Source organism: Pseudonocardia sp. SID8383, assembly GCF_009864975.1.
In the GTDB taxonomy this organism is placed as follows: Bacteria; Actinomycetota; Actinomycetes; order Mycobacteriales; family Pseudonocardiaceae; genus Pseudonocardia; species Pseudonocardia alni.
Genome location: NZ_WWFY01000586.1, coordinates 1 through 44,733, shown reverse-complemented (window position 1 = coordinate 44,733; position 44,733 = coordinate 1). Strand labels below are relative to the sequence as shown.

General features: G+C 71.6%; 51 protein-coding genes and 1 pseudogene. 42 read left to right on the top strand and 10 right to left on the bottom strand.

All coding sequences use genetic code 11. The features are described from left to right. The coding region (locus GTW08_RS14295; RefSeq protein WP_161152040.1) for a zinc-binding dehydrogenase at nucleotides 1-525 on the top strand (525 nt) is incomplete at its 5' end. Here the strand turns inward: GTW08_RS14295 and GTW08_RS14290 are convergent. Further along, nucleotides 474-1,214 carry an SDR family NAD(P)-dependent oxidoreductase gene (locus GTW08_RS14290; protein ID WP_073577281.1) on the bottom strand — a complete coding sequence of 247 codons (741 nt, stop codon included), beginning with the start codon at nucleotides 1,212-1,214 and terminating at the stop codon, nucleotides 474-476. The two genes, GTW08_RS14295 and GTW08_RS14290, sit on opposite strands and share 52 nt — an antisense overlap. Nucleotides 1,215-1,265: 51 nt before the next feature. Here GTW08_RS14290 and GTW08_RS14285 point away from each other — a divergent pair, with 51 nt between their 5' ends. The 15 genes from GTW08_RS14285 (at nucleotide 1,266) to GTW08_RS14215 (ending at nucleotide 14,184) form a co-directional block, all read left to right on the top strand. Continuing rightward, nucleotides 1,266-1,979 carry a nitroreductase family protein gene (locus GTW08_RS14285; RefSeq protein ID WP_073577282.1) on the top strand — a complete coding sequence of 238 codons (714 nt, stop codon included), beginning with the start codon at nucleotides 1,266-1,268 and terminating at the stop codon, nucleotides 1,977-1,979. Between the two features lie 57 nt (nucleotides 1,980-2,036). After that, nucleotides 2,037-2,825, top strand: a complete 789-nt coding sequence (locus GTW08_RS14280; RefSeq protein ID WP_073577283.1) for an enoyl-CoA hydratase/isomerase family protein — start codon at nucleotides 2,037-2,039, stop codon at nucleotides 2,823-2,825. A gap of 91 nt (nucleotides 2,826-2,916) precedes the next feature. Next, nucleotides 2,917-3,936, top strand: coding sequence for a phosphotransferase family protein (locus tag GTW08_RS14275; RefSeq protein ID WP_073577284.1), 1,020 nt, complete (start codon nucleotides 2,917-2,919; stop codon nucleotides 3,934-3,936). Beyond that, nucleotides 3,933-4,715 carry an SDR family NAD(P)-dependent oxidoreductase gene (locus tag GTW08_RS14270; protein ID WP_253067339.1) on the top strand — a complete coding sequence of 261 codons (783 nt, stop codon included), beginning with the start codon at nucleotides 3,933-3,935 and terminating at the stop codon, nucleotides 4,713-4,715. The genes GTW08_RS14275 and GTW08_RS14270 overlap by 4 nt, the downstream gene beginning before the upstream one ends. After that, complete coding sequence (locus GTW08_RS14265) at nucleotides 4,712-5,950, top strand: acyl-CoA dehydrogenase family protein (RefSeq protein ID WP_073577329.1); 1,239 nt, start codon at nucleotides 4,712-4,714, stop codon at nucleotides 5,948-5,950. The genes GTW08_RS14270 and GTW08_RS14265 overlap by 4 nt, the downstream gene beginning before the upstream one ends. Beyond that, nucleotides 5,947-6,759, top strand: a complete 813-nt coding sequence (locus GTW08_RS14260) for an SDR family NAD(P)-dependent oxidoreductase (protein ID WP_073577285.1) — start codon at nucleotides 5,947-5,949, stop codon at nucleotides 6,757-6,759. The genes GTW08_RS14265 and GTW08_RS14260 overlap by 4 nt, the downstream gene beginning before the upstream one ends. Then, a complete protein-coding gene (locus tag GTW08_RS14255) occupies nucleotides 6,756-7,169 on the top strand; it encodes a Zn-ribbon domain-containing OB-fold protein (RefSeq protein ID WP_073577286.1) in 414 nt (137 codons plus the stop codon). The genes GTW08_RS14260 and GTW08_RS14255 overlap by 4 nt, the downstream gene beginning before the upstream one ends. Further along, nucleotides 7,166-8,311, top strand: coding sequence for a thiolase family protein (locus GTW08_RS14250; RefSeq protein WP_073577287.1), 1,146 nt, complete (start codon nucleotides 7,166-7,168; stop codon nucleotides 8,309-8,311). The genes GTW08_RS14255 and GTW08_RS14250 overlap by 4 nt, the downstream gene beginning before the upstream one ends. 12 nt (nucleotides 8,312-8,323) lie before the next feature. After that, nucleotides 8,324-9,634 carry an acyl-CoA dehydrogenase family protein gene (locus tag GTW08_RS14245; protein WP_073577288.1) on the top strand — a complete coding sequence of 437 codons (1,311 nt, stop codon included), beginning with the start codon at nucleotides 8,324-8,326 and terminating at the stop codon, nucleotides 9,632-9,634. Continuing rightward, a complete protein-coding gene (locus GTW08_RS14240; RefSeq protein ID WP_073577289.1) occupies nucleotides 9,631-10,773 on the top strand; it encodes an acyl-CoA dehydrogenase family protein in 1,143 nt (380 codons plus the stop codon). Before GTW08_RS14245 ends, GTW08_RS14240 begins: the two co-directional genes overlap by 4 nt. A gap of 62 nt (nucleotides 10,774-10,835) precedes the next feature. Next, nucleotides 10,836-11,477: a TetR/AcrR family transcriptional regulator gene (locus GTW08_RS14235; protein ID WP_073577290.1), complete on the top strand. Its 642-nt coding sequence runs from the start codon at nucleotides 10,836-10,838 to the stop codon at nucleotides 11,475-11,477. Nucleotides 11,478-11,594: 117 nt separating this feature from the next. Continuing rightward, nucleotides 11,595-11,960 carry a nuclear transport factor 2 family protein gene (locus tag GTW08_RS14230; protein WP_073577291.1) on the top strand — a complete coding sequence of 122 codons (366 nt, stop codon included), beginning with the start codon at nucleotides 11,595-11,597 and terminating at the stop codon, nucleotides 11,958-11,960. Beyond that, nucleotides 11,957-12,334, top strand: coding sequence for a hypothetical protein (locus GTW08_RS14225; RefSeq protein ID WP_073577292.1), 378 nt, complete (start codon nucleotides 11,957-11,959; stop codon nucleotides 12,332-12,334). The genes GTW08_RS14230 and GTW08_RS14225 overlap by 4 nt, the downstream gene beginning before the upstream one ends. 37 nt (nucleotides 12,335-12,371) lie before the next feature. Further along, entirely contained in the window at nucleotides 12,372-12,692 is a 321-nt protein-coding gene (locus tag GTW08_RS14220) for an EthD domain-containing protein (RefSeq protein WP_073577293.1), read from the top strand. A gap of 1 nt (nucleotide 12,693) precedes the next feature. Then, nucleotides 12,694-14,184: a class I adenylate-forming enzyme family protein gene (locus GTW08_RS14215; RefSeq protein ID WP_073577294.1), complete on the top strand. Its 1,491-nt coding sequence runs from the start codon at nucleotides 12,694-12,696 to the stop codon at nucleotides 14,182-14,184. Nucleotides 14,185-14,629: 445 nt separating this feature from the next. On the opposite strand, the gene GTW08_RS14210 is transcribed toward GTW08_RS14215, so the two are convergent. Together GTW08_RS14210 and GTW08_RS14205 are read right to left on the bottom strand one after the other, a co-directional pair. Further along, nucleotides 14,630-15,004 carry a hypothetical protein gene (locus tag GTW08_RS14210; protein ID WP_073577295.1) on the bottom strand — a complete coding sequence of 125 codons (375 nt, stop codon included), beginning with the start codon at nucleotides 15,002-15,004 and terminating at the stop codon, nucleotides 14,630-14,632. A gap of 256 nt (nucleotides 15,005-15,260) precedes the next feature. Further along, nucleotides 15,261-16,775, bottom strand: a complete 1,515-nt coding sequence (locus GTW08_RS14205; RefSeq protein ID WP_161152039.1) for an alpha/beta fold hydrolase — start codon at nucleotides 16,773-16,775, stop codon at nucleotides 15,261-15,263. 288 nt (nucleotides 16,776-17,063) lie between these two features. On the opposite strand from GTW08_RS14205, the gene GTW08_RS14200 reads away from it, so the two are divergent. Then, nucleotides 17,064-17,693, top strand: a complete 630-nt coding sequence (locus tag GTW08_RS14200) for a TetR/AcrR family transcriptional regulator (protein ID WP_073577298.1) — start codon at nucleotides 17,064-17,066, stop codon at nucleotides 17,691-17,693. Between the two features lie 66 nt (nucleotides 17,694-17,759). On the opposite strand, the gene GTW08_RS14195 is transcribed toward GTW08_RS14200, so the two are convergent. Continuing rightward, on the bottom strand, nucleotides 17,760-18,371 hold the full coding sequence (locus GTW08_RS14195) for a TetR/AcrR family transcriptional regulator (protein WP_073577299.1): 612 nt from the start codon (nucleotides 18,369-18,371) through the stop codon (nucleotides 17,760-17,762). 143 nt (nucleotides 18,372-18,514) lie between these two features. Here GTW08_RS14195 and GTW08_RS14190 point away from each other — a divergent pair, with 143 nt between their 5' ends. From GTW08_RS14190 to GTW08_RS14180, 3 genes are read left to right on the top strand one after another with little or no spacing between them, the layout of a single operon-like run. Beyond that, a complete protein-coding gene (locus GTW08_RS14190; protein WP_073577300.1) occupies nucleotides 18,515-19,123 on the top strand; it encodes an NADPH-dependent F420 reductase in 609 nt (202 codons plus the stop codon). Continuing rightward, nucleotides 19,120-20,115 carry a zinc-binding dehydrogenase gene (locus tag GTW08_RS14185; RefSeq protein ID WP_073577301.1) on the top strand — a complete coding sequence of 332 codons (996 nt, stop codon included), beginning with the start codon at nucleotides 19,120-19,122 and terminating at the stop codon, nucleotides 20,113-20,115. Before GTW08_RS14190 ends, GTW08_RS14185 begins: the two co-directional genes overlap by 4 nt. A gap of 48 nt (nucleotides 20,116-20,163) precedes the next feature. Next, complete coding sequence (locus GTW08_RS14180) at nucleotides 20,164-20,625, top strand: nitroreductase family deazaflavin-dependent oxidoreductase (protein WP_073577302.1); 462 nt, start codon at nucleotides 20,164-20,166, stop codon at nucleotides 20,623-20,625. 32 nt (nucleotides 20,626-20,657) lie between these two features. On the opposite strand, the gene GTW08_RS14175 is transcribed toward GTW08_RS14180, so the two are convergent. Further along, nucleotides 20,658-21,647, bottom strand: a complete 990-nt coding sequence (locus GTW08_RS14175; protein WP_073577303.1) for a TetR/AcrR family transcriptional regulator — start codon at nucleotides 21,645-21,647, stop codon at nucleotides 20,658-20,660. A 226-nt stretch (nucleotides 21,648-21,873) separates the two neighbouring features. Here GTW08_RS14175 and GTW08_RS14170 point away from each other — a divergent pair, with 226 nt between their 5' ends. From GTW08_RS14170 to GTW08_RS14160, 3 genes are read left to right on the top strand one after another with little or no spacing between them, the layout of a single operon-like run. Beyond that, on the top strand, nucleotides 21,874-22,500 hold the full coding sequence (locus GTW08_RS14170; RefSeq protein ID WP_073577304.1) for a GOLPH3/VPS74 family protein: 627 nt from the start codon (nucleotides 21,874-21,876) through the stop codon (nucleotides 22,498-22,500). A gap of 31 nt (nucleotides 22,501-22,531) precedes the next feature. Next, a complete protein-coding gene (locus GTW08_RS14165; RefSeq protein ID WP_202417164.1) occupies nucleotides 22,532-23,980 on the top strand; it encodes an NAD(P)/FAD-dependent oxidoreductase in 1,449 nt (482 codons plus the stop codon). After that, entirely contained in the window at nucleotides 23,977-25,020 is a 1,044-nt protein-coding gene (locus tag GTW08_RS14160) for a hypothetical protein (RefSeq protein ID WP_161152038.1), read from the top strand. Before GTW08_RS14165 ends, GTW08_RS14160 begins: the two co-directional genes overlap by 4 nt. Nucleotides 25,021-25,170: 150 nt before the next feature. On the opposite strand, the gene GTW08_RS14155 is transcribed toward GTW08_RS14160, so the two are convergent. Continuing rightward, nucleotides 25,171-25,362 (bottom strand): hypothetical protein, encoded by a 192-nt coding sequence (locus GTW08_RS14155; RefSeq protein ID WP_161152037.1) that lies wholly within the window; start codon nucleotides 25,360-25,362, stop codon nucleotides 25,171-25,173. Between the two features lie 145 nt (nucleotides 25,363-25,507). Here GTW08_RS14155 and GTW08_RS31080 point away from each other — a divergent pair, with 145 nt between their 5' ends. The 7 genes from GTW08_RS31080 (at nucleotide 25,508) to GTW08_RS14120 (ending at nucleotide 29,235) form a co-directional block, all read left to right on the top strand. Then, nucleotides 25,508-25,813, top strand: coding sequence for a hypothetical protein (locus GTW08_RS31080; RefSeq protein WP_202417163.1), 306 nt, complete (start codon nucleotides 25,508-25,510; stop codon nucleotides 25,811-25,813). Nucleotides 25,814-26,122: 309 nt separating this feature from the next. After that, the gene (locus tag GTW08_RS14145) at nucleotides 26,123-26,320 is read left to right on the top strand and encodes a CsbD family protein (protein WP_161152036.1); all 198 of its coding nucleotides are present in this window, start codon (nucleotides 26,123-26,125) and stop codon (nucleotides 26,318-26,320) included. Between the two features lie 459 nt (nucleotides 26,321-26,779). Beyond that, nucleotides 26,780-27,439 (top strand): RNA polymerase sigma factor, encoded by a 660-nt coding sequence (locus tag GTW08_RS14140; RefSeq protein ID WP_161152035.1) that lies wholly within the window; start codon nucleotides 26,780-26,782, stop codon nucleotides 27,437-27,439. Beyond that, nucleotides 27,436-28,068, top strand: a complete 633-nt coding sequence (locus tag GTW08_RS14135; RefSeq protein ID WP_161152034.1) for an Asp23/Gls24 family envelope stress response protein — start codon at nucleotides 27,436-27,438, stop codon at nucleotides 28,066-28,068. Before GTW08_RS14140 ends, GTW08_RS14135 begins: the two co-directional genes overlap by 4 nt. 106 nt (nucleotides 28,069-28,174) lie before the next feature. Continuing rightward, entirely contained in the window at nucleotides 28,175-28,474 is a 300-nt protein-coding gene (locus tag GTW08_RS14130; protein ID WP_161152033.1) for a hypothetical protein, read from the top strand. Nucleotides 28,475-28,532: 58 nt separating this feature from the next. Then, on the top strand, nucleotides 28,533-28,799 hold the full coding sequence (locus GTW08_RS14125; RefSeq protein WP_161152032.1) for a GlsB/YeaQ/YmgE family stress response membrane protein: 267 nt from the start codon (nucleotides 28,533-28,535) through the stop codon (nucleotides 28,797-28,799). Between the two features lie 109 nt (nucleotides 28,800-28,908). After that, entirely contained in the window at nucleotides 28,909-29,235 is a 327-nt protein-coding gene (locus GTW08_RS14120; protein WP_161152031.1) for an STAS domain-containing protein, read from the top strand. 586 nt (nucleotides 29,236-29,821) lie between these two features. Here the strand turns inward: GTW08_RS14120 and GTW08_RS14110 are convergent. After that, nucleotides 29,822-30,535 carry a hypothetical protein gene (locus tag GTW08_RS14110; protein WP_161152029.1) on the bottom strand — a complete coding sequence of 238 codons (714 nt, stop codon included), beginning with the start codon at nucleotides 30,533-30,535 and terminating at the stop codon, nucleotides 29,822-29,824. 85 nt (nucleotides 30,536-30,620) lie between these two features. Here GTW08_RS14110 and GTW08_RS14105 point away from each other — a divergent pair. Beyond that, a pseudogene (locus GTW08_RS14105) lies at nucleotides 30,621-31,885 on the top strand (IS3 family transposase). Nucleotides 31,886-31,897: 12 nt separating this feature from the next. Here GTW08_RS14105 and GTW08_RS31850 read toward each other — a convergent pair. Then, the gene (locus GTW08_RS31850; protein WP_237453830.1) at nucleotides 31,898-32,056 is read right to left on the bottom strand and encodes a hypothetical protein; all 159 of its coding nucleotides are present in this window, start codon (nucleotides 32,054-32,056) and stop codon (nucleotides 31,898-31,900) included. A gap of 566 nt (nucleotides 32,057-32,622) precedes the next feature. On the opposite strand from GTW08_RS31850, the gene GTW08_RS14095 reads away from it, so the two are divergent. From GTW08_RS14095 to GTW08_RS14045, 11 genes are all read left to right on the top strand, one after another. Further along, nucleotides 32,623-33,324: a cysteine hydrolase family protein gene (locus GTW08_RS14095; RefSeq protein WP_073577964.1), complete on the top strand. Its 702-nt coding sequence runs from the start codon at nucleotides 32,623-32,625 to the stop codon at nucleotides 33,322-33,324. A 54-nt stretch (nucleotides 33,325-33,378) separates the two neighbouring features. Beyond that, entirely contained in the window at nucleotides 33,379-33,903 is a 525-nt protein-coding gene (locus GTW08_RS14090; RefSeq protein WP_073577963.1) for a type 1 glutamine amidotransferase domain-containing protein, read from the top strand. A 39-nt stretch (nucleotides 33,904-33,942) separates the two neighbouring features. Continuing rightward, nucleotides 33,943-34,548, top strand: coding sequence for a gluconate 2-dehydrogenase subunit 3 family protein (locus GTW08_RS14085; protein WP_161152027.1), 606 nt, complete (start codon nucleotides 33,943-33,945; stop codon nucleotides 34,546-34,548). Further along, the gene (locus GTW08_RS14080) at nucleotides 34,548-36,209 is read left to right on the top strand and encodes a GMC family oxidoreductase (RefSeq protein WP_161152026.1); all 1,662 of its coding nucleotides are present in this window, start codon (nucleotides 34,548-34,550) and stop codon (nucleotides 36,207-36,209) included. Before GTW08_RS14085 ends, GTW08_RS14080 begins: the two co-directional genes overlap by 1 nt. 105 nt (nucleotides 36,210-36,314) lie before the next feature. Next, complete coding sequence (locus GTW08_RS14075) at nucleotides 36,315-37,982, top strand: GMC oxidoreductase (RefSeq protein WP_161152025.1); 1,668 nt, start codon at nucleotides 36,315-36,317, stop codon at nucleotides 37,980-37,982. A 43-nt stretch (nucleotides 37,983-38,025) separates the two neighbouring features. Next, complete coding sequence (locus GTW08_RS14070) at nucleotides 38,026-38,727, top strand: gluconate 2-dehydrogenase subunit 3 family protein (RefSeq protein ID WP_073577959.1); 702 nt, start codon at nucleotides 38,026-38,028, stop codon at nucleotides 38,725-38,727. Next, a complete protein-coding gene (locus GTW08_RS14065; protein WP_073577958.1) occupies nucleotides 38,727-39,899 on the top strand; it encodes a mandelate racemase/muconate lactonizing enzyme family protein in 1,173 nt (390 codons plus the stop codon). The genes GTW08_RS14070 and GTW08_RS14065 overlap by 1 nt, the downstream gene beginning before the upstream one ends. Nucleotides 39,900-39,949: 50 nt before the next feature. After that, entirely contained in the window at nucleotides 39,950-40,786 is an 837-nt protein-coding gene (locus GTW08_RS14060) for an SMP-30/gluconolactonase/LRE family protein (RefSeq protein ID WP_202417162.1), read from the top strand. A 12-nt stretch (nucleotides 40,787-40,798) separates the two neighbouring features. Then, complete coding sequence (locus tag GTW08_RS14055) at nucleotides 40,799-41,422, top strand: bifunctional 4-hydroxy-2-oxoglutarate aldolase/2-dehydro-3-deoxy-phosphogluconate aldolase (RefSeq protein WP_073577957.1); 624 nt, start codon at nucleotides 40,799-40,801, stop codon at nucleotides 41,420-41,422. Beyond that, the gene (locus tag GTW08_RS14050) at nucleotides 41,419-42,411 is read left to right on the top strand and encodes a sugar kinase (RefSeq protein WP_161152023.1); all 993 of its coding nucleotides are present in this window, start codon (nucleotides 41,419-41,421) and stop codon (nucleotides 42,409-42,411) included. Before GTW08_RS14055 ends, GTW08_RS14050 begins: the two co-directional genes overlap by 4 nt. Before the next feature lie 89 nt (nucleotides 42,412-42,500). After that, a complete protein-coding gene (locus GTW08_RS14045) occupies nucleotides 42,501-43,253 on the top strand; it encodes a FadR/GntR family transcriptional regulator (RefSeq protein WP_073577955.1) in 753 nt (250 codons plus the stop codon). A 29-nt stretch (nucleotides 43,254-43,282) separates the two neighbouring features. Here GTW08_RS14045 and GTW08_RS31075 read toward each other — a convergent pair whose 3' ends face one another. Then, complete coding sequence (locus GTW08_RS31075; protein WP_202416355.1) at nucleotides 43,283-43,879, bottom strand: transposase; 597 nt, start codon at nucleotides 43,877-43,879, stop codon at nucleotides 43,283-43,285. Then, nucleotides 43,816-44,640, bottom strand: a complete 825-nt coding sequence (locus tag GTW08_RS31070; RefSeq protein WP_202416174.1) for a transposase family protein — start codon at nucleotides 44,638-44,640, stop codon at nucleotides 43,816-43,818. The genes GTW08_RS31075 and GTW08_RS31070 overlap by 64 nt, the downstream gene beginning before the upstream one ends. Between the last annotated feature and the right edge of the window lie 93 nt (nucleotides 44,641-44,733).

The following is a 44,733-nucleotide window of genomic DNA, read 5'->3' as shown; positions in this document are numbered from 1 at the left end:
GCCCGGGTCGTGGCGGTGGACACCCGCGCCGCGGCGCTCGACCTCGCCCGCGAGTGCGGCGCACACGCGGTCTGCGGGCCGGCCGAGGTGGTGTCCGTGGTGGACGTCGTCTCCGACGGACGCGGCGCGGACGTCGTGCTGGACTTCGTCGGCGCCCAGGCGACCCTGGACGGGGCCGGGCCGCTGCTGCGCACCGCGGGCGAGCTGGTGGTCGTCGGCGGGGCGGGGGGCGTGCTGCCGGTGAGCAAGCCGGGTCCGCTGCCGTCCGGGGCCCGGCTGCGCCTGCCGTTCTGGGGGTCGCGCGACGAGCTGGTCGCGACCGTCGGCCTGGCCCGGGAGGGTCGGATCCGCTCCCGGACGACCACCTACCCGCTCTCCGACGTGACCCGCGCGCTGGACGACCTGCGCGCCGGGCGGGTGCTCGGGCGGGCCGTGCTCGTGCCCGACCGGCCCGGGTCGGACCCCGCCACCGGTCAGCGGGCCGACCACCCGCCGTCGACCACCAGCTCCGACCCGGTCGTGTAGCCGGACTCGCGGCTCAGCAGGAACGCGACCGCGGCGGCGACCTCCTCCGGCCGCCCCAGCCGGCCCATCGGGGTGTTCGCCAGCATCGCCCGGTGCCGGTCGGTGCCGGCGAAGCGACCGAGGAGCTGGTCGGTGCCGACGAAGCCGGGGACGACCGCGTTGACCCGTACCCCGGCCCCCGCCCAGTGCAGGGCGGCGTTGCGGGTCATCGACCGGACCGCTCCCTTGGCCGCGGCGTAGGCGAAGCTGTTGCCGAGGCCGCCGGTGGTGCCCAGGATCGACCCCACGTTGACGATCGAGCCCCCGCCGGACCGCTCGATGACCGGCCCGCAGTGCCGCATTCCCAGCCACGTGCCGAGCTGGTCGACGGCCACCACCTCGTCCCACCGGGTCCGGGACTCGCCGACCACGGTGCCCAGGCTGCCGATCCCGGCGTTGTTCACCAGCCCGGTGAGCGGCCCCGCGCCGGCCACGACGCGCTCCCAGTCGCTCTCGGAGGAGACGTCGAGCGCCGCCGTCCGGGTACGCCCACCCAGACGCCCGGCGAGCGCGACGCAGCCGGCCTCGTCGACGTCGGTCAGCACGACCTCCGCCCCCTCGCCGACCAGCCGCTCGGCGACGGCCGCGCCGAGACCACCGGTCGCCCCGGTCAGCAGCACCGTCGAGCCCTCGAACCGACGCTCGGTCATCCGTTCCTCCGCACACTTGACATACAACTTGAACTGATATTGGTTCAAGGTATGCTCATCGACGAGGCACTGTCCACCACCCGAGCCGTGCGCCGGAGGCTGGACACCACGCGCGACGTACCGGTCGCGCTCATCCGGGAGTGCGTCGGGCTGGCGATGCAGGCTCCTGCCGGGTCGGCGGTGGCCCGGACCCGGTTCGTGGTGGTCCGGGACCCGGAACGGCGGCGAGCGGTGGCCCGCATCTACTCCGAGGTCTACCGCGACAGCTACCGCGAGTCGGCGGGCTACATCGGCCGGGTGCCCCGCACCGACCCGACCGAGCAGCGCATGCAGGAGCGGACCGCACGCTCGGCCGACGCCCTCGAACGCGCCCTGCACGAGGTCGGGACGATCGTGATCGGCTGCCTGGAAGGGGCACGACTGGACGGCGCGGCGGCGATGACGAGCAGCTCGCTGCTCGGCGGGGTGCTCCCGGCGATGTGGAGCTTCATGCTGGCCGCCCGCGCCCGCGGCCTCGGCACCTGCTGGACGACGATGCACCTGGCGCGCGAACGGGACGTCGCCGAGATCCTGGACATCCCCTTCGACCGGGTGCAGCAGGTCTGCCTCACGCCGCTGGCGTTCACCGTCGGAACCGACTTCCGGCCGGCCGCCCGCCCCGGACCCGACGAGGTCGTGCACTGGGACGGCTGGAACACGGGCCGACCAGGTCCGGAACCGGTCCGGGGACTGCTGGACCCCGACCGGCCGGGCCCGACCCCTTGACACGACCGGATCGGTCACGCAACCTTAACTGAGTTCAATTCAACTACGGAGGACGGCATGACGGTCGAGGACGACATCCAGTTCGAGCGTGACGGTCACGTGGCGCGGATCTGGCTCAACCGCCCCCACAAGCGCAACTGCATCACGGTCCCGATGCTGCACCGGCTCGACGAGATCATCACCGAGATCGAGGCGGACCCGGAGCTGCGGGTGGCCGTCGTGCGCGGGCGCGGCAACACCTTCTCCTCCGGCTTCGACCTCGACAGCCTGCAGGCGGACTTCATCGGGACGAGCACCGCGATGGACGTCGCCGTCGTCTCGGCGAAGGTCTGCGACCGGCTCTACAACATGTCCACGCCGTCGGTGGCGGTCCTGGAGGGCTACGTCACCGCGGGCGGGTTCGAGGTCATGATCTCCTGCGACTTCGCGATCGCCGAGGACACCGCGCAGATCGGTGACTTCCACATCCGCCGCGCCCTGTTCGGCGGCGCCGGCCCGATCTACCGGCTCCCGCGGATGCTCGGCATCCGCAAGACCAAGGAGCTGATGCTCACCGGCAAGCTGCTCAGCGGCACCGAGGCCGCCGACTTCGACCTGGTGAACGCCAGCGCTCCCGCGGACGAGCTCGACGCGACCGTGGAGGAGTTCATCAGCCACCTGACGGACAAGAGCCCGTTCCAGATGAAGCTGACCAAGATGGCGGTCGACCGCGGCCTCGACGCCGACATCGCGTCCCTCATGGTGCTCGAGCACCTCGCGGTCGGCGTCACCCTGAACTCCGACGACGCCGCCGAGGGCGTCGCCGCGTTCCTGGAGAAGCGCGAGCCCAAGTGGACGGGTCGCTGACCCGCACGAGAGTGGTGTCGGCGGTCCGGCGCACCGCGCTGGTCGTCGGCGCCCGTGTCCCGGTGGACCGACCTCGAGGAGGAGGACAGCGATGCCCCGGACCCACACCCCGGCGGACGCCGATCCGCAGCTCGCCGCCCGGGTGCGCGCCGAGCTCGGCGCGGGCGCCGCAGGCCCCCTGACGGCGCTCGAGGGCGGCCGCTCGGGCCTGACCTACCGCATCGACGCCGGCGGGATGCCGCTGGTGGTCAAGGCGGTGCCGCCCGGCCGCGAACCGGTCGGGCGCCACGACGTCCTGCGCCAGTCCCACGTGCTCTCGGCGCTGGCCGACAGCGGGGTACCGGTGCCGGCCGTCGTCGCCCGCGGCGACGAGGCACCGGCCTGGTTCGCGATGGAGTTCGCGCAGGGTACGGCGTCCGAGCCCGTCCTCGAGCCGTCCGACACCGATCACGTGCTCGGCCGGCTGCGGATGCTCGCGGCCGCGCGTGTCCTCGGGGCGCTGCACGCCGTCCCGGTCGACCGGCTCGTCGCGGGGGTCGTCCGGGCCGGCGGCGTCCGGCCCGAGGTCGCCGGGCCGGCCGACGAGCTCGCCCGCTGGACGCGGACGATGCACGCGGTCCCGGCCGGGATCCGCCCGGGAGCGGCGGAGCTCCTCGAACGGCTCGCCGCGACCGTGCCCGAGCCCGCTCCCCCGGTGCTCGTGCACGGCGACTTCCGGCTCGGCAACCTCCTGTGCACCGGCACCACGCCCACCGCGCTGGTGGACTGGGAGATCTGGGGGCTGGGCGACCCGCGCGTCGACCTCGGCTGGTTCGGGGTGTTCACCGACGGCGCGCTGTTCCCGGGCGTCGGCGGTGTCGTCTCGGGCCTCCCGGACGAGGACGAGCTCGACGACGCCTACCGGGCCGCCCGCGGCGACGACGGCGGCACCGCCGCCGGCACGACCTGGTTCCGCGCGCTCGGGCGGCTGAAGATGGCCGCGATCATGGGGCACAACCTGCGCCGGCACCGCGAGGGCCGCCACCACGACCCGGTCCAGGAGCAGCTGCCGCCCACGATCCGTGCGCTCATCGGCTCGGCCGCCGCCCTGCTCGACCGGAGCCCGTCGTGACCGCCGAGGGCCGGGCCCCCGCCCCGGCGGAGCTGTTCGACCTGACCGGCCGGACCGCCGTCGTCACCGGGGCGTCCTCCGGGCTGGGCGCACGGTTCGCGCGCGTGCTCTCCGCGGCGGGCGCGACCGTCGTCGTCGCCGCGCGGCGGGCCGGGCGCCTGGCCGAGGTCGCCGACGGCGACGACCGCCTGCACCCGGTGGTCGCCGACGTCGCCGACGGGGCCGACCGGGAGAACCTGATCGAGGCGGCGCGGGCGCTCGGCTCGGGGACGGTCGACGTCCTGGTCAACAACGCCGGCGTCGAGGGCTCCGGCCCGCCGGCCGAGGAGACCGCCGCCGGTTTCGCCGGGGTGCTGGACACCAACCTCGTCGCCCCCTTCCACCTGTCCCAGCTCGCCGCCCGGCACCCGGGGTCGGACGGCCTGTCCATCGTGAACATCGGCTCGGTGCTCGGGCTCGTGTCGGCCGCGCCGCTCGGCGGTGCGAGCTACGCCGCCTCCAAGGCCGGGCTCCTCGGGCTCACCCGCGAGCTCGCCGGCCACTGGGGCCGCGACCGGGTCCGGGTCAACGCGCTGGCCCCGGGCTGGTTCGCGACCGAGATGAACACCGACCTGTTCGCCGACGAGCGGTCCGTCCGCTGGATCGGGAGGAACACGATGCTGCGACGTCCAGGACGTCTGCACGAGCTCGACACCGCCCTGCTGTTCCTGGCGACGCCGGCGAGCTCCTACCTGACCGGTCAGGTCCTGACCGTCGACGGGGGGTGGACCGCCCGATGACGCCGACCGCCCCGCCGAGCCGCGCGGAGCTCGAGGAGTTCCGTCGTACCGCCCGCGCCTGGGTCGCCGGGCACCTGCCCCCGCGCCGCGAGCGCCACGACCGCTCGGTGGCCGTGTTCCACGATCTGCCGCACGAGCAGGAACGGGCCCTGATCGCACGCGTCCAGGACTGGACGCGGACCCGGTACGACGCCGGGTACGGCGCCCTGACCTGGGCGGTCGAGGACGGCGGCGCCGGGCTCAGCGACCTGCACGAGGAGGTGTTCGCCGAGGTCGAGCGCGAGTTCGAGACCCCGGGCCAGCACGAGCTCACCTCGGTCAGCACCGCACTCGTCGCCCCGACCGTGCGCCTGTTCGGCACGCCGGCCCAGCGCGAGCTGCTGGTCACCCCGCTGCTGCGCGGCGACGAGCTGGCCTGCCAGCTGTTCTCCGAGCCCTCGGCGGGCTCCGACCTCGCCGGGCTCGGCACCCGGGCCGTCCGCGAGGGCGACGGCTGGGTCGTCAACGGGCAGAAGGTCTGGAGCTCGGGGGCGCAGTTCGCCGGCTGGGGCGAGCTGATCTGCCGTACCGACCCCGACGCCGTCAAGCACCGCGGCCTCACCGCGTTCCTGCTCCCGATGGACACCCCCGGCGTCGAGGTCCGGCCGCTGCGCCAGATGTCGGGCGGGACGTCGTTCTGCGAGGTGTTCCTCGACGACGTCCGCATCCCCGACACGCTGCGCCTCGGCGAGGTCGGCGGCGGGTGGGGCGTCACCCTGGCCACCCTGGGTTTCGAACGCGGCCACTCGGGCGCGAACGCCGACCTCGGCGGCGGGTTCGCCGACCTGCTCGGCGACGCGCGGGCGCTGGGCCGGACCGACGATCCCGATGTCCGCCGGATCCTCGGCGAGGTCTGGGTCGCCGAGCGGATCGCCGAGCTCTCCGCCCAGCGCGACCGCGAGGCCCGGCTGGCCGGCACCGACGTCGGAGCCGTCGGCTCGCTGCGCAAGCTCGTCTGGGCCCAGCGGCTGGCGCTCGTGTCCGACGCGGCCGCGCAGGTCCTCGGCCCGAGGCTGGTCGCCGACGCCGGGGACGGCACCCACCGCTGGGTGGAGCACGTGCTCGGCGCACCGGGCTACCGGATCGCCGGGGGCTCCGACGAGGTGCAACGCACGATCATCGCCGAGCGGCTGCTCGGCCTCCCGCCGGAACCCCGCGCCGACCGCGGTGTGGCATGGAAGGACGTCCCCCGATGAGCACCACCGCGACGGGTAGCACCGTCACCGAGGCCGTCGCTCGGGCGCGCGCCGCAGGCGCCCCGCTGACCGGGCGGAGGGCGCTGGTCACCGGCGGCTCACGCGGCCTGGGCCGGGAGATCGCGATCGCGTTCGCCGCCGCGGGTGCGGACGTCGCGATCGTCTCCCGGAAGAAGGACGCCTGCACCGGGCTGGCCGCCGAGCTGGCCGAGGCCACCGGGCGGCGGGTGACCGGGCACGGCGCGCACGTCGGCGAGTGGGACCGGCTGGACGGTCTGCTCGACGAGGTCGAGGACGGCCTCGGGCCGGTCGACGTCCTGGTCAACAACGCCGGGATCGCGCCGGTGTACCCGAGCCTGCACGGCGTCACCGAGGAGCTGTTCGACAAGATCGTCTCGGTCAACCTCAAGGGCCCGTTCCGGATGATGGCCGTCGCCGGCAGGCGGATGGCCGCACGGGGCGGCGGCGCGATGCTGAACATCTCCTCCATGGCCTCGGGCCGCCCCACCGCCGGCGACCTCCCCTACGCCGCGGCCAAGGCGGCGCTCAACACGCTCACCGCGGGGTTCGCCCAGGAGTACGGCCCGACGGTCCGGGTCAACACCATCGTGGCCGGGCCGTTCCGCACCGACATCAGCGCCTCCTGGGACATGGCGGCCGTCGACGAGATGGCCCGGAGCTGGCCGTCGCGGCGGGTCGGCGAACCGTCCGAGATCGTGGGCGCCGCGCTCTACCTGTGCGGGCCCACGGCGAGCTACACGACGGGCAGCCTGCTGGCCGTCGACGGCGGACGGCTGGCCGCGCCGTGACGTTCGTGGACGACGGGCTGCTGACCGACACCCCCGACGGCCCGGCGCTGCTGGGCAGCCGGTGCACCGACTGCGGGGCCCACACCTTCCCCCGCCAGACCGGCTGCCCGCGCTGCTCCGGCGCCCGGATGGCCGACGTGCCGCTGCACCGCACGGGGACCCTGTGGACCTGGACCGTGCAGGGGTTCCGGCCCAAGCCGCCCTACACCGGGACCGCGGGCCACGAGCCCTACGGCGTCGGCTACGTCGAGCTCGACGGGCAGCTGCTGGTCGAGGCCCGCCTCACCGAGTCCGACCCGGCCCGGCTGCGGATCGGCATGCCGATGGAGCTCGCGATCGTCCCGTTCCGGCAGGCCGACGACGGACCGACGCACACCTTCGCCTTCGCCCCCGCGGGAGACCTCTCATGACCGGAGTCGCGATCATCGGGGCCGGGATGCACCGGTTCGGCCGCACCGAGGGCGTCCCGGGGCGGGCGCAGGCCGTGCACGCCGCGCGCGCGGCGCTCGCCGACGCCGGCCTCCGGTTCTCCGACATGGGTTTCGGCTTCGGGGGCTCGCACTCGGCCGGCGACGCCGACACCCTCGTGTCCGAGCTCGGGCTCACCGGCCTGCCGTTCATCAACGTCCACAACGGCTGCGCGACCGGTGGCTCCGCGCTGATCGCCGCCCAGGCCGCGATCGCCTCCGGGGCGCACGACCTCGGCATCGTCATCGGCTTCGACAAGCACCCCCGGGGCGCGTTCGACACCGACCCGGCCGACCACGGCATCGGCTCCTGGTACGGCGAGACCGGGCTCATGGTGACCACCCAGTTCTTCGGGATGAAGATCCAGCGCTACCTGCACGAGCACGACATGGAGCCGGACCTGCTCGCCCTGGTCGCGGAGAAGGCGTTCCGCAACGGGGCTGCCAACCCGATGGCCTGGCGCCGGAAAGAGCTCGACGCGGCCGAGATCGCCGCCTCGACGATGATCTCCGACCCGCTCACCCAGTACATGTACTGCTCGCCGGGCGAGGGTGCGGTCGCGCTGGTGCTGTGCCGGGCCGACCGGGCCCGCGAGCACACCGACCGCCCGGTGTTCCTGCGCGGCGCGGCGTTCCGCAGCCGGCGCTACGGCTCGTTCGAGGTCTTCTCCCCGTGGCTGGCGACCGACCGCGCCGACTCCCCCACCGTCGAGGCCGCCCGTGCCGTGTTCGAGCAGGCCGGCATCGCCCCGTCCGAGGTGGACCTCGCGCAGGTGCAGGACACCGAGTCCGGGGCCGAGCTGATGCACATGGCCGAGACCGGGCTGTGCGCCGACGGCGAGCAGGACGAGCTCATCCGGTCCGGGGCGACCGCGGTCGACGGCCGGCTGCCGGTCAACACCGACGGCGGCTGCCTGGCCAACGGGGAGCCGATCGGGGCGTCGGGCCTGCGGCAGGTGCACGAGAACGTGCTGCAGCTGCGCGGCGAGGCCGGCCCCCGACAGGTCCCGGGCGGGCCGCGGGTCGGGTTCACACACGTCTACGGGGCACCGGGCATCTCCGCCTGCACGGTGCTCACACGCTGAGGAGGACCAGGTATGTCGTGGGGTTTCGAGTCCGACGAGGCATGGCAGGCCGAGCTCGACTGGGTCGAGACGTTCGTGCGGGAGCAGGTCGAGCCCGTCGACCAGGTGGTCGAGCACGCGTGGAACCCGCGTGACCCGGTCCGCAACGCGCTGATCAGACCGCTGCAGCAGCAGGTCCGGGAACGCAAGCTGTGGGCCTGCCACCTCGGCCCGGAGCTCGGCGGCGAGGGCTACGGGCAGCTGCGCCTCGCCCTGCTGAACGAGAAGCTGGGCCGGACCCACTCCGGACCCGTCGTGTTCGGCTGCCAGGCCCCGGACTCGGGCAACGCCGAGATCCTCGCGCACTACGGCACCGACCACCTGAAGCGGACCTACCTCGACCCGCTGGTCGAGGGCGACATCGTGTCCTGCTTCTCGATGACCGAGCCGCACGGCGGGTCCGACCCGACCGGGTTCCGGACCACCGCCCGGCTCGACGGCGACGAGTGGGTGGTCAACGGCGAGAAGTGGTTCTCCAGCCATGCCCTGTTCGCCGAGTTCCTCATCGTGATGGCGGTGACCGAGCCGGACGCTCCGCCGCACCGGTCGATGTCGATGTTCGTGGTCCCGGCCGACGCGCCGGGCCTGGAACGGGTGCGCGACGTGTCGGTGTGGGGCCACGACGAGCCGGTCGGCACCCACCAGTACCTGCGCTACACCGACGTGCGGGTACCGGCCGAGAACCTGCTCGGCGGGCGGGGCGAGGGGTTCGCCGTCGCCCAGACCCGGCTCGGCGGCGGCCGCATCCACCACGCGATGCGCACCGTCGGTCTGGTGCAGTCGGCCTTCGAGATGATGAAGCGCCGTGCGGTGTCGCGCAGCAGCAAGGGCACGCGCCTGGCGGACAAGCAGCTGGTCCAGGAGATGATCGCCGACTCGTGGATCCAGCTCGAGCAGTTCCGGCTGCTCGTGCTGCGCACCGCGTGGCGGATCGACCGCTACGACGACTACAAGCGGGTCCGGGCCGACATCTCGGCGGTCAAGGCCGCGATGCCGAAGGTCCTCGCCGACATCGCCGGGCGGGCCATCCAGATCCACGGGTCGCTGGGGATCTCGCAGGAGCTCCCGTTCGGCAAGTGGGTCATGGAGTCGTTCCACATGGGACTGGCCGACGGAGCCACCGAGGTCCACAAGATCAACCTCGCGCAGGCGCTGCTGCGCGGGACCGAGCCCGACGACGGCCTCTTCCCGCCCTACATCCGGCCGACGCTGCGGGCCCGGGCCCGCGAGCGCTTCGCCGACCTGCTCGCCGAGGTCGCCGACGACGCCGAGCCCGTCCGATGACCGCGGCGCCGACCCCGACCCCGGCCCGGGTTCCGATCCCGACCCTGACCCCCGACGGTGACGCCGAGGCGCTGCGGGAGGTCGTCCGCGACTTCCTCGCCCGCCACGGCGACGCCGACGGGGTCCTGCACGGCCGCCCGGCCGGCCCCGAGGAGCGGCGGACGGTCTGGCGGCGGTTCGCCGGGGAGCTCGGCGCCGCGGGCCTCGATGTCCCGGAGCGCCTCGGCGGTGCCGGCGCGGGGTTCCGCGAGGTCGCCGTCGTCTCCGAGGAGATGGGCCGCTCGCTGGCCCGCCTCCCCTGGTTGTCGACGTCGGTGATGGCGCTGGGTGTGCTGGCCGGGACCGGCGAGGACGAGCTGATCGGGCGGCTGGTGTCGGGCGGGACGACGGCGGCCGTCGCAGTGCACGACGCGACGGCCGACGCCCCGGCCCGGGCCGTCCGGACCCCGGACGGCTGGCGGGTGACCGGTCGCAAGGACCTGGTCGTCGACGGGGCCGAGGCCGACGTCCTGCTGGTCGCCGCGTCCTCGCCGGACGGGCCGGTCGTGCTCGCCGTCGACGCCGCGGCCCCCGGGACGACGGCCGCCGGGGTCCGCGCGCTCGATCCGACCCGGCCACTCGCCGAGGTCGGTCTGCACGAGAGCCCGGCCCGGCTCGTCGCGGGTCCCGACACCGCCGCCGCGGTCCTGTCCGGGGCCCGTCACCGCACCCGCGCCGCACTGGCCTGCGAGCAGACCGGCGGGACCGGCGCGGCCCTGGACATGGCCGTACGGCACGCGTGCGACCGCGTGCAGTTCGGCCGGCCGATCGGGACCTTCCAGGCGGTGAAGCACCGGTGCTCGGACATGCTGGTCCAGCTCGAGGCGGCCCGGTCGGCGTCGTTCTGGGCGGCGGCCTGCGCGGCGGACGACGAGGCCGCGCTCCCGATCGCCGCCCGCACCGCCGCGCTGGTCTGCGGCCGGGCGTACACGTGGGTGGCGGCCGAGAACGTCCAGGTGCACGGTGGCATCGGGTTCAGCTGGGAGCATCCGGCCCATCTGCACGTCCGGCGGGCCGCGACCAGCCGGGTGCTGCCGGACGGCGAGCCCGACGGCGCGGCGGGTCTGCTCGACGAGGTGCTCGGTGCCGGCCGGACGTGACCCGAAGCCGGTTCGGGCGAACGGCTACGCTGGCGCGACCGCCACGCGAAAGGGGCCCGACGATGAGCATCGCTGCGCTCACCGAGCCCGACGACGGTCCCCGCTCGAAGCGGCCGGCCATCCTCGCGGCCGCCGTCGAGTGTTTCGGGGAGGTCGGCTTCGAGGCCACCCGGTGGTCCGAGGTCGCCACCCGGGTGGGCATCGGCCAGCCCGCGCTCTACCACTACTTCGAGTCCAAGACGCACTGCCTGCTGACGATCATGCGGCTGGGCCTGCGCAACTCCGACGAGGCGTTCCGGGCCGCGGTCGCCGAGTCGTCGACGGCGCACGACGGGTTGCGCGCGGCGGTGCGGGCGGCCTTCGAGGTCCCACCGCAGGAGGTGCAGCAGAACCGGATCCTGCAGGCGAACATCGCGCTGCTGGCCGGTCGCCGCTCCTCGGAGCGGGAGGAGTCCGAGCGCCAGGCGTGCCGCAAGCTCGTGGCGCGCATCGAACGCAACTGGGCCGACCTCGTGCAGCACGGCATCGACCGGGGCGAGTTCGCCCGGCACGACCCGCTGATGATGGCGCGCAGCCTGCTCGGCCTGGTCGTGAGCGTCTGGCGGTGGTACCGCCCGGACGGCTCGCTGGAGCTGCCGGCGATCGCCGGGTTCATCGGGGGCTGTTGCGTCCGCATGGTCGACGAGGGGCCCTCCGGGTCCTGAGGCCGAGCGCCGGCCGACGGTCTTGTCCCGCCCGGGACCGAGCCGTAAGGTCGTACTGAACTGAATTCAAGTCGTTGCTTCGCTGCATCACATCCCCCCGTCGGAGAGGACGGTCGCATGGTCATCGTCGACTACTACTCCCGGTTGGACGGGGCCGAGCCGCTCAGCGGGCTCGACCTGGTCGAGCCGGACATCGAGTTCCTGATCGCGCTCCCGGGTGGGGAGGTGACGGGGTCCGGGCGTGCCGACCTCGCCGCCTACATCTCCGGTCGTCCACCCGTCGGACGCCGTCACGGGGTGCTCCGGAGTTCGGTCGACGGCGACCTCGAGATGGTGTACGGCGTCGTGACCGAACAGGACGGTCGCCGGACCGGGGCGTTCTCCGGGGTCGCGCTCGTCTCACCGGGCGGGTTGATCTCCCGCTACCAGGTCTTCTTCCACCCGAGCTTCTCCCTGTATCCGCAGCCGGAGGTGGCGGCGTGAGCGCAGCGACTCGGAGCGTGCTGTCCCGCTGGTTCGGCACCATCGACTCCGACACCCCGGAGCGGATCCTCGACCTGATCGCACCGGGGTTCCGGTTCTCGATCGTGTTCGGCACCGGCGGCGGGGCCGCCACCGACTTCCACGGTGGGCGCGCCGAGCTGGAGGGCTACCTCGACCAGCGCGAGAAGGGCGTACTGACCCACCACGTCCTGTCCGAGGCCGTCGTCGGCCGGGACGAGCTGGTCCTCGGCCAGGCCCGGCGCGCCGGCGCCTTCGAGTCGACCTTCGTCGCCTCGGCCCGGCTCGACGCCGACGACCGGGTCGCGGCCCTGATGATCGGTCGCTCGCCGCAGCTGGACATCGAGTCGATCTGAGCCGGCGGCACCGCCGGCCATTGCGCAAGGAGGCGTCATGTTCAATCTCGTCCTGCTCGCCGCTCGTCCACCGGAGTGGACCCACGACGAGTTCATCACCTGGTGGCGCGGCGAGCACGCGGAGATGACCTACCCGCTGCCCGGCCTGCGCGCGTGGCGCCACACGGCCGTGAGCAGCGCACTGGAGGAACGCTCCGAGGGTTGGGACGGGTTGTCGGTCCTGAGCTTCGACGACGAGGAGTCGGCCCGGGCGGCCCTCGCCAGCGACGAGTGGAAGGCCGCCGTGGCACACGTCGGGTCCATGCGGGGCAGGCGGATCGCCCTGCTCGGCGACGAGCGCGAGATGGTGCAGGGCTGAGATGCGCGCGCTGGTCACCGAACTGGACCGCCGGGCCGGGGCCGACCCCGGCCAGGTCGTCGCGATCGACGGCGCCGGCCCGCACGACCTCGCGACCACCCTCGCGGCGGCCGGGGAGCTCGCCGAGGTGCTGGCGGGCTGCACCGGCCCGCGCCCGACCGTCCTGCTCCAGGCCGAGAACACCTGGCGGACCGTGGTCTGTGCCCTCGCCGTCGGACGGGTGGACGGCACGCTCGCCCTGCTGAGCGGCCATGCGACCGCGCCGGAGTTCGCCGCGGCGCAGGAGGATCTGGACCCGGACGTCGCGATCGCCTCACCCCAGAGTGCCTCGACCTGGGACACCGGCTCGGTGGGGCCTGCCCGGGTCACGGTGCTGGACGGGTGGACCCTGACCGGCCGGGTGGAGACCCGGCCGGGCCGGTGGGGCGACGGAGTGGTGATCGGCCTGACCTCCGGGTCGACCGGCCGTGCGAAGGGGGTGGTCCAGACCGAGGCGGCGTTGCGCTATGCCGGGCGTGCCACCGTCGAGGCGGTCGGCCTGCGGGCGGGCGATCCGGTCGGCGCCCTCGTCCCTCTGTCCTCGGCCGCAGCCGTCTGCTTCGGGCTCTACCTGCCGCTCATGCTCGGCGGACCGATCCTGCTCGCCGGGCGCTGGAGCCCGCCGGAGGCCGTGGAGCTCCTGGCCGCGCACGGGGCCCGGTGGACGATGTGCGTGCCCACGATGGCGTTGCAGATGGGCATGCAGGCCCCCGAGGCCGGGATGTTGTCGGCGATGACGGCCATGACCGTCGGCGGCGGCCCGATGGACCGCGGTGCTCTCGCCCGTGCGGAGCAGCGGCTGGGCACCCGGTTCCTGCGGGTGTTCGGCATGTCCGAGTGCCTGGGCCACACGACGTCCTCGCCGTCGGACCCCGAGGAGGTGCGGCTCGGGACCGACGGTGTGCCGTTCCCGGGGACCCACCTGCGCGTGGTCGACGCCGACGGAGCCGGGGTCCCGGCGGGCACGGTCGGGCGCGCCCAGGTCCGAGGCCCGTCGTTGTTCGCCGGGTACGCCGGGGCGGGCAGGCTCGCACCCCCCGACCTGACCGCGGACGGCTACCTCACGACCGGCGACCTGATGTCCGTCGACGCCGACGGCCGGGTGTCGGTGCGGGGCCGGGAGAAGGACATCATCATCCGCGGCGGGCGCAACATCGACATCCACGAGGTGGAGAGCGCGCTCGCCCGGCACCCGTCGGTCGAGCAGGTGTGCGTGGTGCCCGTCCCGGACGACGTCCTCGGCGAACGTGTGGCAGCCCTGCTCGTGACGTCACGGCCCGGCATCGACCTCGAGGCCGTCCGGGCGCATCTGGACGCCGAGGGGCTGGCGAAGGGCAAGTGGCCCGAACACGTGCTCGTCGTGGACGCCCTGCCCCAGAACCGGGTGGGAAAGCTGTCGCGTCCGGAGGCGACCCGCCTGGCGTGTCGGCTCGCGACCCCGGCAGCGAGCTGACGGGCGCCTGCCCACGCCTCGTTCTCGGGAACCCTCCCGAGCGACATCCGGACCATGGCCGGCATGGATCGAGCAGAATCACGCACAAGCATCAGGACCGCTGGGCCCCTCCCAGGTCCAGGACCGGCGATGACCGGTCGCCGCTGACCGGGTACCGCGTAGACGTCCCCCTCCCTCGTCGGGGACCGGATCGTCAGCGGAGGACGGCGGCGTTCCCCTCGCGGTAGGTCGTGACCGCGGACTCGGGGAACCGGGTCGCGAACTTCGACGAGTCGGATGGGGCGTGGTGGCCCGCACACGTGCACGTGTGCGAGCCACTGCGGCAGGGACGGCCGGCGCCGATCACCAGGACGTCGGTGCGGCTCCTGTCCGGGGCCGACAGGATGCCGGACCAGACGCCGGTCGTCTCCCCGGTCGGTGGGGTGTCACGAGGTGGAGGTGCGAGCTAGAGCGAGGTCCAGATGGTCTCGGCGTCGACGATGCGGTGGTGCCGCCAGGTGACTGCTCGTTCCACGGCGGCGGCGACACCGGCGACCGTGAGGGTCCCGAGCAGCCAGCCGGGCAGGAGCACCGGTGAGGTGAACGTCCCGACCCGGTCCGCCACCTCCGGGATCGAGGTGACCATCTCGAGCCATACGGGTGTGGCGAGGACGAGATTGACCAGCAGGATCACTACGGCGGTGACGGCGATCGCCCGGCTCGTACGCGGGCGGTCCCGGGTCAGGGCTGCGCGCCGGTGCTCCAGGGTCCCCGGGGCCGGGGCCAGTCTGCGTTCCCGTCCGTCGGGGGTGACGAGATGGACCCGGGTGACGCCGTACAACCCGGCGTCGACCTCGATCCTCCCTCCGGGACGGTGAAGGTGGCGGGCATCTCGGCCGTGCTGGTGCGCTGCCCGTCCCGGTAGAGCCGGGCGCGGTGGTCCTCGGTGGTGCGGGTCTCGACGGCCCAGACGGCTGGGCCGTCGGGGTCCGGCAGCGTGATCGTGTGAACGGTGCGGCTCAGTGCCTGGTGGAGCCGAACGGGTCGGAGGGCCATCGTCACCTTCTCCTGTCTGCGGGAACGGGGTCCCGAGCGGGTCAGAGGCTGCATCGGGCATCGGCCGGAGGGGTCTCGAGGTCGAGGAGATAGGCGTTGACCGCATCGTCGACGCACGCGCTGCCACCGAGGAGGTAGGCGCCGTGCTGCTTGCCGTCGACGGTGAGCAGGCTCGCGCCGAGGGTTCGTGCCATGGAGACGCTGCCCTCGTACGGCGTCGCCGGGTCACCGGTGACCCCCACGACGAGCGTCTCGGGAAGGCCCTCGACCTCGGCGGGCAGCCACGGGTCGTCGCGGGTCGGTGGCGCCGGCCAGCCCTCGCACTCACTGTGGAAGGTCCCGCCCGTCAGCACGTCGACATCGAACATCGGCGCGACCTCCGCGACCTCACGCGCGTGCGCGGTCTGCTCCTCCGGTGTCAGGCGGGGCCAGTCCATGCAGCGCACGGCGATGTTCGTATCGATGTCGGTGGTGTAGACGCCGTCGGCGGTGCGGCTGTAGAAGCCGTCGCGCAGGGCGAGGATCTCCTCGTCCCGCCCCGCGTCGAGCGCGGTCAGGGCGGAGATCAGCGTGGGCCAGTGGGCCTCCGCCGCCAGGCCCGCCGTGATCCCGAGATACACGTCCCAGACGCTCACGTCCCTGCCGTCGGCGGTGGGCACCGGCGTCCCGACCAGCGGCGCGACGATCTCGTGCAGACGCTCGTTCGCCGCCGCGGGATCGGGCCCGAGGACACAGTCGGGTGACTGGGCGCAGAGCGCGGCGACCTCGTCGAACCGGGCCTGGGAGGCGGTGAACTGGGCGAGGCGGAGCTCGCTCGGTGTCCAGTCGGGCCCGACGGCGCTGTCGAGCACGACGGCACGGACCTTGTCGGGGTGCGCGGCGAGGTACATGGCACCGATCTCGGAGCCGTAGCTGTAGCCGAGGAAGGTCAGCCGCTCGTCGCCGAGGACCTCCCGCATGATGTCCATGTCCCGCACGACGTTCGCCGATCCGGCGTTGACGAGGTTCTCGACGCCTCCGGAGCCGTCGATGCAGCGCTGCGCGTGGTCCACCGCCTGCTCGGCGCTGGTGATGTCGTACACGGCGCCGAACCGGGGCACGTCCCCTGCGTCGTATTCCTCGTCGGTGTAGCAGTCGAGGGCCGGGGTCGACGCCCCGATCCCGCGCGGGTCGAAGCCGACGATGTCGAAGCGCTCGGCGACGGGACCGTTCTGCCACTGGGGCAGGAAGGACGCCACGAAGCTGGCGCCGGGGCCGCCGGGGTTGATCAGCAGTGACCCCTCGGCCTCTCCCCGGGCGGGGAGACGGGTGAGGGCGATCCGTGCCCTCTCCCCCGCCGGGGCGTCGTAGTCGAGTGGGACCTCGACCGACGCGCACTCCAGTGCGGGGTTCGCGAACAGCTCGGCGTCCGCGGCGTTGGTCGCGGTGTCCGTACAGCTGCCCCAGTCCGGTTCCTGCGTCAGGTAGGCGGCTATGTCCGCCTGCCCAGCGGGCTCCGGCGGGGTCGCCGACGTGCAGGCCGCCGACAGGACGAGGGGGATGACGGTGAGGGCCACGGCGAGACGCGGCACGGTCCGTCGCGATCGGTGCGGGCGTCGGCGATACGAGGACATGTCTCTCCTGGGGCGGGTCCGGGTGCGGCGGCGATGTGCGTCCGACCGGGTCGACGACCTGCAGGTGCGGAAGGACCTGCCGACCGTGACCGGGATGCGCCGGACGCGGACCGCTGTGGGCTCGACGGCGGCGCGGCCGGGTGGGTGCTACGCCCGGACCGACGCGGTTTCTAGCATGAACGCGCTAGAAACGTAGCATGCTCATGCCACATCGGGCGATAGAGTGGGGCCATGCCCAGACGCGTGGACCCGGATGCCCGGCGGGCGCAGGTCGCCGACGCCGTGATCGACGAGATCGCCGCGCACGGACTCCGCTCGGTGACCCTCGCCCGGATCTCCGCACGCTCCGGCCTGGCCATCGGGAGCATCCGGCACTACTTCGGCGACAACCTGCGGGAGGTCATGTCGTTCACGTTGGGCGTCCTGCTCCAGCGCGCGGAGCACCGCAACCCGGGACTCTCCGGGGATCCGGCGAGCCGGGTCGCCGAGCTGGTCGTCCTCGTCGCACCCACCAGCGAGCAGGAACGCAAGGAGAACATCGCACTCGTCGAGTACCGGGTGATGGCACGCACGGACCCGGGGTTCGCAGCCGAGGTCGCCACGACCTCGCTCGCGGCCGCGGAGGCGATCCGGTCGCTCCTGCGCGCGGCACTCGCCGACCGTGTGATCGACGAGGAGGCACTGCACCGCGAAGCGATCCTGCTGCTCACCCTGGTCGAGGGCTTCTCGCTCGGTTCGGCGCTGAGCCCGGCCCCGCTGCAGGAGGCCGACGTCCGCGCCGTCGTCACGGACACCCTGCACCGCATCCGTGGCGCCTACCCGCCTCGCCGGGAGACGCCGGTGGAGCGCTCGGGGACCTGAGCCGCCGACGATCACCACGCGGGCGAGCGGCGCATCATCGGCCCGTGAGCCCGCTGCGCCGCGCGCTCACCGGTCCTTGAGCTGGTTCCGGTTGGCCGCGAGGACCTCGTCCGACAGATCCGGGGCGACGTCGGCCACCGCCCGGGCGAGCAGGAGCGCGCCGACCATCTGGCTGAACAGTGCCACCGCCTGCTCCCTGGCCTCGGCCGGGGTGATCTCGGTACCGATCTCCCGGCCGCACTCGATCACCATCTCCGCGATGGCGTCGAAGTAGCCGTCCAGACCGCGGCGGTACTCGGCCTGCGCGCCGGCACCGTGCCGTCCCGCGTCGGAGACGAGTGCGGCCGAGGGACATCCGGCTTCGGGGTGGTCCCGGTGCTCGGCGTCGACGTACTGGTCGATCATGCCGTCCAGGGCGTCGCGCGCCGAACCGGGATGTGCCGCACGGAGGCCGTCGAGCACCGCCAGCGAGTCGATGAAGCCCTGATGCAGGACCTCGACGGCGAGGTCGCTCTTGGACGCGAAGTGGTTGTAGAAGCCGCCGTGGGTCATGCCCGCCGACTTCATCAGTCCGTCGATGCCCGTCCCGTCGATGCCGCGCAGCCGGAACCCCTCGCCCGCCGCGGCCAGGATCCGCTCGCGGTTGCGCTGCTTCTGCTCCCGTGTGACGCGGGGCATGTCGACCACCTCCCAGGCCAGGCCCGGCCGAGTCTAGCCGAATTTCGATGATGGCCACCATCAAAACTGGCCGTCCGGCTTGACGGCACCCACCTCCGGTCGTGTAGTTATTGATGTCGTTCATCATCAAAGGAGGGGTTGTCGTGCGGTTCGGAGCCATCGGCGCCGGGACGGTCGCGCAGGCCGTGGCCGCTCATCTGGTGAGGGCGGGGCACACCGTCACCCTGAGCAACAGCCGCGGCCCCGACTCGCTGCGCGATGTCGTGGCGCGACTGGGGTCGTCGGTGCGGGCAGCGCCGGTCGAGGACGCCGCGCGGGCCGACACGGTGTTCCTGACCGTGCCGTGGCCGCGGGTCGGCGACGCACTGGCCGGGCTCCCACCCTGGGACGGCCGCATCCTGGTGGACACGACCAACCGGATGCCGGAGTCGGCGGACGTCGATCCCGGCGCGAGGACGCCGAGCGAGCTCGTGGCGGCGCTGGCCCCCGGCGCACGCGTGGTCAAGGCGTTCAACACGCTCTACGCCCGCTACATCGCCGCCGACCCCCGGCACCCGGCAGGGCGGCAGCTGCTGTTCCACGCCGGCGACGACACCGCGGCCAAGGCCACGTTCCACGAGCTCGCCGACCGCATCGGGTTCGCCCCGGTCGACGCCGGACCGCTGCGCGACGGCGGACGGCTGATGCAGGTCGGCGGCCCCCTCTCGGCCCTGCACGCCCTGCGCCAGGACCCGGACGGAGAGGCGCGGTGAAGGCACTCGCCTACGAGCGGGCGCACCTGCTCGACGCGTTCGCCATCGATCTGGTCGACGTCGCCGAACCGCGGTTGCGGGCCGGCGACCTGCTGGTCGAGGTGCGGGCGATCGGGGTCAACCCCGGCGAGGCCGCGATCCGGCGGACCCGCAGTGCGCCGCCGGGCGGTCGCGTCGTCCTCGGATGGGAGTTCGCGGGCGTCGTCGTCGCGACCGGGCCCGCGGCCACCGGGTTCGCGGTCGGGGACCGGGTGATGGGCACCGGCGACATCACCCGCGACGGGAGCTGGGCCGAACGCGTCGCGGTCGACCACCGGGTCGTCGCCCCGATCGCCGACGAGCTCACGTTCGCCGACGCCGCATCCCTGCCGATCGGCGTGCTCACCGCGTGGGAGGCGCTCGTCCGCGACGGCGACGCACTGCCCGCCGGCGTCGGGACCGTCCTGGTCGTCGGCGCCGCGGGCGGTGTGGGCTCGATGGCCACGCAGCTGCTGGCGACGTGGACGCAGGCATTCGTGATCGGCACGGCGTCGCGGCCCGAGTCACGGGAGTGGGCCACCGCCTTGGGGGCCGACCTCGTCGTCGACCACCACCGCGACCTCGCCGCCCAGCTGCGCGACGCCGGGGTCGGCCCCGTCGACCTCGTGCTGTCCACCTCGGACACCGGCAGCCGGCTCACCTCGTACGTCGAGCTGCTGCGCCCGTTCGGACACCTCGCCTTCGTCGACGCGCCGGGGCGCTGGGACCTGGAGGCGGTCGCCGGCAGATCGCTGTCGCTGCACGGCGAGATGGTGTTCAGCACGATCGTCACCGGCGGCGACGCCACCCGTCAGGGCCGGATCCTCGCCCGCGCGGCGGGCGACGTCGTGGCGGGACGCCTGCGTCCGATCGGGACGACGACGGTGCAGGGACTGACCCCCGAGGCCATGCGGGCCGCACACACGCTCGTCGAGAGCGGCCGGAGCGTCGGCAAGACCGTGATCACCCTCTGACCCCGGCCCGCAGGGCCCGGGACCCACCGACGGAAGGAACGACCCGGCATGACACCGAACCTGCTGGACGGCGAGTACGTCCCCAGCTCCGATCCCACCACCCGCGACCAGGTCGAGCTCTACGAACGCACCGACGGCCGGGAGGGTGCGACCATGCTGGGCGGCCCCGTCGTCGTCCTGACCACCCGCGGGGCACGGTCGGGCACGCTGCGCAAGACCCCCCTGATGCGGATCGAGCGCGGCGGCGTCTACGCCCTCGGAGCGTCGGCCGGTGGGCAGGCCCGACACCCGGGCTGGTTCCACAACCTGACCGCCCACCCGACGGTGCAGCTGCAGGACGGGGCGCGCCGGGCGCTGATGACCGCGCGCGTCGCCGAGGGCACCGAACGCGCGGACTGGCTCGCCTACGCCGACGGGCTGTACCCGTTCTTCGCCGACCTGCGCGAGCGCGCCGTCCTGACCGGTGACCGGGAGGTGCCGGTGGTGCTGCTCGAACCCGTCACGGACTGACCCGTCGAGGAGTCCCGGCACGGAGCCGGCGGTCACGGGGCCGACCGCGAGTTGCTCGACGGTGGCTCCCCCACCAGGACCGCGAACCCGTCCAGGTGCCGGGCCAGGCTGTAGTCGAACAGCTCGTCGACGTCGGGGACGACTCGCTCATGGACCTGCGCCAGCAAGGGGAAGCGCCCGTCGGCGAACAGCGCGTCGGTCCGTGCACGCTGCGCTTGCCGCCACCGGCCCAGCGACACACCTGTCTCCTGCTCGGCCTCCATCTCGTCCGCTGTGGACAGTGCAGCGTTGATCACCAACGAATGCAGCGCGAGCGCCTCCTGCATCCGCGTGCGCAGTGACAGGCCGAGACCCTCGAGCGCCCGCAGGGTCCACTCGGTGTGCACCATCATGTTCGGCGCCATCGAGGGCCGGGTGAACGACACCGCTCGGGGCAGCCACAGGTGTCGCCGGCACAGCCCCCACTGCCACCGCGCGATCAGCTCCAGTCTGGCTCGCCAGCCGTCGGGTCCGGGGTCGGGGAGTTCCAGCTCCCCGAAGACCAGGTCGGCCATCTCGGTCATCAGGTCGTCCTTGTTCGCGATGTGGCGATAGAGGGACATCGCCCCCACGCCGAGCTCGGCGGCGACCCGCCGCATGGACACCGCCCCCGCACCCTCGACGTCGGCGATCGCGACAGCGGTCCGCAGCACGTGCTCGCGACCGAGCGCCTGCCTCGCTCCGCCGGCCGGACGCGGCGGGAACGGCCGGGAAGCGGACGTGAGCGCCCGGCCCGGCCGGCGCGGCCCGTTCGTGGAGGCGCTGACGACGGTGCCGGAGCCCACCTTCGCCTCGACCAGGCCCTCGTCGCGCAGGACAGCAAGAACCTTCGTCGCGGTCGCGATCGCGACGTTCCACCGGTCGGCAATCTGCCGGATGGACGGGATCCGGTCCCCCGGCCTCAGATCACCGGATCGGATCCGGGCCGCGAACTCCCCGGCGATCCGCCGGTAGAGCGGCTCCGGCTGAGCGTCCTCCGACATGCGGACCTCCTGAGCGTCGTCGTCGACAGCGAAGGAAGTGCACTAGTTCACTTCCGCTGCACTAGTGCACTTTGCAGAGGCATCTGAACACGATTTATTGACCGGCTCACGTCCTCGCGGAGACAGTGTACGCGTAGTTCGATACAGCGTACGCACTCAGCGAGCCGGAGCTTCGCCACCCGGCGATCCGCCCCGCACCGCCCGCCGGACCGGAAAGGACATCCCCATGCTCACCGTCGCCGAGGAAGTCGTCCTCATCGCCCTCGACGAGGACACCGGCAGGGGCGGGACCCGCCTCGGCCTGGACTGGGCCGTGGCCGGTGCGGTCGTCGTCGAGCTGGCCCTCGCCGAGCGCATCGCCGTGGGGGACGACGACGTCGTCACGGTCGTGGACCCGGCCCCGACAGGGGCCGGGCACCTCGACACCGTCCTCGCCGAGGTCGCAGGCCGGGTGAAGGTCTCGACGCTGTTGCGACGGACGCGCGCCGGGGCGCCGGGGCGCGCCATCGCCGCGCTCGTCGAACGCGGTGTGCTCCGGCGCCGACGCGGCCGGCTGCTCGGTCTCGTCCCGGCGCACCGCTACCCCACACAGGACTCCTCGGCCGGATCCGAGATCCGCAGCAGGCTCGCCGACGCCGTCCTCGACGGGAACGAGCCCGACGAGCGCACCGCTGCCCTGATCGGCGTGCTGCACGCCGCGAGGCTGTGGCGCCGCGCGCTGCCCACCGGTCACCGGAGGCAGGTCCGCACACGGATGGGCGACATCGCCACGGGGCAGGCCGTCGGTCCCGCAGTACGCAAGGCCATCGCCCGGACGAAGGGCGCCATCGCCGCGATGGCCGCATCGGGCTGAACCGACCGAACAGACGGACAGGAGCGACCCGATGGTGACCGACATCGACACCGACTACCTCGTGATCGGCGCAGGCGCGACCGCGATGGCGTTCGTCGACACGGTGCTGACCGAATCGCGGGCGACCGTCACCATGGTCGACCGCTACCACCGACCCGGCGGACACTGGACCATCGCCTACCCCTTCGTACGGCTGCACCAACCGTCGGCGATGTACGGCGTGAACTCCCGCCCGCTCGGCGAGGACCGGGTCGACCGGACGGGCTGGAACGCCGGGATGTACGAGCTGGCGGGCGCCGCCGAGATCTGCGACTACTTCGACCAGGTGATGCGCCGGACGTTCCTGCCGTCCGGGCGGGTCTCCTACTTCCCGATGGCCGAGTACCGGGGTGGCGGACGGTTCCACGTGACGACCTCGGGCACCCGGTACCGGGTGACCGTGCGGCGCAGGATCGTGGACACCACCTACCAGGGCGTCACGGTGCCCGCGATGCGGCCGCCGGCGTTCCCGGTCGCCGACGGGATCCGAGTCGTGCCGCCGAACGAGTTGCCCGCCGTTCGCGAGCCCTCCGACCGCTACGTCGTCGTCGGAGCGGGCAAGACCGGGATCGACGCCTGCCTCTGGCTGCTGGAGCAGGGCGTCGACCCCGCCGACCTGACCTGGATCATGCCCCGAGCGCCGTGGCTCATCGACCGTGCGACGGTGCAGCCGATGCCGCTGCGCCGCCCCGCGGACATCGCGGCGGACCACGCCGCGAAGCACTCCGCGATCATGGGCGCCGAGTCGGTAGGCGACCTCTTCGACCGGCTCGACGCGGCGGGAGCGCTGCTGAGGATCTCCCCGGACGAGCGGCCGACGGCGTTCCGCTGCGCCACCGTCTCCCGGGCCGAGCTGGAACAGCTGCGCAGGATCTCCGACGTCGTCCGCCTCGGCCGGGTCACACGCATCGACCCGACGGCCATCGAACTCGACGGCGGCACGCTCCCGACCGGCCCCCAGGTGCTGCACGTGGACTGCACCGCCGACGCCGTGAAGCAGCTGCCCGTCGTACCGATCTTCCAGGACGGACTGATCACCCTGCAGCCGGTCCGCGCGTGCCAGCCGGTGTTCAGCGCCGCACTCGTCGCACACGTGGAGGTGACCGGTCCCGACGACACCGTGCGCAACGAACTCTGTCCCGTCACCCCCTACCCGAGCAGCGACGTGGACTGGCTCCGGTTCGCCCTCTCGGCGAACGCGGAACAGCTGCGCTGGGCAGCGAACCCGGACATCGACGCCTGGCTGCGCGCCTCCCGCCTGCATCCGGATCTCGCCCCGCCGATGCCGGACGACCCGGCCGAACGCGCGGTCGTCGAACAGGCGGCCACAGCCATGGCGAAGGCCCAGAACGCGAAGCTCGACGAGCTCCTGCACACACGACGGTCGCTGCCGCCACCGGGACCGCACCACCCGACACGCAGAGAGGCGGCCACCGGATGAACCGGTCAGGGAACCGGCGGTGGAACCGGGCGCCCTGGACGCTCGCACTGCTGACCACGGTGTGCGCGGAGCTCACCTTCACCGCGGTCGCGGTGCCGTTCACCTGGCTGCTGGTGCCGCTGCTGATGGTGATGTACGGCGCCGGTGTCCTCGTGCTCCGCGAGGCGACCGTGCGGGCCGGTGGCACCTGGCCGAGCCTCGTACTGCTGGGCGTGGCCTACCAGGTCGCGGAGGACGGCCTGGGCCTGCAGGCCCTGACCAGCCCCCGGATGTACGGCGCCGCCGACTGGGGATTCCGGGCGCTCGGCGTGAACTGGACCTACTGGGAATCCCAGGTCGGCGTGCACGTCGTGCTCAGCGTCCTCATTCCGATCACCCTCACCGACCTCCTCTTCCCGGCACAACGGGACCGGCCCTACCTCGGCAACCGGGGCCTGGCCGGCGCGGGCTCCCTCGCGGTCCTGGGCGTGCTCGGGCTCCGCCACCTGATCTCGGCGACCGAGGACCCCGGCTACCGGACCCCCTGGGGCTTCACGCTCCTGTTCCTCGCACTCATCGCGACGCTCGGCGTGGTCGCGCTGCTGGTCCTCCCCCGCCGCGGCGTCACCGCCCGCGTTCGCGGGGCCCGGAAGACGCCCCACCCGACCCTGGTCGGAGTCGTGTTCGGGTACCTGACCATGGCGTTCCTCACCACGCTGCTCCCGCTCGGCCTCGGCCCCACGATGCTGCTCGGCGACCTGATGTCCCCCGCCCAGCGGCTGGTCGTCGGACTGATGACCGCCGTCCCGTTCGGCTGGCTGCTCCTGCGTTGGCAGGCATCGCCCGGGTGGAGTGACCGGCACCGGATCCGGCTCATCGGCGGCATCCTCGTGTCGCACACCGCGTTCATGATGCCCGCGTCACCGACCGCCGCACTCGTCGGTTCGGTCGCGATCGTGACACAGGTGTACCTGCTGGCACGTCTCGCCGAGCATCTCCGGCGGCGGAGAGCCGCGGCTGCCGATCCCCGCGACGAGCATCCGCTGAGCCGGCCGGAATGACCACCGTCATCAGCGACCTCGCCTGCCCGGTCGCGCTCCCGGCTCCTCGTCCCGCCGCACGCCACGGCAGTCCGGAGTCGTGCTCATCGATCACGCGCGCGGCCCGGCGCAGAGTCGACCGGATGTGGAGGACAGTGTCGTGACCGACGGTCACGACGGATTCTGTCGGATGTCGCGGTCTGCACGCAGGTTCACCATGAGGTCGACGACGGTGGCGTCGGCGTCGAGTGGGGTTCCGGAGTGGACCGCGGTCGCGAACAGGAGGAGTCCGGTCAGGGCGGCAGCGACGGACGCCCCGGCCGAAGCGCTCGACTCCGCCATCGACACCGTCCGGGAGACCACGGCCCGAACCGCCGCCTCCCTGGCGCGGACCGGACGCCAGGTCCGCGGCGAGGTCGCCGCCACCGCGCGCCGCGCGGCCGACACCGTCACTCGACAACGACGCCGAGGTCACCGGCCCGAGGCGCCGAGAACGCTGCAGAGGCGGGTGAGCGTGCCGAAGATCGTCTCGCCGCAGAGTGCGACCGCATCGGACATCGGATCCTCTGCCGGGGCGTCCACCTCCGGAGCCACCTCGGATCCCCAGGACAAGAAGTCGGTCGGAACCGATCCGCACCCGCCCACCCTGCTGCGCAGCAGCGCCGCGGAGGCGCTGGGAACCGCCCTGCTCGTCATCGGAGGAGTCGGCACCGCCGTGATCGCCGGGGACACCGTGGGAGACCTCGGTGTCGCTCTCGCGTTCGGCCCCTCCGCGGCTGGGCGAGAACGGGGATCGCGATCGGTGTCGTGTTGAGCGTGGCTCATCCGGTCGCCATCCCGATCGACGGCACGTCGGTGAGCCCGGCGGCTTCTGCACTCACCCTCACCGGTACGTGACACGAGTCACCATCTCGGCGCGTGAGGATCGGGGGCCGGGAGTCGTCAGAACTGTCGGATGGCCGTTGCGGACGAGATGGCCGGCATCGCACACGACGCCGGCCCGAGCGCCCGCACCGTCGTCCACCGCCGCGGACGCCTGCGCTGTCTGCCGTGGCACGACCGTCACCCGGCTCGATCGGTCCGGGGACCGGCGACACATCCGTCAGACGACAGGAGAACGACGATGAGCTTCACCGACAAGGCGAAGAACAAGGCCCAGGACGCGGTCGGCAAGGCCAAGGAGAAGGTCGGCGACGTCACCAACAACGACGACCTCAAGCGCGACGGGCAGGCCGACCAGGCCGAGGCCGCTGCCAAGCAGGCCGGCGAGAAGGCCAAGGACACCGCCAAGAACGTCAAGGACACCTTCACCAAGGACTGACCGCGACACCTCCGAGCAGCGCACATCCCCTTCGCTCCGACGGAGCCACCCGGGACCGAAGCTCGGCCTGCGGCATTCCTCTCGCGGTACGGGGCCCGTGCTCTCCAGGGACCACGGGCCCCGCCACCGCCTTCGCCCGTCGCGCCCGAACACCAGGTCTCGCCGCCGGCCTCGCACGGGCACCGCCCACACCCCGCCGGGTGCAGCCCTCCGCCACCGCGACCGGCGCGCCGCAACGGCCCGCCGCTCTCCGCACCGGCCTGCCGACCGACGACCGCGGACCCAGGGACCCGGCCCGCACGCCCGTCACCTGCAGGGCTCCGGATGCGGCAGAAGGCGGAGGACCACTCGGCCATCATCCAGGAGAGGTGTCATGTCTGACCCGGACCCGGACCCGGACCCGGACCCACGGCGCCAGCGTGCGCATAGCCACCGCCGCCGTCCGAACGGCCCGCCGCGATGACCGGCGCCTCCCGACCACACCCCGACCACCGGCGCACCGACCGCGCCGTCGCCGAGACCGATCGACCAGCACGCCCCGGCCGGTCCCCTGCCGGCGCAGGCCCCGGCCGCAACGCCGGCCAGATCGACCACCAGGCCGACGCCTGGCTCGTCGGCAAGGCCCAGCTCGGCTCCATCGAGGCCTACGAGGTCCTCATCCGGCGCCACCGCGACCGCATCCACCGCATCGCGCTGCGCATGCTGGGCAACCGCGACGACGCCGAGGACATCACCCAGGACGTGGTCATCCAGGTCTGGACCGCGCTGGCGGGCTTCGCCGGTGACAGCATGTTCACCACCTGGCTCTACCGGATCGTGGTCAACCGCTGCATCACCCACCTCAAGCGCCGCCGCCATGACACCCCCCTCGAGGATCCCGACCTCGTCAGGTCCCCCGGCGCCGACGCCCAGGCCGAGGCACGCGACCGCCTGCGCGCGGCGCTCGCCGCGCTCGCCGGGCTCCCGGCCGACCAGCGCGCCCCGATCGTGCTGATCGACATCGAGCAGCTCAGCTACGACGAGGCGGCGAGCATCCTCGGCGTCTCCGAACCGACCGTCCGGGGACGCCTGTCCCGTGGGCGCCGACAGCTCGCCGAGACCATGCGGGAGTGGACATGACCAGCCACGAGCACGACCGCACAGGGGACCAGGCCTCCGGCGGCGGACACATCCCTCTGCGACCGGACCTGCTGCCCTGCGCCCGGTCCCGCGACGATCTGCTCGACCAGGTCGCCCGCGGCGACGCCGCCACCCTCGACCCCCACCAGAACCACTGTGTCCACTGCCAGGCGGCCCTGGCCGAGTTCGACCGGCTGTGGTCACCGATGCGCGAGCTCGCCGCGGAACAGGTCGACACCCCCGAGGCCGGGATCGACGCCGCACTCGCGCGGATCCGCGGAGCGGTCGAGGTCACCGACTACGCCACCCTGCGCGGCCCGCAGGGCACCACCCGCGTCGCGGCCCGGGTCGTGGTCGTCGCCGCCCGTCACAGCGCCCAGAAGGTACCCGGCGTCCGCGTCGCGCTGAGCAGGGACCTCACCGGCTCCCACCAGGACACCGACTCCGAGGTCCACGTCGGAGTCGCCGGCACCAGCACCGTCATCGAGATCACTCTGGCCGCCGACTACGGCCGCTCACTGCACCAGCTGGCCGCGGACGTCCGCCGCGCCGTGACCGACCGCGTACGACAGCTCACCGACCTCGATCCCACCCAGATCATCGTGATCATCGACGACGTCCTCGACTGACCCGGTCATCGTGACCCACGTCATCGGTGAGCGGCGTGAGGACCGGTCCCGCGCGATGTCCGAGCCCATGACCACCGACCACGACCGACACCCGAGGAGCTGCAGCATGTGGGTCCTGCTGTCCCGCCACCTACGCACCTGGGCGATCTTCGCGATCGCCGTCCCGCTGCTCAGCCGCGTCCTGGGCGCACTCGGACGCGCCATCGAACGCCGCCACGGCCCCTCCGCGCTGACCCACGTCCTGACCTGGGCACAGCGCCTGCTCGCCCGCCGAGCCCGCGGTCCGCTCGCCACCGGCACCACGCCCCCCGGTACCGGCGACCGGACACACGGAACCCACGCACCGGCGCCGGACCGAACCCCCCAGCAGCCGCAGCCGCGGCCGGTCACCGACACACAGCCCTGAACGCAGCACTCCGCACGAAGCGCCATCAGCGTGGTGCGCTCACAGATACGGACACATCATGGGAATCCTCGGATGGGTCGTCGTCGGCCTCGTCGCCGGCGCCCTGGCCACACAGGTCATGCCGGGCAAGGACCCCGGCGGCATCCTCGTCACGGTCATTCTCGGCATCCTGGGCGGGCTGCTCGGCGGATTCGTCAGCTCCCGGCTCTTCGGGATCAGCACCGGCGCCTTCTTCGACCTCCGCACCTGGATCATCGCGCTGATCGGCTCAATCGTCCTGCTCGTGATCTACCGCTTGGTCATCGGCCGCCGAACCCGCCGGTGACCGGAACAGCCCGATGGTTCCAGCCCGGACACCACCGGCCCCGGACCAGCTGCACCGTCCCGCCGCGAGTGGTGAGCCCGTGACCCGGCCCCGGCCACATGCCCACGTCATGCTCGTCGAGAAGCGGGAGCACCCCACCGGAGCCGTACTGCTCACGATCCACGGCGAGATCGACGCCGCGACGAGCCCGGCACTGGAACGCCGCTTACGCGACTACAGCGGAACCACCGACCGGGTCGTGCTCGACCTGCGCGAGGTCATCTTCCTCTCCGTCCGCGCCATCACCATGCTCACCGCCACGCACACCCACGCCGCGAGCCGTGGCACCGCCCTGCAACTGATCATCGGGCGGGGCAGCCCCGCCGAGCGGGCCCTGCTGGTCACCGACCGCCTCCATCCGTCGCCGCTCGCGATCACGATCACCGACGAGCGTTGACCGGCACGACCCGGCAGAACCGGCCCGGCACGGCACTACACCCCGGCGCCACCGCGACCCCCACGCTTTGAGATCACCCTCGCCCACCGGACCACCGTCGCGGCCCTCTCGGCACACCGGCTCTGCCACTACGCCGCCGACCTCGCATCACCAACCCTGCGTCGCCTCCAGGGCGACCGCACCCGTGCCGTGCTCGTCCCCAGCGACCACCGCCAGCGGAGACGACCGTTGATCAGCAGAACCTGCGCGGCGACAACCACCGCAATGGGAGTTCGCGAAGACGGTGCGCATCGAGATCGGGCCCGTCGAGGTGAAGGTCCCGCGGAACTCGGCGAGGTCTTTGGCGCCACCGTGCCGCAGGGGTTGGCCTCGGAGGTCACCGACAAGGTCGTCGACGGAATCACCGCCCGACGGAGCCGCCCCCTCGATCGGGCCGACCCGTGGTGCTCATATACGCGCTGTACGTCCAGATCCGCGAGGGCCAGGTGGCCGACCACCCGATCTACGTCGTGATCGACATCAACTGCGACGGCGCGCGAGACGTGCTCGGGCTCCGGGTCGGCACCGGCCCAGTGGGGACCGGGTGTCACCGGCCGATGGCTGAGAGGTCTCTGAGCTCGGACCACATCTGTTGCCAGGTGACGGTCCGGTCCTCGAGCAGCCAGATGGTCGTGTTCTCCTCCACCAGGCCCCCGTAGGTCCCCAGCGGGGTCGACGCCGTCACTGTCCGCAGTGGGCGGGCGGAGGTGAAGTAGGGGCGAAAGAGGTCGGGACTGCCGACGAGCAGCATCGCGTCGGATGTGTCCGGCGGGGGCGGGAACCAGCCGTACGCCCTGTTGGTTCCGTGGACCGCCGGCAGGCCGAGGTCGGGTGGGGCGGCGTCGAGAAGCGCAGCGTGGACGTAGGGAACCGCCACGAGTGCGGTGCGCGCGCGGTCCTCGTCGGGTAACGCCGACCAGGTGGCTGCGGTGCTGGTGGCCAGCGGGGCGGCGAAGGCCGGGGACGCGAGCAGCACCGACGACGCGGCACCGGCCGTGGCCAGCACTGCGCCGGCGGTGACCACCGGCCAGGCGCGGCGTGGCCCGCGGCGTTCCCGGCGGCGCTGGAGCGCGACGGCACCGACGGCACCGAGGACCGGGTAGATCGGTGTCAGGTAGTAGTGCCGGCCCGCGGAGACCAGGACCGCGATGAACAACAGCAGGTAGGCCACTGCCAGGTAGCGCAGCGGCCGCCACTGCGGGTCGCGCAGCAGCGCGAGCAGCCCCGACACCGCCAGCCCGAGGGTGAGCGGTCCGGTCACGGCCAGCCCGTGTGCGGCGACGACGACCGGGTGAGCCGCTCTGGGTCCGGTGGAGACTCCTGGTCTTGGAAACGAGGATGGAGTCATGCCGTCAGAACGAACTGCGGGCAAGCCCACGACGCGGCGGTACTCGCAGGAGGAGAAGGCCGCGGCGGTGCGGATGGTCCGCACCCTGCGCACCGAGCTGGGCCACGACCATGGCGTGGTGAAGCGGGTGGCCGATCAGCTCGGCTACGGCGCAGAGTCGGTGCGGTTGTGGGTTCGCCAAGCCGATATCGACGACGGCCACCAGCCCGGCGTGTCCACCGACGAGGCGTCCCGGGTGCGTGAACTCGAGCAGGAGGTCCGGGAGCTGCGCCGGGCGAACGAGGTACTCAAGCGGGCTGCGAGTTTCTTCGGGGCGGAGCTCGACCGCCAGTACCGCAGATAGTGCAGTTCATCGACGCCCACCGCGAGGACGTGGTGGAGGGGCGCCGGCTCGGGGTCGAGCTCATCTGCCGCGTGATGCAGGTGGCCCCGAGCAGCTACTACGCCGCCAAGACTCGTCTGCCCTCGGCGCGGGCCCGGCGCGACGGTGATTTCGTTCCTGCGCTGGTCGGGTTGTGGGTGGACAACTACCGCGTCTACGGAGTCCGCAAGCTCTAGAAGGCCGCCCGCCGTGCCGGCCTGGACGTCGGCCGCGATCAGGTCGCCCGCTTGATGCGGGCGGCGGGGATCGAGGGCGCGCAACGGACGAAACGGGTTCGCACCACCCGGGCGGATCCAGTCGCGGCCCGCCATCCGGACCTGGTGAAGCGCCGGTTCCGGGCTGACGCGCCGAACCAGCTGTGGGTCACCGACCTGACCTACGTGCCGACCTGGGCCGGGGTCGCTTACGTGTGTTTCATCGTCGACGCCTTCTCGCGGATGATCGTGGGCTGGCGAGTCGCAGGGCACATGCGCACGTCGATGGTGCTCGACGCGCTGGAGATGGCCCGCTGGTCGCGCGGCACGCGGCTGCCGGATCTGCGGTGTCACAGCGATGCCGGAGCTCAATTCACATCAGTTCGGTACGGCGAGCGGCTCGCCGAGATCGGTGCGGTTCCGTCGATCGGCAGTGTCGGGGACTCGTTCGACAATGCCCTGGCCGAGACCGTGAACGGCTACTACAAGGCCGAGCTGATCCGCGGTCCCACCCGAGACGGTCCGTGGAAGACCGTGGAGGACGTCGAGCTCGCGACGCTGGGCTGGGTGCACTGGCACAACCAGCAGAGCCTGCACGGCTACCTCGGCGACCGCCCACCGGCCGAGTACGAGCGCACGTTCTACGCTGCCCACTGGGACGACCAACAGCCGGTCGGAATCCCATAGCGCGAGTCTCCATCAGACCCAGAGCGGCTCAGTCGAGGGTGCGACCCCGACCCGGTCGGCGATCTGGACCGGGCCCAAGCGCTTCTTCCAGCGCAGGTGCACGATCCGGCGCACCACCGGCGCCGGCGTCGCCCGCAGCGAGTGGTGCGGGCGGCGCGAACGATCGGCCATGCCGACAGGACCGTCGACGCGTAACGGTCGACCCAGCGTTCCGCGGTCGGCCAGGCCACTTGGAACCGGGCGGCGGCCTGAGCGATCGGAACGTCGCCCTCGACGATCAGACGGGCCAGGCGTAATCGGCCGCGTTCGGACAGCGGGGCGTTAGCGTGAACCACGAGGACCTCCGGTAGTCAGGGGTGGATGCCGTCAGACAGCTCCACACCAACCACGGGAGGTCCTCCCCGTTCAAGACCGATCAGGTCGTGTCATCACACGAGTTCGACCAACGTCTCCGGTCGGCACACCTAGATCGAGTTGCTGGTCGAGGGCCGGCTCCGTCGGGCGGCTGGCTGCGCCTCTACTTCATCGCCGTTGCCGTGGCCAGGAAGTTCGCCCGGGTGACCCCACCGCTCGGACTGACTGGATGGCTTGACTGTTGACATCGCTGGTGCTGATCCGGTTATGTGTGGTCAGACCACCTGGTCACCTGAAACTACTCGATCCAGTGCGCGAGGCAGGCTCGGCTCGGTTGCCGTCCTCGTCCTCTCGACGTTCCGAGTCAATGCAAAGGAGCAACGATGTCCTCGCTCGACTACACCTACACCCACATCGACACGCACATCGACCGCTCGGCCTGGGTAGCGCCGGTGATCGATCCGACGAAGACGATGCTTCTGGTCCTGGACATGCAGAAGGCTTGTGCGCAGCCCGGTGGTGCCATGTACATCCCCAGCACCGGCGGGGCCCCCGAGGGCAAGGACGTCGTACAGCCGGTCGTCAACGTCCTGGAAGCTTGCCGTTCCAAGGGCATTCCCGTGGTGTGGTCGTTGTGGGGGCTGCGCCCTGACGGCAAGGACGCCGGTTTCGCCGACGTGAAGTGGGGCCTGCAGGGCGCGCTGGCGCAGTTCCCGGGCGCCTGGGGTAACGGGGGCGATGAGCTGGTCGACGAGCTCAAGCCGCTCCCGGACGAGCCGGTGTTCCGCAAGCACCGTTTCAGCTCGTTCTACGGGACAGCGCTGACCGAATACATGCGCAAGGCCGGCTGCGACACCCTCGTGGTCGCGGGCCTGTCCACCGGCAACTGTCAGATCGCTACCGCGATCGACGGGGCCAACCAGGATTTCAAGATCGTCGTACTGGCCGACACCACGGCAGCCATTCCGTCCGGCAAGGACGACCCGATGGGCTTCGGTCAGCACTGGGAGGCGCTGCGCCAGATCCAGGCCAACCACGGCGACGTGCGCACCAGCATCGAGTTCCTGAAGATGATCGACGCTTGAGCGGGACACGAGACTTCGTACTCCCCCGACGAACGACGAACGCGAGGACGTGACATGTCGATTTCCGGTAAGAAGGTCGCCCTGCTGATCGAGGACGAGTACCAGATTCTCGAGGGCTGGTATCCCCACCTGCGTCTCCAGGAGGCCGGTGCCGATGTGAAGGTGATCGGTAGCGGCACCAAGGGCAGCTACGAGAGCAAGGAGCACTACCCGATGGAGGCGGACGCTGCTGCCTCCGAGGTCTCGGCCGCCGACTTCGACGCGGTGGTCATCCCCGGCGGATTCGCGCCGGACAACATGCGCCTGCACCCGGAGATGATCGACCTGGTGAAGGACGCCTACGAGTCCGGCAAGCTGGTCGCCGCGATCTGTCACGGCGGTTGGATGCTCGCCTCCGCGGGCGCCACCAAGGGCCGCAAGATCACCGGCTACCTGCCGATCAAGACCGACGTCGAGAACGCCGGAGGCACTTGGGTCGACGCGCCGGTGGTCGAGGACGGCAACGTCATCACCTCCCGCACGCCGGTCGACCTGCCCGACTTCGGCCGGGCGATCGTCAGCTATCTCGAGCGCGCCTGACCCGAGGGGGTCGACGACGTCCCGCAAAGGAGAGGGAACGTGACGGATCTGAGCGTGACCGCGCGCGACGCCAAGCCGCCCCTGGGCGGCTGGCTGCCCGGGGTCCGGCTGACCGAGACGCAGGCCGCGGTGCTGAACGCCGCGGCGGACGAGCTCATCCCGGGTGGCGACGGCTTCCCGCCGCCCAGCGAGGTCGACGTGATCTCGTTCATCGGCCGGTACGTGACGCCGTCGGGGCTGGAACCCAGGTGGTTCCCGTTCCTCGGCGAGGACGACTTCCGGGCCCGGCTCGACGGGCTCGGGCAGGAGTTCGCCGACGCCACCTCGGCGCAGCGCGTGACGGTCCTGGAAGGGCTGGAGCGCGACGAGCAGGAGTTCTTCACGCGTCTGCGGGACGTCGTCTACCACGCGTACTACTCCCGGCCCGAGGTCATCCGGGCCGTCAACCGCCTGCCCGCGGGCCGGGACTACCGCAACAGCCCCCAGCCCTACGGCTACTCCGACGTCATGGACGACTGGGACGACGAGCTGCTGAGCCGGGTGCGCGGCACCTACATCCGGACCGAGGAGGTGCGACGGGTCGCGATCCCCGCCGACCTCCCGATGTGTTCGGCACGGCAGGCCCGGGAAGCAGGAGAGAACTGATGGCGGCGTACACGGAGACCGACGTCCTGGTGATCGGGGCCGGCGCCGGCGGTGGAGCGGTGAGCAAGCGGCTCAGCGACGCCGGCATCAAGGTCGTCTGCCTCGAACAGGGCGACTGGGTCCACGCGATGGACCACCCGCATATGTACGACGGCTGGGAGCTCGAGCGCAAGCGAAGCTGGTCGTTCGAGCCCAACGTCCGGAAGTTCCCCGAGGACTACCCGGTCACCGGCAACACGACCCCGTACACCTTCACCGGGGTGGGCGGCTCGACGCTGCACTATGCGGCGGCCTGGCCCCGGTTCAAGCCGGTCGACTTCCGCAAGGGCACCGAGCACGGCGTCGAGGGCACCATCGACTGGCCGATCTCCTACGAGGAGCTCGAGCCGTTCTACGCGATCAACGACGCCGAGATCGGCGTGGCCCGCCGGACCGGCGACCCCGGCAACCCGGCACGCCCCGAGGGGTGGGGCCCGGCCAGCCGCGGCGGCAAGGTCGGGCACAAGATGGGCTCGGGCTTCGACAAACTCGGCTGGCACTGGTGGCCCGCCGACAACGCGATCCTCACCCGCGCCAAGGACAACCGGCTCGCGTGCAACGACTGCGGCTTCTGCCTCGCGGGCTGCCCCCGGCACTCGATCGCCTCGACCGACGTGTCGTACTGGCCGGCGGCCCTGCGCAACGGCGTCGACCTTCGCGTGAACGCCCGGGTCGAGCAGATCAACGCGAAGAACGGCCGGGCCACCGGCGCCACCTACATCGACCGGGTGACCGGGCAGCGCCACGAGGTGCGGGCCGGGATCGTGGTGGTCGCCGCGAACTCCATCGGCACCCCCCGGCTGCTGCTGATGTCCGCGCAGCAGGGCCACCCGGACGGGCTGGCCAACTCCAACGGCCTGGTCGGCACGCACTTGATGTACCACAGCTGGTCCTTCGTGGACTTCTGGTTCGACGAGCCGCTCGAGGGCTTCAAGGGCCCGGAGCCCGCCGTGCTCTACAGCCAGGAGTTCTACGACAGCGACCCGTCCCGGGGCTTCGTCAACGGCTTCTCGCTCCAGGTCGGTACCTCTCTGGGCGCCGCGACCAGCGCGCTCGGGACGAACACCGGCAACCTCGCGCCCTGGGGCGCCGGGCACCGCAGCTTCTTCGACGAGCACTTCGGCCGGCACGCGCTGATCTACGTGCAGGGCGAGGACCTGCCGGTGCGCACCAACCGGGTCACCCTCGATCCCGACGTGCGGGACTCCAGCGGGCTGCCCGCGCCGCACGTCCACTACGAGCTGCACGAGAACGACCGCAGGCTCGTCGAGTGGGGCCAGCAGCGCGCCCGCGAGGCCGCGGACGCCGCCGGTGGCGTCATCGACACCACCACGAGCGGCATCGGCGGGATCGACGCGCCACCGCCCGGTTGGCACATCATGGGTACCTGCCGGATGGGCAACACTCCCGAGGACTCGGTCACGAACAAGTGGAACCAGACCTGGGACGTGCCCAACCTGTTCATCACCGATGCCAGCTCGCTCACCACGGGTGCCGCGGTCAACCCCACCAGCACGCTGCAGGCCGTCGCGGTCCGCGCCGCGGAGTACATCACGCGCCGCCACCGGGACATCGCGTCGCAGACGATCACCCCGAGCAACGCGGACGCGCCCGCGCTGTAGCGCCGCTGTCCGCCCCACCCGTTTCCCGCGCCCGAGGGCGATCTCCCTCGGGCCGGCGCACGCCATCATGCGCCGGCACCGCTGCCGGCGTGGAGAGGAAGGCACGTGCATCACGCCAAGAAACCCGAGCCGGTCGACGCGATCGTCGTCGGGCTCGGGGCCACCGGTGCCACGGCCGCGAAGGTGCTCAGCGAGGCCGGCCTCAAGGTCGTCGGCTTCGACCGCGGCCCGTGGTTGTCCGCGAAGGACCACTACTCCGGCGACGAGCTCAAGTTCGTCAACCGCAACTACCTGTGGCCGGACCCGAACCTGTTTCCCCGCACCCTGCGCCACGACGAGACCTCGGAGGCCGAGCGCTTCCCGTTCTCGCCCACCCCGCAGCTCGTCGGCGGCGGCACGAACCACTGGGCGGGCTGGGTGCCGCGGCCGCGCGAGTCGGACTTCCTGCAGCGCAGCCTGCACGGGGACCTCGACGGTGCGAGCCTGGCGGACTGGCCGATTCGGTACGAGCACCTCGAGCCCTACCTGACCAAGGTGGAGTGGGAGTTCGGGATCTCCGGCATCGCCGGGGCGGACAAGTACGAGCCCTTCCGGAGCAAGGGCTACCCGAGTGTGCCGCTGCGCCCGACGAAGTTCGGCAAGCGCTTCTACGACGCCTGCAACGAGATGGGCGTCAACGGCTTCCCGATCCCGCACGCGATGGTCACCCACGACCACAAGGGCCGGGACCCGTTCAACACCACCAGCTTCTGGAATCAGTACGGCGACCCGAGTACCGCGCGCTCGAACACGCTGACCACGTTCATCCCGGAGGCCGTGGCCACCGGGAACTTCGAGCTCCGCTCGGAGTCCTTCGTCCGCGAGATCACCGTCGGCAAGGACGGCCGGGCCACCGGTGTCGTCTACGTGGACCCGGACGGCGTCGAGACCGCGCAGGAGGCGAAGGTGGTCGTGCTCGGTCTCGGCGCGATCGAGTCCGCCCGGCTGATGCTGATGTCGACGTCCCCGCAGTTCCCCGACGGCCTGGGCAACTCCAGCGGCATGGTCGGCAAGAACGCGACCTTCCACGAGTACGTCTTCGCGGTGGGCCTGTTCGACCAGGAGATCGACGACCCGCTGCACGGTTGGGCCGGCAACTACATCTCGGGAGGCACCTTCGAGTTCTACGAGACCGACGAGAATCGCGGCCACATCGGCGGCTGCCTCATCTCTGCCTCGCAGACCTGTCATCCGATCAACTGGGTCTTTCCCGGCCGGCCGACGTGGGGTCAGTCGCTCAAGGACGCCGACCGAAGCTACTTCAACTTCGCGATGAAGATCGGGGCGATCCTGCACGACATGCCGGTCGAGTCGAATCGTGTCGACCTCGACCCGACGGTCAAGGACGCCTGGGGCCTGCCGGTCGCCAGGATCACGCACAAGCCCCACGCCAACGACGTGGCCATGAGCAAGTGGCAGGTCGACAAGAACGCGGAGATCCTGCAGGTCGCCGGCGCGAGCAAGACGGTGCCGGTCTACCTGGACCGGATGACCGGCAACACCTGCCACCAGCACGGCACGGCCCGGATGGGAACCGACCCGTCCACGACCGTGCTGAACGAGTGGTGCCAGTCCCATGACGTGGACAACCTCTTCGTCGTCGACGGGTCCTGCTTCCCGAGCTCCACCGGGGTCAACCCCACGCTGACGATGATGGCCAACGCCTGGCGCGTGTCGGAATACATCAGCGACATCTGGTCCAAAGGCCGCGACGAGCACATCACGCTCGACTGAAATCCACCACTCCCGAAGCTCCACCCACGGAAAGGAGGACGTCATGACGCTGAAGGCCGACTGGGAGGTCGTCGGTTCCCCGATCGATCCCGATTCCGACGAGCGGCTGTTCTTCACCGACCACGAGTGGGACACGATCGAGGCGGCCACCGCCCGCATCATCCCCACGGACCACGACCCGGGTGCCCGCGAGGCGCGGGTGGTCGTGTTCCTCGACCGTTACCTCTCGGGTATCGACTACATCTTCGCCGCCGCCGACGGCAGCGGGTTCCTCAAGCTGACCGGCAAGTTCGCCGACGCGTGGCGGGCCCGGATGTCGGACATGCAGCGGACCTACCGCGAGGGCATCCGGACACTCGACGCGCTCGCCGAAGAACACTTCGACCGGCGGTTCGTCGCGCTCACGGAGTCCGAGCAGGACACCGTGCTGGAAGCGCTGTCCGGTTCTGCCAAGCCCGGGCCGGTCACGCTGGGCACGAGCGAGGCGGTCCGGACCTTCCTGCAGGGCGTGTTCGACCAGGGGCTGCCCTTCTTCGAGGCGCTGTGCCTGCACACCCGGCAGGGCTTCTACTGCGACCCCGTCTACGGCGGCAACCGCAACCGAGTCGGCTGGGACGTCATCGGCTTTCCCGGCCCCACGACACTGAAGGACACGATGGACGGCACCTACAGCACGACGGAGTTCTTCCATGTCGGTGACTACGACTGGAACGAGCTCGTCCCGCATCTCGGAAAGGTCGGCTGATGCGAATCACCAGTGTCGAGGCGAGGCCACTCGGGACACCGCTGGACGAACCACTTCGGTGGGGCGCCATGGTGGTCACCTCGAAGGGCGGCATCGTCGTACGGGTCACCACCGACGAGGGTCTGGTCGGGATCGGAGAAGCGGGATTCTCCTCGGAGTACTTCCCGACCGTCGGCCCGATCATCAACCAGCAACTGGCACCGATGCTCGTCGGCCAGGACCCACGCGACATCGGGGCCCTCTGGCAGCAGATGCTCGACGCAACCCACATGTGGGGCCGCCGCGGTATCGAGACCTACGCGCTCAGCGGCATCGACATCGCGCTGTGGGACTTGCTGGGCAAGATCTCCGACCAGCCGGTGCACCGCTTGTTGGGATCCTCCAAGCATACGGTGCGCGCCTATTTCGCGCCCTCGGTCAAGCCGGTGGACCAGATCGTCGAGGAGGCTCGACGTGCGGTGGCCGACGGCTACACCGCGATGAAGCTGCGGGTCCTCGGGGACATCGGCGACGCCGTCGAGCTGGTCGGCTCGGTGCGCGACGCCGTCGGCGCCGGCATCGACCTCGGTGTGGACGCCAACATGTCCTACGACCGGCGCGGGGCGCTGCAGCTCGCCCGAGAACTCGAGGGATTGCAGGTGGCGTGGCTCGAGGAGCCGATCCTCGCGCGCAGCCTGACCCAGTACGCCGACGACCACACGTGGCTGGCCGACCGGGTGTCGCTGCAGCTCTCGGGCGGCGAATCGCTGTTGACCCGCTTCGAGTTCATCGATCTGCTCACCCGGCGGACCTTCGACATCCTGCAGCCCGACGCCACGAGCGTCGGCGGGATCTCCGAGGCCAAGCGGGTGGCCGACATGGCCAGCACCTGGAACCTCAGCTGCATCCCGCACATCGCCTGCTCCTCCGGCACCGGGATCGCGCTGGCCGCCGGTCTGCACATGATCCTGGCCTGCGAGAACACCCCGTTGATCGAGGTCGACGCCTACGGCGGGCCGGGCTGGGACGGGATGCTGATCGACCCGTTGGTGGTGAAGGACGGGTACCTGTCCGCGCTGGACGCGCCCGGGCTGGGCGTCGAGCTCGCCCCGGACGCCGACGAGCGGTTCGCCCTCTCGCCGGACACCGCCCGACCGTCGGCCTCCGGGACGCCGGCTGCCGGCGCGCAGTGAGCCCTGGCGTGCCCGCACTCGAGGTCCGGGACCCCCGGCTGCACGAGGTGGTGGCCGACGATCCGTTGCGCCGGGTGGCCACGGGGTTCCGGTTCCTCGAGGGCCCGGTGTGGCATCCGGTCGAGCGGTCGCTCGTGTTCAGCGACATCCCCGCCGCTCGGATGTCGCGGCTGTCCGCAGGCGGCGCGCTGTCGGTCTTGCGGGACCCCAGCCGCATGGCGAACGGGAATGCCTACGACCGGCAGGGCCGGCTGCTCACCTGCGAGCACGCCACGAGCAGGCTGGTCCGACAGGAGCCCGACGGCTCGCTGGTCACCCTGGCCGACCGCTTCCGTGGCAGAGAGCTGAACAGCCCCAACGACGTGGTCGTGGCTGGTGACGGGACGATCTACTTCACCGATCCCGCCTACGGCCGCGCCGTGCCCTACGGCGTGCCGCGGTCGCGGGAGCTGCCCTTCTGCGGGGTCTATCGGCTCGGCGCCCATGGCCTCGAGCTGCTGACCGATGACGTCGAAGGGCCCAACGGGCTGTGCCTGTCACTCGACGAGCGACATCTCTTCGTGGCCGACACCGAGCGGATGCACATCCGCCGGTTCGCGCTGACCGAGAGCGGCGTCGCCGGCAGTGCGGTCTGGGCGCGGCTGACGGGCCCCGGCACCGGTGAACCCGACGGCCTGAAGATCGACAGCGCCGGGAACCTGTTCAGCTGCGGGCCGGGTGGCATCCACGTCTTCGACCCCGCGGGCAGTGCGCTCGGGGTCATCCGCGTTCCCGAGGTGACGGCCAACTTCACCTGGGGCGACGACGACATGCGCACCCTCTATATCTGTGCCAGCACCACGCTCCATCGATTCCGGACCCGGGTTCCCGGAATCCGGGCGTTCTGAAAAGAGGACCTCATGCCCCTCTCCCCGGCGATGGAACGCAGCGCCGAGCGGATACGCAGAGCCCGGATCGTTCCGGTCCTGCGAACCTCCGATGCCGAGACCGGTCACGCCGTCGCCCTACGGCTGGTCGCGGCCGGCCTGGACGTTCTCGAGGTGACCGCGACCATCCCCGGCTGGCACGACCTCCTCGCCGCAGTGAAGGCCGAGGCACCGAACGCACTGGTGGGCCTGGGCACCGTCCGCACGGAGGCCGACGCCGAGCGCGCGCTGGCGCGAGGCGCCGACTTCCTGGTCAGTCCGCATCCGGTCGCTGCAGCCCGAGCACCCGCTCACGCACAGGACGTGCTGTTCGTCGAGGGCGGAACCACGCCGGCCGAGATCGGCGAAGCCACCGACCGTGGTGTCGCCAAGGTATTCCCCGCCCACCTCGGCGGACCGCCCTACCTGAAGTCCCTGCTCTCGATCCTGCCCGGGGCCCGGATCATCCCCACCGGCGGCATCACCGTGAGCGAGGTCCCCACCTGGCTTGACGCGGGCGCGTTCGCCGTAGGAGTCGGTAGCGACCTGTACGCGGCCGACGATCTGGAGGCGAAGATGTCGGAGCTGCGGGAACTCGTCGGCCCGGGACGCTCATGACCGACCTCATCAGACCCACCTCCGTGAACACCCCGGCGACCCGAGTGACCGTCATCGGCGAATGCATGGTCGAGCTCACCCACCACAGCGACCGCACGCTCGCACTCGACTTCGCCGGCGACACCTTCAACACCGCGGTCTATCTGGCACGCGGCACGCCGGCCCGAGATGTGTGCATCGACTACGTCACCGCCGTGGGCGACGACTGGTACAGCGACGAACTCGTCTCAGCGATCGAGACCGAGGGTATCGGTACGGAACTGATCGAACGCATACCCGGCCATTCCCCGGGCCTCTATCTCGTTCGAACCGACGACCGGGGAGAACGCACTTTCACCTACCACCGGTCCGAGTCCGCGGCACGACACCTGTTCGACAACGGCTGGCCGGAACGGATCGACCGCGCCATCGGCGCGAGTGACCTGATCTACCTGTCCGCGATCACACTTCAGATCCTCTCCGCGTCGGCGCGAGAGCGACTCTGGTCGATCCTTTCGACCGCCCGCGCCCGAGACACGAAGATCGCGTTCGACAGCAACTTCAGGCGGCGGGGGTGGCCGACGGTCGGCGATGCGCGTACGGCCATCGAGCGCACGGTCGAACTGACCGACCTCTACCTTCCCACCCTGGCAGACGAACAGATCGTCTTCGGCGACCGCGACGGCCCCGCGTGCGCACAGCGCATCGCAGGCCTCGGACTCCCGGAATGCGTCATCAAGGATGGGGAACGTGGGTGCCTGGTGCTGGCCGACGGCGGCGTCGTGTCCGTACCCGCACGACACGATGTCCCCGTCGTCGACACGACCGCAGCAGGCGATTCCTTCAACGCCGGGTATATTGCCGCGCGCCTGCGAGGCGAAGCGCGGCCGCGGGCAGCCGAGTCAGCCCATCTGCTCGCCGCTCAGGTCGTCGGTGGATCGGGAGCGATCCTGCCCGACGGGGTCATCCCACGGCGTGAGCAGGCGAAGGCCCCTCCGGACGCCGTCTAAGGCCGCGCTGGCGGACCAGGAGACCAGACCACTACTCTTCAGACCACTGACCACAAGCGCTATTGTCAAGAAGGGGCCGAACGGTCGGCATGAGCCACGGCAAGATCGAACCCGTCCGCCGCCTGAAGGTCGCCGACTCCGTTGCCGAGCAACTCGAATCGATGATCGGCCGCGGAGATCTAGCACCGGGGGACAAATTGCCGCCGGAGCGTGTACTCGCGGAGCAATTCGGCATCGGCCGCAGTTCCATGAGGGAAGCGATCCGGATCGTCGAGGCGAACGGGATGCTCCGGACGGACCACGGAATCGGCGTCTTCGTGGTCAGCAAGACGCGGCGGACGCCCGACCTGTCACAACTGCTGATACTTGGCGAGTACACGGTGCCGGAACTCTTCGAGGCCCGCATCACCCTCGAACGCGACGCAGCGGGCTTCGCCGCTCAACGCGCCACCCCGGACGATGCGACCGTGCTGCATGACATCATCACGGCGATGGCGGATCCCGAGCTGAGCGACGACGACTTCGTTGCGCTCGACGCCGACCTGCATCGGACGATCACAAAGATCACGAGAAACCCGATCCTGTTAACTCTCCACTCGTCGATCGAACCTCTTTTCGTGGACTACTCCCGCCAGGTCATCGGATTGCCGGGGCGTCGGGAGACCGCGGACATCGGGCACCGCGCGATCGTCGACGCGGTGGTCGGAAAGCGGGTCCGCGAGGCGCGCACCGCAGCTGTGAAACATATTCGCGATGTCGAGCGGGATATCATCGCGAACCTCGCGGACGCGCACTCGTCAACTCACTCAGCAACCTCGAACCGGCAATCGACAGCCACGTAAACCCAAGCACATTTCTGGCTCTTCCGGATTTAGAGTGCGAGCGCTCCGCAGTGCAGTAGCGACCGGATCCGATAATTGATCAGGTTGCGGAAGCCCATGGCGTTGCGGCGGAGGGCTTCGAGTCGGCCGTTGATGGCCTCGGTGGGGCCGTTCGAGGCGCGATGGGAGAAGTAGGCCAGGATGTCGACGCGGCGCCGGTGCAAGGTTCGGCCGAGTGTGGTGAGCTCGTCGAGCCCGGGCGGTAGCCCGGTGCGTAGCCGGTCGATCACGCCGCTGAGCAATGCTTTGCCGCGTCGGCGGTCCTGGTCGGCGTAGGCGGCGATGATCTGCTGGTAGGCCCACCAGGTGACCTCGACCGCGACGTGCTCGTCGGCGGCGAAGACCGCCTCAAGCCGGGTGCGTTGGCGGTCGGTGAGCAGTCCGAGGCGGGTCCGCAGGGTCCGCCGTGCCCGGTAGAGCGGGTCACCGGTGCGGCCTCGGTGGCCGAGGGTGTCCTGCTGGACACGTTGGCGACACAGGTCGAGCTTGTGCCCGGCCAGGGCGACGACGTGGAACGGGTCCATCACCGTGACCGCATCGGGCAACGCGTCGGTGGCGGCGTTCTTGTAGCCGCCAAAACCGTCCATCGCCACGACCCGGACCCGTCGCGGAAGGCCGGGTCGCGGGCGTCGAGCCAGGTCTTCAGGGCCGCCGCCGAGCGGCCCGGGACCAGGTCGAGCAGCCGCGCACGGCCGTGGCCTGCGACGACATCGGTGAGGTCGGTGATCACGGTGACGAACCCGTCTCCGTCGGCGCCGAACACGTGCGCCCACTTGTGCTCGTCGACCCCGATCACCCGCACCCCGTCCAGGCGGGCCGGCCCGGCGGAGCGCAGCAGCTGCTCGGTCGCGGCGACCGCGACGCTGTTCACGGTGTCCCAGCTGCGGCCCAGCTCACGGGCGACCGCGGCGACCGTCGCCTTGTCGATCGCCAAGCGGCGCAACACGTACTCCGCGCAGCGCCGGGTCGTGGACGCACCGGGACGGGCCAGGCGGGTCGAGTCGTGGGCGAAGATCTCGCGGGCGCAGTCACCGTGGACACACCGGTAGCGCGGCACCCGGACCCGCAGTTGCAGCGGATGGCCGACCACCGGGACGTCGCTGACGCGGCGCTCGGTGCTGTCGCGGTAGATCCCGGTCAGTCCGCACCCCGGGCAGGCGCCGGGCCCGTCGGTGAGCAGGTCGCACCACAGCACCGTGGTCTCCCCGGCCAGGGCGGCGTCGGTGATCCGCACCCCGAGCTCGACGGTACGGATGATCGTGTCGGCCACGATCTGGGCAGGCGGGCACGTAGGCTGCGACATCGGGTCCCCGGGCTTGTTGACGGTGTTCGGCGTAGGAACCTTCATCATCAACTTCTCGGGGCCCGCCTCACCGCAGCGACACGACCCCACCCGCGCGGTCGATCACGCCCTCACCTGCACTCCATTTCCGGAAGAGCC

Excerpts from the sequence above, each read along its gene's own strand:
- GTW08_RS14285 (WP_073577282.1), top strand. The coding sequence starts at position 1,266 with ATGCTCATCGACGAGGCACTGTCCACCACCCGAGCCGTGCGCCGGAGG.
- GTW08_RS14175 (WP_073577303.1), bottom strand. The coding sequence starts at position 21,647 with ATGTCGGAGGACGCTCAGCCGGAGCCGCTCTACCGGCGGATCGCCGGG.
- GTW08_RS14215 (WP_073577294.1), top strand. The coding sequence starts at position 12,694 with ATGCGCGCGCTGGTCACCGAACTGGACCGCCGGGCCGGGGCCGACCCC.
- GTW08_RS14160 (WP_161152038.1), top strand. The coding sequence starts at position 23,977 with ATGAACCGGTCAGGGAACCGGCGGTGGAACCGGGCGCCCTGGACGCTC.
- GTW08_RS31850 (WP_237453830.1), bottom strand. The coding sequence starts at position 32,056 with ATGGCCGATCGTTCGCGCCGCCCGCACCACTCGCTGCGGGCGACGCCG.
- GTW08_RS14250 (WP_073577287.1), top strand. The coding sequence starts at position 7,166 with ATGACCGGAGTCGCGATCATCGGGGCCGGGATGCACCGGTTCGGCCGC.
- GTW08_RS14170 (WP_073577304.1), top strand. The coding sequence starts at position 21,874 with ATGCTCACCGTCGCCGAGGAAGTCGTCCTCATCGCCCTCGACGAGGAC.
- GTW08_RS14165 (WP_202417164.1), top strand. The coding sequence starts at position 22,532 with ATGGTGACCGACATCGACACCGACTACCTCGTGATCGGCGCAGGCGCG.
- GTW08_RS31075 (WP_202416355.1), bottom strand. The coding sequence starts at position 43,879 with ATGGACGGTTTTGGCGGCTACAAGAACGCCGCCACCGACGCGTTGCCC.
- GTW08_RS14240 (WP_073577289.1), top strand. The coding sequence starts at position 9,631 with ATGACCGCGGCGCCGACCCCGACCCCGGCCCGGGTTCCGATCCCGACC.
- GTW08_RS14280 (WP_073577283.1), top strand. The coding sequence starts at position 2,037 with ATGACGGTCGAGGACGACATCCAGTTCGAGCGTGACGGTCACGTGGCG.
- GTW08_RS14230 (WP_073577291.1), top strand. The coding sequence starts at position 11,595 with ATGGTCATCGTCGACTACTACTCCCGGTTGGACGGGGCCGAGCCGCTC.
- GTW08_RS14145 (WP_161152036.1), top strand. The coding sequence starts at position 26,123 with ATGAGCTTCACCGACAAGGCGAAGAACAAGGCCCAGGACGCGGTCGGC.
- GTW08_RS14125 (WP_161152032.1), top strand. The coding sequence starts at position 28,533 with ATGGGAATCCTCGGATGGGTCGTCGTCGGCCTCGTCGCCGGCGCCCTG.
- GTW08_RS14070 (WP_073577959.1), top strand. The coding sequence starts at position 38,026 with ATGACGCTGAAGGCCGACTGGGAGGTCGTCGGTTCCCCGATCGATCCC.
- GTW08_RS14120 (WP_161152031.1), top strand. The coding sequence starts at position 28,909 with ATGCTCGTCGAGAAGCGGGAGCACCCCACCGGAGCCGTACTGCTCACG.
- GTW08_RS14050 (WP_161152023.1), top strand. The coding sequence starts at position 41,419 with ATGACCGACCTCATCAGACCCACCTCCGTGAACACCCCGGCGACCCGA.
- GTW08_RS14265 (WP_073577329.1), top strand. The coding sequence starts at position 4,712 with ATGACGCCGACCGCCCCGCCGAGCCGCGCGGAGCTCGAGGAGTTCCGT.
- GTW08_RS14235 (WP_073577290.1), top strand. The coding sequence starts at position 10,836 with ATGAGCATCGCTGCGCTCACCGAGCCCGACGACGGTCCCCGCTCGAAG.
- GTW08_RS14095 (WP_073577964.1), top strand. The coding sequence starts at position 32,623 with ATGTCCTCGCTCGACTACACCTACACCCACATCGACACGCACATCGAC.
- GTW08_RS14135 (WP_161152034.1), top strand. The coding sequence starts at position 27,436 with ATGACCAGCCACGAGCACGACCGCACAGGGGACCAGGCCTCCGGCGGC.
- GTW08_RS14080 (WP_161152026.1), top strand. The coding sequence starts at position 34,548 with ATGGCGGCGTACACGGAGACCGACGTCCTGGTGATCGGGGCCGGCGCC.
- GTW08_RS14290 (WP_073577281.1), bottom strand. The coding sequence starts at position 1,214 with ATGACCGAGCGTCGGTTCGAGGGCTCGACGGTGCTGCTGACCGGGGCG.
- GTW08_RS14065 (WP_073577958.1), top strand. The coding sequence starts at position 38,727 with ATGCGAATCACCAGTGTCGAGGCGAGGCCACTCGGGACACCGCTGGAC.
- GTW08_RS14055 (WP_073577957.1), top strand. The coding sequence starts at position 40,799 with ATGCCCCTCTCCCCGGCGATGGAACGCAGCGCCGAGCGGATACGCAGA.
- GTW08_RS31070 (WP_202416174.1), bottom strand. The coding sequence starts at position 44,640 with ATGAAGGTTCCTACGCCGAACACCGTCAACAAGCCCGGGGACCCGATG.
- GTW08_RS14200 (WP_073577298.1), top strand. The coding sequence starts at position 17,064 with ATGCCCAGACGCGTGGACCCGGATGCCCGGCGGGCGCAGGTCGCCGAC.
- GTW08_RS14140 (WP_161152035.1), top strand. The coding sequence starts at position 26,780 with ATGACCGGCGCCTCCCGACCACACCCCGACCACCGGCGCACCGACCGC.
- GTW08_RS14245 (WP_073577288.1), top strand. The coding sequence starts at position 8,324 with ATGTCGTGGGGTTTCGAGTCCGACGAGGCATGGCAGGCCGAGCTCGAC.
- GTW08_RS14045 (WP_073577955.1), top strand. The coding sequence starts at position 42,501 with ATGAGCCACGGCAAGATCGAACCCGTCCGCCGCCTGAAGGTCGCCGAC.
- GTW08_RS14180 (WP_073577302.1), top strand. The coding sequence starts at position 20,164 with ATGACACCGAACCTGCTGGACGGCGAGTACGTCCCCAGCTCCGATCCC.
- GTW08_RS14090 (WP_073577963.1), top strand. The coding sequence starts at position 33,379 with ATGTCGATTTCCGGTAAGAAGGTCGCCCTGCTGATCGAGGACGAGTAC.
- GTW08_RS14220 (WP_073577293.1), top strand. The coding sequence starts at position 12,372 with ATGTTCAATCTCGTCCTGCTCGCCGCTCGTCCACCGGAGTGGACCCAC.
- GTW08_RS14260 (WP_073577285.1), top strand. The coding sequence starts at position 5,947 with ATGAGCACCACCGCGACGGGTAGCACCGTCACCGAGGCCGTCGCTCGG.
- GTW08_RS14130 (WP_161152033.1), top strand. The coding sequence starts at position 28,175 with ATGTGGGTCCTGCTGTCCCGCCACCTACGCACCTGGGCGATCTTCGCG.
- GTW08_RS14275 (WP_073577284.1), top strand. The coding sequence starts at position 2,917 with ATGCCCCGGACCCACACCCCGGCGGACGCCGATCCGCAGCTCGCCGCC.
- GTW08_RS14195 (WP_073577299.1), bottom strand. The coding sequence starts at position 18,371 with ATGCCCCGCGTCACACGGGAGCAGAAGCAGCGCAACCGCGAGCGGATC.